This window comes from Streptomyces sp. NPDC001204, assembly GCF_053598035.1.
In genome coordinates, this window is the sequence record NZ_JBSFJL010000004.1 from 1 (window position 1) to 57671 (window position 57671).

30 protein-coding genes (1 of these 30 running past the window's edge) are annotated in these 57671 nt (G+C 73.0%); 14 read left to right on the forward strand and 16 right to left on the reverse strand.

Features of this window, described 5'->3' with window-relative positions; translation table 11 throughout:
* From ACWC91_RS07365 to ACWC91_RS07440, 16 genes are all read right to left on the reverse strand, one after another.
* Window positions 1-4829, reverse strand: a 4829-nt coding sequence (locus ACWC91_RS07365) for an amino acid adenylation domain-containing protein (protein ID WP_450725833.1), incomplete at its 3' end; no start/stop codon positions are given.
* A complete protein-coding gene (locus tag ACWC91_RS07370) occupies window positions 4823-18997 on the reverse strand; it encodes an amino acid adenylation domain-containing protein (protein ID WP_450641843.1) in 14175 nt (4724 codons plus the stop codon). The genes ACWC91_RS07370 and ACWC91_RS07365, both read right to left, overlap by 7 nt.
* Window positions 18994-33249 (reverse strand): amino acid adenylation domain-containing protein, encoded by a 14256-nt coding sequence (locus ACWC91_RS07375; protein ID WP_450641842.1) that lies wholly within the window; start codon window positions 33247-33249, stop codon window positions 18994-18996. Before ACWC91_RS07375 ends, ACWC91_RS07370 begins: the two co-directional genes overlap by 4 nt.
* Window positions 33250-33472: 223 nt before the next feature.
* Window positions 33473-35149 (reverse strand): phytoene desaturase family protein, encoded by a 1677-nt coding sequence (locus tag ACWC91_RS07380; RefSeq protein ID WP_450641840.1) that lies wholly within the window; start codon window positions 35147-35149, stop codon window positions 33473-33475.
* Window positions 35150-35183: 34 nt separating this feature from the next.
* Window positions 35184-35894 (reverse strand): 2-hydroxychromene-2-carboxylate isomerase, encoded by a 711-nt coding sequence (locus ACWC91_RS07385; protein ID WP_376504523.1) that lies wholly within the window; start codon window positions 35892-35894, stop codon window positions 35184-35186.
* A gap of 35 nt (window positions 35895-35929) precedes the next feature.
* Complete coding sequence (fabG, locus tag ACWC91_RS07390) at window positions 35930-36676, reverse strand: 3-oxoacyl-[acyl-carrier-protein] reductase (protein ID WP_225079826.1); 747 nt, start codon at window positions 36674-36676, stop codon at window positions 35930-35932.
* Window positions 36677-36708: 32 nt separating this feature from the next.
* Window positions 36709-37194, reverse strand: a complete 486-nt coding sequence (locus ACWC91_RS07395) for a 3-hydroxyacyl-ACP dehydratase FabZ family protein (protein WP_225079827.1) — start codon at window positions 37192-37194, stop codon at window positions 36709-36711.
* Window positions 37191-37661 (reverse strand): 3-hydroxyacyl-ACP dehydratase FabZ family protein, encoded by a 471-nt coding sequence (locus ACWC91_RS07400; protein ID WP_225079828.1) that lies wholly within the window; start codon window positions 37659-37661, stop codon window positions 37191-37193. Before ACWC91_RS07400 ends, ACWC91_RS07395 begins: the two co-directional genes overlap by 4 nt.
* Window positions 37658-37921 (reverse strand): acyl carrier protein, encoded by a 264-nt coding sequence (locus tag ACWC91_RS07405; protein WP_225079829.1) that lies wholly within the window; start codon window positions 37919-37921, stop codon window positions 37658-37660. Before ACWC91_RS07405 ends, ACWC91_RS07400 begins: the two co-directional genes overlap by 4 nt.
* 69 nt (window positions 37922-37990) lie before the next feature.
* Window positions 37991-39094, reverse strand: a complete 1104-nt coding sequence (locus tag ACWC91_RS07410; protein WP_376504526.1) for a beta-ketoacyl synthase N-terminal-like domain-containing protein — start codon at window positions 39092-39094, stop codon at window positions 37991-37993.
* 27 nt (window positions 39095-39121) lie between these two features.
* Window positions 39122-40162 (reverse strand): thioesterase family protein, encoded by a 1041-nt coding sequence (locus ACWC91_RS07415; RefSeq protein ID WP_376504527.1) that lies wholly within the window; start codon window positions 40160-40162, stop codon window positions 39122-39124.
* Between the two features lie 21 nt (window positions 40163-40183).
* The gene (locus ACWC91_RS07420; protein ID WP_450641838.1) at window positions 40184-41032 is read right to left on the reverse strand and encodes an alpha/beta fold hydrolase; all 849 of its coding nucleotides are present in this window, start codon (window positions 41030-41032) and stop codon (window positions 40184-40186) included.
* Window positions 41029-41991, reverse strand: coding sequence for a beta-ketoacyl synthase N-terminal-like domain-containing protein (locus tag ACWC91_RS07425; RefSeq protein WP_281155981.1), 963 nt, complete (start codon window positions 41989-41991; stop codon window positions 41029-41031). The genes ACWC91_RS07420 and ACWC91_RS07425 overlap by 4 nt, the downstream gene beginning before the upstream one ends.
* A complete protein-coding gene (locus ACWC91_RS07430) occupies window positions 41988-43121 on the reverse strand; it encodes a beta-ketoacyl-[acyl-carrier-protein] synthase family protein (protein WP_225079834.1) in 1134 nt (377 codons plus the stop codon). Before ACWC91_RS07430 ends, ACWC91_RS07425 begins: the two co-directional genes overlap by 4 nt.
* Window positions 43118-44374, reverse strand: coding sequence for a beta-ketoacyl-[acyl-carrier-protein] synthase family protein (locus ACWC91_RS07435; RefSeq protein ID WP_141356205.1), 1257 nt, complete (start codon window positions 44372-44374; stop codon window positions 43118-43120). The genes ACWC91_RS07430 and ACWC91_RS07435 overlap by 4 nt, the downstream gene beginning before the upstream one ends.
* A gap of 55 nt (window positions 44375-44429) precedes the next feature.
* Entirely contained in the window at window positions 44430-44681 is a 252-nt protein-coding gene (locus tag ACWC91_RS07440; protein ID WP_100570041.1) for an acyl carrier protein, read from the reverse strand.
* A 429-nt stretch (window positions 44682-45110) separates the two neighbouring features.
* On the opposite strand from ACWC91_RS07440, the gene ACWC91_RS07445 reads away from it, so the two are divergent.
* The 14 genes from ACWC91_RS07445 to ACWC91_RS07510 form a co-directional block, all read left to right on the forward strand.
* Window positions 45111-46328, forward strand: a complete 1218-nt coding sequence (locus ACWC91_RS07445) for a cytochrome P450 family protein (RefSeq protein ID WP_225079835.1) — start codon at window positions 45111-45113, stop codon at window positions 46326-46328.
* 136 nt (window positions 46329-46464) lie between these two features.
* Window positions 46465-46689, forward strand: a complete 225-nt coding sequence (locus ACWC91_RS07450) for an MbtH family protein (protein ID WP_141356199.1) — start codon at window positions 46465-46467, stop codon at window positions 46687-46689.
* Window positions 46690-46857: 168 nt separating this feature from the next.
* Window positions 46858-47052, forward strand: coding sequence for a ferredoxin (locus tag ACWC91_RS07455; protein WP_225079836.1), 195 nt, complete (start codon window positions 46858-46860; stop codon window positions 47050-47052).
* A gap of 415 nt (window positions 47053-47467) precedes the next feature.
* Entirely contained in the window at window positions 47468-48280 is an 813-nt protein-coding gene (locus ACWC91_RS07460) for a helix-turn-helix domain-containing protein (protein ID WP_225079837.1), read from the forward strand.
* 440 nt (window positions 48281-48720) lie between these two features.
* A complete protein-coding gene (locus ACWC91_RS07465) occupies window positions 48721-51267 on the forward strand; it encodes an ATP-binding protein (protein ID WP_450643745.1) in 2547 nt (848 codons plus the stop codon).
* A gap of 77 nt (window positions 51268-51344) precedes the next feature.
* Complete coding sequence (locus ACWC91_RS07470; protein WP_225079839.1) at window positions 51345-51779, forward strand: roadblock/LC7 domain-containing protein; 435 nt, start codon at window positions 51345-51347, stop codon at window positions 51777-51779.
* The gene (locus ACWC91_RS07475) at window positions 51776-52153 is read left to right on the forward strand and encodes a DUF742 domain-containing protein (RefSeq protein WP_225079840.1); all 378 of its coding nucleotides are present in this window, start codon (window positions 51776-51778) and stop codon (window positions 52151-52153) included. The genes ACWC91_RS07470 and ACWC91_RS07475 overlap by 4 nt, the downstream gene beginning before the upstream one ends.
* On the forward strand, window positions 52131-52751 hold the full coding sequence (locus ACWC91_RS07480) for a GTP-binding protein (RefSeq protein ID WP_225079841.1): 621 nt from the start codon (window positions 52131-52133) through the stop codon (window positions 52749-52751). The genes ACWC91_RS07475 and ACWC91_RS07480 overlap by 23 nt, the downstream gene beginning before the upstream one ends.
* Before the next feature lie 74 nt (window positions 52752-52825).
* Window positions 52826-53419 (forward strand): GAF domain-containing protein, encoded by a 594-nt coding sequence (locus ACWC91_RS07485; protein WP_225079842.1) that lies wholly within the window; start codon window positions 52826-52828, stop codon window positions 53417-53419.
* A gap of 198 nt (window positions 53420-53617) precedes the next feature.
* The gene (tdh, locus tag ACWC91_RS07490) at window positions 53618-54646 is read left to right on the forward strand and encodes an L-threonine 3-dehydrogenase (protein ID WP_281157019.1); all 1029 of its coding nucleotides are present in this window, start codon (window positions 53618-53620) and stop codon (window positions 54644-54646) included.
* A gap of 55 nt (window positions 54647-54701) precedes the next feature.
* On the forward strand, window positions 54702-55901 hold the full coding sequence (locus ACWC91_RS07495) for a glycine C-acetyltransferase (protein WP_225079844.1): 1200 nt from the start codon (window positions 54702-54704) through the stop codon (window positions 55899-55901).
* Between the two features lie 42 nt (window positions 55902-55943).
* Entirely contained in the window at window positions 55944-56846 is a 903-nt protein-coding gene (locus ACWC91_RS07500) for a LysR family transcriptional regulator (RefSeq protein WP_225079845.1), read from the forward strand.
* Window positions 56847-56918: 72 nt separating this feature from the next.
* Complete coding sequence (locus ACWC91_RS07505; RefSeq protein WP_225079846.1) at window positions 56919-57278, forward strand: MmcQ/YjbR family DNA-binding protein; 360 nt, start codon at window positions 56919-56921, stop codon at window positions 57276-57278.
* Window positions 57279-57401: 123 nt separating this feature from the next.
* Window positions 57402-57671, forward strand: partial view of an MFS transporter gene (locus ACWC91_RS07510; RefSeq protein ID WP_225079847.1) — the 5' portion only. 1170 nt of this gene lie beyond the right edge of the window; the window shows 270 of its 1440 coding nt (coding positions 1-270); it begins with the start codon at window positions 57402-57404; its stop codon lies beyond the right edge, outside the window.

Consider the following 57671-nt stretch of genomic DNA (forward strand, 5'->3'; position numbering starts at 1 on the left):
GCGATGCGTTCGACCGGGTAGTCGGGGTCGACGGGCAGGTAGGCGCCGCCTGCTTTGAGGACGGCGAGTTGGGCCACGATCATGTCGGCCGAGCGAGGCAGGAGGAGTGCCACCAGGCGCTCGGGGCCGACTCCGGCGTCGGTCAGGACGCGGGCGAGCCGGTTGGCGCGTTCGTCCGTCTCCCGGTACGACAGCGACTCCTCGCCGGACACCACCGCGACCGCGTCCGGATCGCGTTCCACGGACGCGCCGAACAGTTGCGGGAACGTCACCGGCAGCACGTCATCGCGCGCCGTGTCGTTCCACTCCACCAGCACCCGATGCCGCTCGGGCGCCGAGAGCACATCGACGGCCCGCACCGGAAGTTCCGGGTCGGCGACCACGGCTTCCAGGAAGCGCACCAGCCGCTCACCCAGCTCCTCGACGGTCGAGCGGTCGAAGAGGTCGAGGCGGAACTCCACGAGGCCGCTGATGCCCTGGAGTTCGCCCTCGCGGTCGACGCTCTCGTTGAAGCTGAGGGAGAGGTCGAACTGGGTGGATTTGACAGGAACTTGACGTACGGTGCAGTCCAGGCCGGTGAGGCCCATGCTGCTCTCCGGCGTGTTCTGCAGTGCCAGCGAGACCTGGAAGAGCGGGTGGCGGGCCAGCGAGCGCTCCGGGTTGAGCACCTCGACCAGCCGCTCGAACGGCACGTCCTGGTGGGCGTAGGCCGCGAGATCCGCCTCACGCACCCGGCCCAGCAGTTCGGTGAAGGTCGGGTCGCCGGACAGGTCGGTGCGCAGCACCAGCGTGTTGATGAAGAAGCCGACGACCCGCTCCAGCGCGTCGTCCGTACGGCCCGCGATCGGGCTGCCCAGCACCACGTCGGACGTCGAGCCGAGCACCGACAGCAGTGAGGCGAGGCCGGCCTGGAGCACCATGAACAGCGTGGTGCCGGTCTGCCGGGCCAGTGCGGCCAGATCGCGGTGCAGCTCGGCCGGGAGGTGCACCAGCAGCGAGTCGGCCCGGTAGTCGGCCTCGGCCGGCCGCGGCCGGTCGGTGGGCAGGCGCAGCTCGTCCGGCAGCCCGGCCAACGTCTCCTTCCAGAAGGCGAGTTGCTGGTGGATCAGGCTGTCCTGGTCGTCCTCGGAGCCCAGGATCCCGTAGTTCCACATGGTGTAGTCGGCGTACTGCACCGGCAGCTGCTGCCAGTCGGGCGTCTCGCCGGCGGCCCGTGAGGTGTAGGCGCGTGCCAGGTCGGCGGAGAACGGGTCGAGCGACCAGCCGTCGCCGGCGATGTGGTGCAGCACGGTCAGCAGGACGTGCGACTCCGGGCCGGTCTCGAACAGGGTGACCCGCAGCGGGGTCTCGACGGCCAGGTCGAAGCTCTGCGCGGACGCCGCCGTGATGGCGGTGTCCAGGTCTGCCGCGGTGGTGCGGACGAGAGCCAGCTCGCAGCCCCGGTCCGGGGAGAGGATCTCCTGGCGCGGCTCGCCGTCCCGGTCCGGGAAGACGGTGCGCAGGCTCTCGTGACGGGCGACCACGTCCCGTACGGCGTCGCGCAGCGCGTCGACGTCCAGCCGCCCGCTGATCTGCACCGCGAGGACGATGTTGTGGGCGGTGCTGGTCCGCTCGAAGCGGTTCATGAACCACAGCCGGCGCTGCGCGTACGACAGGGGGATCTCCGCCGGCCGTTCCCACGGCCGCAGGGTGGCCCGGGCGTCGGCCGCGCCGCCGATGCGGCCGACCAGTTCCGCGACGGTGGGCGCCTCCCACAGCTCCCGCAGCGGCAGTTCGACCTCGAAGACGGATCTGATCCGGCTGACCACACGGGTCGCGTGCAGCGAGTGGCCGCCCAGTTCGAAGAAGTTGTCGTGGACGCCGACCGACGTCAGGTTGAGCATCTCCGCGAACAGCCCGCACAGGATCTCCTCCTGAGGGGTGCGCGGGCCCTGGCGGGTGACCAGCGCGGCGAAGTCGGGGGCGGGCAGCGCCTTGCGGTCCACCTTGCCGTTGGGGGTCAGCGGGAGTGCGTCCAGCGGGACGAAGACGGCAGGCAGCATGTAGTCGGGAAGCCGGGTCGCCGCGTGGGCGCGCAGCGCGTCCACGGCCGGAACCGTCCGGCCGGAGACCGGCACCAGGTAGGCGACGAGGCGGTTCTCGCCCGACTCGTCGGTCCGGGCGACCACGGTGGCCTGGGAGACGTCCTCGTGCTCGGTCAGCACCGCCTCGATCTCGCCGGGTTCGACCCGGAAGCCGCGGATCTTCACCTGGTCGTCCACCCGGCCGACGAACTCCAGCTGGCCGTCGTCCGCCCAGCGCGCCACGTCGCCGGAGCGGTACATGCGGGAGCCCGGCGCGCCGAACGGGTCGGCCGTGAACCGCTCGGCGGTCAGGCCGGCCCGGCCCGCGTAGCCGCGGGCCACGCCGTCGCCCGCCAGGTACAGGTCGCCCGCGACTCCGACCGGGGTGGGGGAGAGCGCGGAATCCAGCACGTAGACCCGGGTGTTGGCGATGGGCCGGCCGATCGCCGGAAGACCCGGCCGGCCGCCCAGCCGGGCCGAGGTGGACCAGACCGTGGTCTCGGTCGGGCCGTAGACGTTGGTGACCTCGGCGGCCAGCTCGCACAGGCGGGTGGCGAGGGTCGCCGGTACCGGTTCGCCGCCGACCAGGACCCGCAGTCCGGCCAGGGCCTTCGGCCGCTCCGAGACCAGGGCCTGCCACAGCGTGGGGGTCGCCTGCATGACCGTGGCGCCGGTGCCGGTGATCAGCCGGCCGAGTGCCGGCGGGTCCAGCACCTGGTCGCGGGAGGCCATGACCACGGTGGCGCCCGCGCTCAGCGGCACGAACAGCTCCAGCGCGGCGATGTCGAACGCGACGGTGGTCACCGCGACCAGCCGGTCGGCGGCCTTGATCTCCGTGCGGCCGCGCATGTCGGCGACCAGGTTGGCGATATTGGCGCGGGAGACCACGACGCCCTTGGGACGGCCGGTGGAGCCGGAGGTGTAGATCGCGTAGGCCGGGTTGGCCGGATGGACCGGCCTGGTCAGGTCGGCGTCGGTCAGCCCGGTGCCGGGAAGCTGCGCGAGGGCGTCGGTGACGGCGGTTCCGTCCAGCACGACGCGCCGCACCCCGGGGGCCTCGGGCAGGCCGGTCACCGAGGAGTCGGTCAGCAGCGCGCAGGGGCGTGCGTCGTCGAGGATGTAGCCGATCCGGTCGGCCGGGTACTCCGGGTCCAATGGGAGGTAGGCGCCGCCCGCCTTGAGGACCGCGAGCAGTGCCGTCAGGAGCGCCCTCCCGCGCGGCAGGGCCACGGCGACCCACGACTCCGGTCCGACGCCCGAGCCCGCGAGATGGCGGGCGAGGCGGTTGGCGCGCTCGTCGAGCTCCCGGTAGGACACCGCGCCGTCCGCGTCGATCACGGCGACGGCGTCCGGGGTGAGTGCCGCGTTCCGCTGGAAGGCGTCGACCAGGGACTCGGCGGCCACGGGCAGCGCGGTGTCGTTCCACTCCGTCAGCAGCCGGTGGCGCTGGGCCGGGGGCAGGGCCCGGACCCGGCCGACGGGTGCCTCGGGATCGGCGTGGATCAGGGTGAGGATGCCGACCAGCGCGTCCAGGATGCCCTGCGCGCGCTCCCGGTCGAACAGGTCCGGTCGGTAGCCGAGCCGGATCCGCATGCGCCGGCCGGGCGCCGGGAACAGGCTCAGCGGGTAGTGGGTCGCGTCCTGGCCGACCGCGCCGGTGATCCGCAGGCCCGCGGCGAGTTCACCGAGCCCGTCGGCCTCCACCGGATAGTTCTCGAACACGACCAAGGTGTCGAACAGTTCGCCGGTCACCCCGGACTGCGCCTGGGCGTCGGCGAGCGTGAGGTGGTGGTGGTCGAGCAGGTCGACCTGTCGGCGCTGCTGCCGTTCCAGCAGCCGCGCCCAGGACTCGGCCGGCCGTGCGGAGACTCGCACCGGCAGGGTGTTGATGAACGAGCCGACCATGTTCTCCACACCGGGGACCGCCGAGGGCCGGCCCGAGACGGTTCCGCCGAACACGACGTCGTCGCGTCCGGTCAGCCGGCCCAGCAGAACGCCCCAGGCCGCCTGCACCACGGTGTTCAGCGTGACGCCGCAGCGCCTGGCCGTCTCGGCCAGCCCGCTGCTCAGCTTCTCCGGCAGCGTGACCAGCAGGTCCTGCGGCACCACCGCGCCGCGGTCGGCGTCCGGCGCGACCAGGGTCGGTTCGCGGACGTCGCCCAGCGCGTCGCGCCAGGCGGCGAGGGCGGCCCGCCGGTCCTGCCGCCCCAGCCAGGACAGGTAGTCGCGGTAGGGCGTCACCGGCGGCAGCTCGCCGCCGGAGTAGAGCGCGAACAGCTCGCGCATCAGCAGCGGTCCTGACCAGCCGTCGAGCAGGATGTGGTGATTGGTCATCAGGAACCGGCAGCGACCCTCGCCCAGCCGGATAAGGGTGAAGCGCAGCAGCGGCGCACGTCTCAGGTCGAATCTGCGCACCCGGTCGGCGGCCATCAGCTCGGCGAGCCGGTCCTCCCGCCGGTCCGCCGGACCATCGGTGAGGTCGACCTCGGACCAGGGCAGCTCGACGCCGCGGTACACCACCTGCACCGGATCACCGTTCTTGCGGCGGCGGAAGCCGGCCCGGAGGTTGGCGTGCCGGCGCAGCAGCCAGGCGGCCGCGTCACGGAGCCGGTCGGTGTCCGGTGTCCCGTCCAGGTCCACCGCGATCTGCACCGTGTAGACGTCGAGTGCCGTCTCGTCGTCCTGCGCGTACTGGGAGTGGAACAGCAGCCCTTCCTGCAAGGGCGACAAGGGCAGGAGATCCTCGATGCGCGACTGGTTCACCATGACAACCCCTCGTCGTCCAGTTCGTTCTCGAACTCGTCCAGTTCCTGCTGGTCCACCGGGACCAAGGTGGGCGTGCCCGACCGGGCGGGTGCCGCCGTGAGGGCGTGGGCGCGGTCGGCCATGGACGTCAGCGCCCGGAACCAGGACTCGGCCAGGTCCCGCACGTCCGCCTCGTCGAACATCCCGTCGGGCCACGCCCACGCGGCGACCAGCCGCGGGCCGTCCGGACGGTCCTCGGTCTGCGCGTTGACGTCCAGGCTGTGCGCCATGGGCATGGCGGCGTCGCCGCCGCCGGTCAGCCCGGCCATACCGGGTGGCGGGCTCCAGTCCTGGGCCGGGGCGTCACCACCGCCGGCGGCGAACCGGCCCAGATAGTTGAACCCGAGCTGCGGCGTGCGCAGGGCGGCCAGTTGCGGCCCCGTGCGCTCGTTGAGGTAGCGCAGCAGGCCGTAGCCGATGCCGCCGTCCGGCAGTTCGCCGAGCTGGGCGCGCACCTTGGCGAGCACGGCGTCCACCGCCTCGCCGCCGCCCCAGAAGTCGTTCCAGTCCACCTGCCCGGGATTGAGGCGCACCGGGAAGGAACTGGTGAACCAGCCGACGGTCCGGCCCAGATCGGCGCCTGTGACCACCGGCTCGCGGCCGTGGCCCTCCATCTCGACCAGCACCGCGTTCCCCCGGGTCGGCCGGCGCCGGGCCCGCCAGGAGGCCACGGCCACCGTGTAGGCGGCCAGGAGCACGTCCTTGATCCCGGCGTCGAAGGCGGCCGGCACGCTCGTCAGCAGCGGCTCGGTCACGTCCGCGGGGAGCGTGAGGCGCAGGCTCCGCGCCGTGCCGAACACGTCCCGCTCCCGGTCCAGCGGCCGGGCACCCAGTCGCGGGTCGGGGCCGCTCAACGCGGCTCGCCACAGCGGAAGTTCCTCGATCCGGAGCGCACTCTCGGCCTCCTCGGCCAGGCGTCCGGCCCAGGTGCGCAGCGAGGTGGGCACCACCTCGAGGCGCGGTTCCTCACCGGCCGCCACCTGGGACCAGGCGGTGGCCAGGTCCGGCAGCAGGATCCGCCAGGACACGCCGTCCACCACCAGGTGGTGCACGGCCAGCAGCAGCAGGCCGGGCCGGTCTGCACCGGAGTCGAACCAGACCGCCCGCACCAGCGAGCCGGACTCCGGCGTCAGCCGCCGCGCGGCCGCCCGGCCGTGCTCCACCAGCAGGGCGCGCTGCGCCTCGGCGTCCCCGGATGCGGCGACGTCCGCGAAGTCCACCCGGTGCACCAGCTGTTCGGCGCGGACCTCGCCGCGGGGGCGTACCTCGATCCGCCAGTCCTCCTCGCCGGACCTGCTCAGCCGCAGCCGCAGCGCGTCGTGCCGGTCGAGCACGGCCTGTACGGCGGCGGTCAGTCCGGCGAGGTCGAGCGCGGCGGGCGTCCGGACCGTCATCGCCTGGTGGAAGCCGTCGACCGGGCCTCCGTGCTCCCGCCACCAGTGCATGATCGGGGTCAGCGGCAGCTCTCCGATGCCCGCGTCCGCGTCCTCGGTGAAGGACTCGGTCGCGGCCTCGGCGATCCCGGCGAGCGCCGCGGGGGTGCGGTGCTCGAACACGTCCGCCACCGTGAGTTCGATCCCCGCCGCCCGGGCCCGGCTGACCAGTTGGATGGAGACGATGCTGTCGCCGCCGAGGTCGAAGAAGCCGTCGTCGGCCCCGACCGTCTCCCGGCCGAGCAGTTCGGCGAAGATCCGGCACAGGGCGGCCTCCCGCTCGGTGGCCGGACCGCGGCCGGGTTCGTCGGTGCCGAACTCGGGAGCCGGCAGCGCGGCGCGGTCCAGCTTGCCGTTCACGGTGAGCGGCAGCGCGTCCAGCACGACGAAGGCGGCGGGGACCATGTAGTCCGGCAGCGCGGCCGCGACGTCCTTGCGCAGCACGGCCTGCTCCGGCGGTTCGGCACCCTCTTCCGGGACGACGTAGGCCACGAGCTGTCTGAGGCCGGGCCGGTCCTCGCGTACGACCACCGCGGCCTGGGCGAGTCCGGGCCGGGCGAGCAGTGCGGTCTCGATCTCGCCGGGTTCGACCCGGAAGCCGCGGATCTTGACCTGCTGGTCGGAGCGTCCGACGAACTCCAGCTCACCGTCGCGGTTCCAGCGCACGAGGTCGCCGGTCCGGTACATCCGGGTGCCGGGCGGCCCGAACGGGTCGGCCACGAATCTCTCCGCGGTCAGTGCCGAGCGGCCCAGGTAGCCCAGCGCCACTCCGGCACCGGAGACGCAGAGCTCGCCCGCGACGCCCACCGGCACCGGGCGCAGCCGCTCGTCGAGCACCGCGACACGGGTGCCCGCGACCGGGCGGCCGATCGGCGGCGTCGTGTCGCCGGACAGCGGGCCGCTGAGCGTGGCGGCGATGGTGGTCTCGGTCGGCCCGTAGGCGTTGACGACGGTGCGTCCGGCCGACCAGCGGGCCAGCAGGCCCGGTGAGAGCGCCTCGCCGCCGGAGACGACGCAGCGCAGGCTGGGCAGGTCCCGCTCCGGGAGGGTGCCCAGGAGCGGGGCGGGCAGCATCACATGGGTGGCCTCGGAGGCTTCGAGGACGTCGGCCAGGCCCTCGCCGATCAGGTCGCGGCCTGGGCCCGGCAGGGCGAGCGTGGCCCCGGACAGCAAGGCCATCGCCAGATCGCCCACCGACACGTCGAAGTTGGTCGAGACCACCTGGAGCACCCGGCTTCCGCCGTCCAGGCCCAGCCGTTCGACGTGGCTGTGCACGAAGGACGCCAGACCGGTGTGCCCGACCAGTACGCCCTTGGGCCGGCCGGTCGACCCGGAGGTGTAGACGACGTAGGCGGGGCTGTTCACGGTCCCCGCCTTCGGCGGGTCGGTCGCCGGACGAGCGGCCACCGAGGTGGCGAATCCCGGTTCGTCCAGGACCCAGGTCGGCACGGCCGGTGCGGAGGGCAGCAGGCCGCGTGAGGCCCCGGTGGCGAGCAGGGCGGCCGGTGCGGCGTCCGCGAGCATGAAGGCCACGCGCTCGGCCGGGTACTCCGGATCGACCGGCAGGTGGACGGCGCCCGCCTTGGCCACCGCCAGGAACGCGGTGACCTGCTGGGGGGAGCGCGGGACGGCGACCGCGACGATCCGGCCCGGGGCGACCCCGCGGGCGATCAGTTCGTGGGCCAGCCGGTTGGCCCGGTGGTTCAGCTCGGCGTAGCTGGTCGCTTCGCCCTCGCACCACAGGGCCGTCGCTCGCGGGGTGCGCGCCGCCTGCGCCTCGAACAGCTCGGCCAGGGTGCCCGCCGGCGCCTCGGGCTCGGTGCCGCTCCATGCGCCGAGCAGCAGCTCCCGCTCGCCGGCGGTCAGCAGGTCGTGCTCCCCGATCGGCCGGTCCGGCTCGGCCAGCAGCCGCTCGAGCAGTGCGACCAACCGGTCCGCCAGCGACTGGACGGTGCCCTCGGTGAACAGGTCGGTGCTGTACTCGACCACACCGACGATGCCGTCCGGCCGCCCGTCCGCGTCCACCGTCTCGGCCAGGTTGAACGCCAGGTCGAACTTGGCCACCCGCAGGCCGTGGGGCTGCTGGGCGATGGTCAGGTCGTCGCCGAGGCTCAGCTCGGCCGGCGGGGTGTTCAGCAGGTTGAGCATCACCTGGAGCAGCGGGTGCCGGGACATCGAGCGGGTGGGGGCGAGCACCTCCACGAGCCGTTCGAAGGGCACGTTCTGGTTCTCGAAGGCGGCGACGTCGCTGCGCCGCACCCGCTCGACCAGTGCCCGGAAGGTCGGGTCGCCGCTGGTGTCCGTGCGCAGCACCAGGGTGTTGACGAAGAAGCCGACCAGCTCGTCCAGGGCGTCGTCGGTGCGTCCGGCGACCGTGGTCCCCAGTGGGATGTCGCTGCCCGCGCCGATCCGGTCGAACAGCGCGGCGAGCGCGGCCTGCACCACCATGAAGGGGCTGGCCCCCGCGGTCTTCGCCAGCTCGACCAGCGCACGGTGCGCCGGAGGCTCGAACCGCAGCCGGACCAGTCCGCCTCGGTGGCTGGGCCGGGCCGGGCGCGGCAGGTCGGTCGGCAGCGCCAGTTCCTCCGGCATGCCGGCCAGCTGCTCGCGCCAGTGGCCCAACTCCGCCGCCAGCCGGGAGTCCTGGTCGTCCTCGCTGCCGAGCACGTCGCGCTGCCAGAGGGCGTAGTCGGCGTACTGCACGGCGAGCGGCGTCCACTGCGGGGCCCGCCCGGCCGTCCGGGCCCGGTAGGCGTCGGACAGGTCGCGCAGCAGCGGGCCCAGCGACCAGCCGTCGCAGCAGATGTGGTGGACCAGGAACACCAGCACGTGGTCGCGCCGGCCCACGGTGAACAGGTGCACCCGCACCGGCAGTTCGGCGGCCAGGTCGAAGCCGTGGCCGACGGCCCCGGCGACCGCGGCGTCCAGTTCGTCCGGTGCGACGTCGGCGATCCGCAGCCGGGGTGTCGCCGCCTCCGGGTCCAGGATCTCCTGGCGGGGAGTGCCGCCGGTCTCGGGGAACGTGGTGCGCAGGCTCTCGTGCCGGGCCACCACGTCACCGATCGCGGCCTGCAACGCCTCCACGTCGAGGGAGCCGGTGAGCCGCATGGACAGCGGGATGTTGTACGTCGGGCTGGGTCCCTCCAGGCGGTTGAGGAACCACAGCCGGCGCTGTGCGAACGACAGCGGGACGTGCTCCGGCCGCTGCCGCGGCACCACGGTCCGCCGGGCTTCCCCGGCCCCGCCGACCAGCACGGCCAGCCCGGCCACGGTCGGGTTCTCGAAGAAGTCGCGCAGCGGCAGTTCGGCGGCGAACTCGCTGCGGATCCGGCTGACCAGCTTGGTCGCCTGCAAGGAGTGCCCGCCGAGTTCGAAGAAGTTCGCCTCGACGTCGACGTCCTCGTCGCCCAGCACCTCGGCGAAGATCTGCCGCAGCCCGGCCTCGGTCGCGTTGCGCGGGGTACGGCCACCGGAACGACCGGTGGACTCCGGCGCGGGCAGCGCCCGGCGGTCGATCTTCCCGTTGGGGGTCAGCGGCAGCGTCGGGAGCACCACGAAGGCCGACGGCACCATGTAATCGGGCAGCCGCGCGGCGACATGCTCCCGCAGCGCCGCCGCCGAGGGCGTGGAACGGCTTTCCCCGGCGACCACATAGGCGACCAGGCGCCTCTCGCCCGGCTCGTCCTCCCGGGCGAGCACGGCGGCCTGCGCCACGTCGGGGTGGGCGGCGAGCAGCGACTCGATCTCGCCCGGTTCGATGCGGAAGCCGCGGATCTTGACCTGGTCGTCGGAGCGTCCGACGAACTCCAGGTCGCCGTCCGGCAGCCGGCGGACGAGGTCGCCGGTCCGGTACATCCGGGAGCCGGCGGGCCCGTACGGGTCGGCCGTGAACCGCTCGGCGGTCAGTCCGGGCCGGCCTGCGTAGCCGCGGGCCAGACCGGCCCCGGCCAGATACGCCTCGCCGGGCGTGCCGACCGGAACCGGTTGCAGCGCCTCGTCGAGGACCAGCACCCGCACGTTCCACAGCGGGCGGCCGATCGGCGGGTTGACGCCCGCGGTGAGCGGTGCGCTGACGGTGGCGCACACGGTCGCCTCGGTCGGGCCGTAGGCGTTGAGCAGCCGACGGCCGTCCGCCCAGCGGGCGATCAGGTCGGGCGCGGACGCCTCACCCGCGACGATCACGTTCATGCCGTCCGGGAGCGCGCCCGGCGGCAGCACCGCGAGCGCGGCCGGCGGAATGTTGGCGTGCGTGACCCGTTCCCGGGCCAGCAGCGCGGCCAGCGGCTCGCCGACCGCCAGGTCCTCGGCGGGGGCCATCACCAGGACGCCGCCGACCAGCAGTGGCGCGAGCACCTCCCAGATGGCGGCGTCGAAGCTGGAGGAGGCGAACTGGAGCATCCGGCTGCTCGCGTCGAGGCCGAACTGCTCGCGGATCGCTCCGAAGCCGCCGATGCCCTCGTGCGGGACCACCACGCCCTTGGGCGTGCCGGTGGAGCCGGAGGTGTAGATCATGTAGGCGGCGTTGGCGGGGGAGGCCGTGCGGCCCGTGTCCGGCGCGGTGTCCGGCAGCGCGGCCAGTTCGGCGCGCACACCGGCGTCGTCGAGGAGCATCCGCGGGACGTCGGAGCCGGGCAGCCCGGCGGCGGCCGGTCCTTCGGTCAGCAGCACGGCCGGCCCGGCGTCGGCGAGCATGAAGGCGATCCGCTCGGCCGGATAGGCCGGGTCCACCGGCAGGTAGACGGCACCGGCCTTGAGCACTGCCAGCAGTGCGACCACCGACTGCGGCGTCCGCGGCAGCGCGACGGCCACCACGTCCTCGGGGCCGACGCCCCTGCCGACCAGCAGGTGCGCGAGGCGGTTGGCCTCGGCGTCCAGTCGCGCGTACCCCAGCTCCGTGCCGTCGAAGCTGATCGCCACCGAGTCCGGGGTGGCGGCGGCCTGACGGCCGAACAGCTCGGCGATGGTGCCCCGGGGCACGTCGTGCGCGGTCGCGTTGAAGTCGTACAGCACCTGCTGCCGCTCCGCCGGGGAGAGTACCTCCAGACGGCTGATCGGCAGGTCCGGGTCGGCGCAGGCGGCGTCCAGCAGGCGCAGCAGCCGGTCGGCCATCCGCGAGACGGTCTCCGGGTCGAACAGGTCGTTGCTGTACTCGACCAGGCCGGTCATGCCCAGCGGTCCGCCCTGCTCGTCGTAGCGTTCGCGCAGGCTGAAAGCCAGGTCGAACTTGGCGGCGCCGATGCCGACGCCCTGCGCGCCGATCTCCAGACCGGGCAGTCCGATCTCGACGTCGGCGGTGTTCTGGAGGTTCAGCCACACCTGGAAGAGCGGATGACGGCCGAGGGAGCGTTCGGGGTTGAGCACCTCCACCAGTCGCTCGAACGGCACCTCCTGATGGGCGTAGGCGGCGAGGCTGTTCTCGCGGACCCGGTCGAGGAGTGCGGCGAAGCTCGGGTCGCCGCCGGTGTCGGTGCGCAGCACCAGGGTGTTGACGAAGAAGCCGACCAGGTCGTCCAGCGCCTCGTCGTCGCGGCCGGCGACCGGGGTGCCCAGCGGGATGTCGGTGCCCGCGCCCAGCCGGGTCAGCAGCGCGGTGAGCGCGGCCTGGCCGACCATGAACAGGCTGGTCCTGGTCCGCCGGGCCAACCGCGCCATCCGGTCGTGCAGTTCGGCCGGGACCGCGAAGGGAACCGTGGAGCCCCGGTGACTGGCCACCGCGGGCCTGGGCCGGTCGGCGGGCAGCCGCAGCTCGTCCGGCAGCCCGGTCAAAGCGGCCCGCCAGAACTCCAGTTGCCGGGCGATCCCGCTGTCCGGCTCGGTCTCGCTGCCCAGCACCTCGCGCTGCCACAGCGTGTAGTCCGCGTACTGGACCGGCAGCGGCGCCCAGTCGGGCGCGCGGCCCGCCAGCCGGGCGCCGTACGCCTCGGCCAGGTCGCGCGCCATCGGCGCCATGGACAGACCGTCGCCCGCGATGTGGTGCATCACGATCAGCAGCACATGGCGGTCCGGACCGAGCCGGAACAGGTGTGCCCGCAAAGGAAGTTCACCAGCCAGGTCGAAACCGCTAAAGGCGGCCTCCTCCAGGGCGGCTTCCAGACCGGCCTCGTCGGCCTCGGAGACGACGAAGACGGGGGCGGCCTGTCCGGCTTGGGCGATCGACTGGCGGGGAGTGGCGTCGATCTCGGGGAACGTGGTGCGCAAGCTCTCGTGCCGGGCCACCACGTCACCGAGCGCGGCCCGCAGCGCCTCGACGTCGAGCGGGCCGGTCAGCCGGGCGGCCAGCGGCAGGTTGTACGTGGAGCTCGGGCCCTCAAGACGGTTGAGGAACCACAGCCGGCGCTGCGCGAACGACAGCGGGACCAGGTCCGTGCGGGGCATCGCGCGGACCGCGGCGCGGGCTCCCGCCGCGCCCGCCGCCTTGCCGGCCAGGCCCGCCACGGTCGGGGACTCGAAGACGTCCCGTACGGCCACTTCCACGCCCAGCGTGCCGCGGATCCTGCTGACCAGTCTGGTCGCCAGCAGCGAGTGGCCGCCGAGGGCGAAGAAGTCGTCGTCGACGCCGACCGAGCCGACACCGAGCACCTCGGCGAACAGGCCGCAGAGGATCTCCTCCCGCGGGCCGCGCGGGGCGCGCCCTTCGGGCGCCTCGGGCTCGGGCACCGGCAGCGCGGCCCGGTCCAGCTTGCCGCTGGGGGTCAGCGGGAACGCGTCCAGGAGCACGAACGTCCCGGGCACCATGTGGTCCGGCAGCGCGGCCGCGACATGCGCGCGCAGCGCGGTCCGCCCGATCGCGCCGGCCACCGGCACCACGTAGCCGACCAGACGGCGGCCGCCGCGCGCGTCCTCCCGGGCCACCACGGCGGCCTGCGCCACCTCGGGGTGGGTGCGCAGCACGGCCTCGATCTCGCCCGGCTCGATCCGGAAACCGCGGATCTTCACCTGGTGGTCCGCGCGGCCGGCGTACTCCAGCTCACCGCCGCGGTTCCAGCGCACCAGGTCGCCGGTGCGGTACATCCGGGCGCCGGGCGGCCCGAACGGGTCGGCCGTGAACCGCTCCGCGGTCAGGCCCGGACGGTCGTGGTAGCCGCGGGCCAACTGCGCGCCCGCGATGTACAGTTCGCCGCCGACGCCGTCCGGCACCGGTCGCAGGGCCGCGTCCAGCACGTACACCTGGGTGTTCCACACCGGACGCCCGATCGGCGCGCCGTGCCGGGGCCAGGACGAGCGGTCCGCGGGCAGGGTGTGCGCGGTGACCACGTGCGTCTCGGACGGGCCGTAGTGGTTGTGCAGCACGCGGTCCGGGTTCGCGCCGCACAGCTCGCGCACCCGGTCGCCCAGCACCAGCGCCTCACCGGCCTGCGCGACATGCCGCAGGTCCGGCAGATCGGTGCCGTGCTCCGCGACGGCCTCGCCGAGGGCGTCCAGCATCATGGTCGGCGCGTACAGCTCGGTGACGTTCCGCTCCCGCAGCCAGCGCGCGAACTCCGCCGGGTCGCGCCGGGTCTCCTCGTCCGGCACCACCAGCGTCCTGCCGTCGAGCAGGGCCGAGAGGATCTCCTGGGCCGAGACGTCGAAGCTGATCGCGGTGAACTGGGCGGTCCGGGCGCCCGGTTCGGCGGGGACGTGCGCGGCGTGCCAGGACATCAGGTTGACCAGCGCGCCGCCGGGCATGACCACGCCCTTGGGGCGGCCGGTCGAGCCGGAGGTGTAGATCAGGTAGGCGGGGTGCTGCGGCAGCAGCGGCCCGGTCCGCTCGTCGTCGCCGGGGTCGGTGTCCGCCGTCGCGGCCAGTTCGGCCCGTACATCCGGGTCGTCCAGTGCCAGCGTCGGCCCGGCGGGCAGCCGGCCGGCGACCCCGGTGGTGGACAGCACCAGTCGGGGAGCGGCGTCGGCCAGCATGAAGGCGATCCGCTCGGCGGGGTACTCCGGATCGACCGGCAGGTAGCCCGCGCCGGACTTGAGCACGGCGAGCAGACCGACGATCAGCTCCACCGAGCGGGGCAGGGCAAGACCCACGATGTGCTCGGGACCGATGCCACGGCCGATCAGCAGCCGGGCGAGCCGGTTGGCCCGCGCGTTCAGCTCGGCGTAGGTCAGCTCCTCGTCACCGCACACCAGCGCCGGGGCGCCGGGGTGCCGTGCGACCCCGGCCTGGAACAGCGCGGGCAGCGAGGCGGCGGGCACCTCGTGCTCGGTTGCGTTGCGGATGACCAGCAGCTCGTGGCGGGCGACCGGGTCCAGTACGTCGGCCTTGCTCACCGGGCGGGCCGGTTCGGCGACGACGCCCTCCAGTACCCGCACGAAGGACGCCGCGATCCGCTCGGCGGTCGGCTCGTCGAACAGGTCCCCGCTGTACTCCACGAAGCCCTCGACGCCGCCGGGACGCCCGTCGGCCGTGTAGCTCTCGCGCAGGCTGAACAGCAGGTCGAACTTGGACACCCCGGTGTCGACGCGTTGCGTGCCGACCCGCACGCCCGGCAGCCGGAACGGCGCGGTCGGGTTGTTGTGCAGGGTGAGCATCACCTGGAACAGCGGGTGCCGGGACATCGACCGGCCGGGGTTCAACACCTCGACCAGCCGCTCGAACGGCACCTCCTGGTGCGCGTAGGCGGCCAGGTCGGCCTCCCGCACCCGGCCGAGCAGCTCACGGAAGTCGGGGTCCCCGGAGAGGTCGGTGCGCAGCACCAGGGTGTTGATGAAGAAGCCGACCAGGTCGTCCAGCGACTCGTCGCCGCGCCCGGCGATCGGGGTGCCGAGCGGGATGTCCGTTCCGGCGCCCAGCCGGTGCAGCAGCACCGAGAGGCCCGCCTGCAACGTCATGAACACGCTGGCCTGGCAGCTGCGGGAGAGCGCGACCAGGCGCTGGTGGACCTCCCGGTTGATCCGGAAGCCCACCGTGCCGCCCCGGTAGGAGGGGGTCGCGGGACGCGGCCGGTCGACCGGCAGGTCCAGCTCGTCCGGCAGGCCGGCCAGCGTCTCGCGCCAGAAGGCCAGTTGCCGCGACACCGCGCTGTCCGGGTCGTCCTCGCTGCCGAGCCCCTCGCGCTGCCACAGGGCGAAATCCGCGTACTGCACGGGCAGCGGTGCGAACGACGGCTCACCGCCGTCGCGCCGCGCGCCGTAGGCGGCGGACAGATCGCGGCCGAACGGCACGGCCGACCACTCGTCCATCACGATGTGGTGCATCACCACCAGCAGCACGTGCTCCTCGTCGCCCAGCCGCAGCAGCCGCGCCCGTACCGGCGGCTCGGCGGTCAGGTCGAAGCCCTCGCCCGCGGCCCCGGCCAGCGCCGCCGCCAGACCGGCCGGGTCGACGTCGGTCACCCGCAGTTCGGGGACGGTGTCCACCACGACCTGGCAGGGCGTGCCGTCACGGTCCGGGAAGACCGTGCGCAGGCACTCGTGCCGCCGGGCCACGTCGGCCAGCGCCGCGCGCAGCGCCGCCACGTCCAGCGGGCCGGTCAGCCGGGCCGCCATCGGCACGTTGTAGGCCGGGCTCGGACCCTCGAACCTGTTGATGAACCACAGCCTGGTCTGCTGCAGCGACAGCGGCACGTCGACCGGGCGCGGCACCGGCTCGATCCGCCGGGCCACCGGCCCGTCGGAGGTGAGCAGTTGGGCGAGCGCGGCCACCGTCGGCGACTCGAACAGGCTGCGCAACGAGATCCGCACGCCGAACACCGAGCGGATCCGGGTGACCAGCCGGGTCGCCAGCAGCGAGTGGCCGCCGAGTTCGAAGAAGCTGTCGTCGATGCCCACGACGGACGCGCCGAGGATCTCCGCGAACAGCCCGCACAGGATCTCCTCCTGGGGAGTGCGCGGTGTGCGGCCCGAGGCCACCCCGGAGAAGTCGGGGGCCGGCAGCGCCCGCTTGTCCAGCTTCCCGTTGGGCGTCACCGGGAGTTCGTCGAGCATCATGAACGCCGCGGGCACCATGTGGGACGGCAGCGCGTTCGCGACGGCGGTGCGCACGTCGGCCACGCCCGGCGCGGCGGTGCCGGCCTCCGGCACCAGATAGGCGACCAGCCGGTGGTCGCCCGGCCGGTCCTCGCGGACGATCACGCTGGCCTGGGCGATGCCGTCCTGGGCCAGCAGCACCGACTCGATCTCACCGGGCTCGATGCGGAAGCCGTGCAGTTTCACCTGGCTGTCTGCGCGTCCCCGGAAGACGAGCCGGCCGTCCTGGTCCCAGGTGGCGACGTCTCCCGTGCGGTACATCCGCGCGCCGGGCCCCTCGAAGGGGTTGGCGACGAACCGTTCGGCGGTGAGCGCGGGACGGTCGAGGTAGCCGCGGGCGAGGCCCGCTCCGGAGAGGTAGAGCTCGCCGGGGACACCGGGCAGCACCGGGCGCAGCGCGGAGTCGAGGAGGTACACGCGGGCGCCGGTGATCGGGCCGCCGATGGGTGGTACGACCTCTCCGGCGAGCGGGGTGCTCATGGTGGCGCACACGGTGGTCTCGGAGGGACCGTAGGCGTTGATCATGCGGCGGCCGGCGGACCAGCGGCCGACGAGTTCGGGTGCGGTGGCCTCGCCGGCGACCACCAGGGTGATGCCTTCGGGGAGGGCGCCCCGGTCGAGGACGGCGAGGGCGGCCGGGGGGATGGTGGCGTGCGTGACGCGCTGCTCGGCGACGAGGTCGGCCAGCGGCTGCCCGGGGCGGAGCCGCTCGGCGGGGGCCAGGACGAGGGACGCGCCGGTGAGCAGGCCCATGACCAGCTCCCAGAAGGCGGCGTCGAAGCTGAGGGAGGCGAACTGCAGGACCCGGCTGCCGGGGCCGACCTCGAAGCGTTCGGTCTGGGCGGCGACGAGGGAGGCGATGCCGCGGTGGGTGACGACGACGCCCTTGGGCCTGCCGGTGGATCCGGAGGTGTAGATGAGATAGGCGGGGTGATCGGCCGTCAGATGCGAGGCGGGGGACGGGTCGGCGGGGGCGGCGGCGATGCGTGCGGCGGTGGCGGGGTCGTCCAGCGCGAGGAGGCAGCGGTCGCCGGCCGGCAGGCCGGCGGCGACGGCAGTGGTGGTGAGGACGACTCCGGGCCGCGCGTCGTCGAGCATGTGGGCGATGCGCTCGGCCGGATAGTCGGGGTCCACCGGCAGATACGCCGCCCCGGCCTTGTGCACGGCGAGTACGGCGACGGCGAGGTCCGCCGATCGCGGAAGTGCCAGGGCCACGTACTGCTCGGGCCCGACTCCGGCGGAGACGAGGTGATGGGCCAGCCGGTTGGCGCGGCGGTCCAGCTCGGCGTAGGACAGCGTGGTGTCCTCGAAGACGACGGCCGGGTCCCGCGGGGCCACGGCGACCCGCTCGGCGAACAGCTCCGGCAGGGTTCTCGGACGCTCGCCTCCCGTGTCGTTGCGCCGCAGCAGGACCTCTTCGCGCTCCTGCGGGGCGAGCACGTCCAGACGGCCCACGGGGCAGTCCGGGTCGCGCACCACCGCCTCCAGCACCCGCACCAGCCGGGCGCCGATCGCCTCCACGTCCGCCGGGCGGAAGACGTCCGGCCGGTAGCCGAAACGGATCCGCAGCGTCTCGCCGGGCAGGGCGGCCACGCTGAGCGGGTAGTGGTTGGCGTCCGCGCCGTGCGCGCCGACGATCGTCAGCCCGGCCAGCTCACGGAACCCCTTCTCGTCGAAGGGGTAGTTCTCGGTGACGGTGATGGTGTCGAACAGTTCGCCGGACGCGCCGGCCAGGGCGTGCACGTCGGGCAGGTTCAGATGCTGGTGGGACATCAGCCCGGCCTGCTGCCGCTGGAAGCGGGCCAGCATCTCACCCACCGGCTCCGACGGGTCGAGGCGCACCCGCACCGGCAGGGTGTTGATGAACAGGCCGACGATGCTCTCCACACCGGGGATGTCCGCCGGACGTCCGGAGACGGTGCCGCCGAACACCACGTCGGTGCGGCCGGTCAGCCGGCTCAGGACGAGCGCCCAGGCGCCCTGGAAGACCGTGTTGACGGTCAGGTCGCGTCCGCGGGCCGCCGCGGTCAGCTCGCGGCTCAGCCCCGCCGGAACCTCCACCAGCAGGCGCTCGGGCGCGACCGGGGTGCGCAGCCGGTCGTCGGACACCAGCCGCGTCGGCTCCTCGACGCCGCTCAGCACCGTCCGCCACGCCTCCTCCGCCGCGGGCCGGTCCTGCCCGGCCAGCCAGGCGAGGTAGTCGCGGTAGGGCGTCACCGGCGGCAGCGCCGACTCGTCGCCGCCCGCCGCGTAGAGCGTGAACAGGTCCGTCATCAACCGGCCCACCGACCAGCCGTCCAGCAGGATGTGGTGGTGCGCCATGACGAGCCGGTGGGCGCGCTCGCCGTGCTGGATCAGCGTGAAGTGCAGCAGCGGGGGCCGTGCCAGGTCGAAGGCGCGCTCCGACGCGGCAGCGGTCAGCTCCCGCAGCCGCGCCGCCTGCTGCTCCTCGGGCAGGTCCCGCAGGTCGAACTCCTCCCAGGGCAGGGGGACTTCGCGCGGGATGAGCTGCACCGGGCGGCTGAGCCGCTCGTAACGGAAGGCGGCCCGCAGGTTGGGGTGCCGGCGCAGCAGGCCCGCCACCGACTCCCTCATCGCCCCGGCGTCCAGCTCGCCTTCGAGGTCGAGGCAGAGTCTCGCCGTGTAGATGTCCAGCGAGCGCTCGTGGTAGACGGTGTGGAAGAGCAGGCCTTCCTGGAGGGGCGAGAGCGGAAGGACGTCCTGGAACCCCGGCTTCGTCATGAGGAGAAGTACCTTCCGTCAGCTTCCAGTACGTCGATGTCGCCTTGGTCGAGACCGGTCAGGGAGAGGTCGGACGGAGTGTGCCCGCCGGCGCCGGAGGCCTCGGAACGGGTGGCGATGGCTTCCAGCGCGCGGAACCAGTCGTCGACCAGTTCGCGCACGGCCGCCTCGCCGAACAGCTCGCCCGGCCAGGAGCAGGTCACGGTCAGGCAGGGGCCTTCGGGACCGTCGAGGACCGAGGTGGTCAGCTCCAGCGCGTGCCCCGCTTCCGGCGTCGGCGCCTGCTCGGTGGGTCCGGCGGAGACCGGCCACTCGGAGGGGGCGCCGTCGTCGAGCCGGCCGAGGTGGGTGAAGCGGATGCCCGGCCGGGGCAGTCCGGTCAGCACGGGGGCGGTGCGCGGGTTGAGATACCGCAGCATGCCGTAGCCGACACCGCCGTCCGGCACCGCGCGCAGCTGCTCCTTGACCGCCTTGACGGCGTTGCCCACGGCCGCGCCGCCCGCGGTCAGCTCGGACCGGTCGACGGCGCCGGCGTCCAGGCGTACCGGGTGTGCCGTGGTGAACCGGCCCAGGGTGCGGGAGAGGTCCTGGCCCTCGGCGAACGGTTCGCGCCCGTCGCGCTCCAGGTCCACCAGGACGCTCGTGCCGCCCAGGTGGTCCCGCAGGTGCCGGCGCCGCCACTGCGGGACGGTCAGCGCCAGCGCGGTGAGCAGCACGTCGTCCACATCGCAGTGGAACGCGGCGGGCACCCGGTCGAGCAGCGGTCCGGTCCGTCGAGCCGGCAGCGTGCGGTGCAGCGTGCCCGTGGCACCGGGCTCGTCCGGCCCGGGAGCCGACGGCCGGTCGGTGAGCCGGGGTTCGGCGGTGCCGAGCGTCGTCCTCCACCAGTCCAGCTCGCGCTCGCGTTCCGGGTCCTGCGCCGTGGCCACCAGTTGCTGTGCCCAGCGGCGGTAGGAGGTGCCGGCCGGTCGCGGGGCGTCCTGGCCCTCTCCGGTCAGGACCCGCCGGCAGGCGGTCAGATCGGTGCGCAGGACGCGCCAGGACACCGCGTCCACGACCAGCCGGTGCAGAACCACCAGCAGCCGGCCCTGCCGTCCGGGTCCGGCGTCGAACCAGACGAACCGGGCGACGTCTCCGGTCTCCGGGTCGAGACGGCCGGCCGCCGGCCCGGTGTGGTCGCGCACCACGGCGGCCAGCCCGTCCGCGTCCAGTCCGGCGACCGCCACGCGGGTCACCCGGCCGGCGGCGTCCACCGTGCCGGGGGGCCGCACCTGAAGGCTCCACCGGGCGCCGTCCTCGCCGCCTTCATGGCGGCCCAGCAGCAGCCGGAGCGCGTCGTGCCGGTCGGTGAGCATGCCCACCAGCTCGCGCAGCTGGTCGAAATCAAGATCGGCCGGGGCGTCAAGCAGCAGCGACTGGTGGTACGCCTGGACCGGGCCGCCCCGCTCCCGCAGCGCGTGCACGGCCGGGGGCAGCGGGACGCCGCCGGTACCGGCCCCGGGTGACTCGACGACGAGGTCGGGCACGTCGGCCGCCACGGACGCGAGTCCTTCGACGGTCCGGTGGACGAACACGTCCTCGGGTTTGATCCGCAGCCCTCTCGCCCGCGCGCGGCCGACCAGGCGGATCGAGACGATGCTGTCGCCGCCGAGGTCGAAGAAGCTGTCGCGGATGCCCACCGAGGGCAGGCCGAGCACCTCGGCGAACACCTCGCACAGCGCTTCCTCGCGCGGTGTGCGCGGCTGCTCGTCGCCGACCAGCACGGCGAAGTCCGGGGCCGGCAGCAGCTTGCGGTCCACCTTGCCGTTCGGGGTGAGCGGCAGGGCGTCGAGGGCGACGAACGCGGCCGGGATCATGTGGTCCGGCAGGACGCGTGCCGCCTGCTCCCGCAACTCGGCCGCGGCCGGCACCTCCCGTCCGGCCGCCGCGACCAGATAGGCCACCAGGCGCTTGTCCCCCTCGCCGTCCTCCCGGGCCACCACGGTGGCGTGGGCCAGTGCCGGGTGAGCGGCGAGGACGGCCTCGATCTCGCCCGGCTCGATGCGGAAACCGCGCACCTTGACCTGGTCGTCGGCCCGTCCGACGAACTCCAGCTCGCCCGCGGTGTTCCACCGGGCGATGTCGCCGGTGCGGTACATCCGGGTACCGGCCGGGCCGAACGGGTCCGCCACGAACCGTTCGCCGGTCAGCCCGGGCCGGCCCAGGTAGCCGCGAGCCACTCCGTCACCGGCGAGGTACAGGTCACCCGCGACGCCGGCCGGCACCGGCGCGAGCCGGGCGTCCAGCACGTACACCCGGGTGTTCGCGATCGGCCGGCCGATCACCGGCGCGCCGGGCCGGTCGTCCAGTGCGGCGGTGGTGGACCACACCGTGGTCTCGGTGGGGCCGTACATGTTCCGCACCCCGGCGGACAGTTCGCGCAGCCGGGCGGCCAGTCCGGTGGGCAGCGCCTCGCCGCCGACCAGGACCCGCAGTCCGGTGAGGGCGTCCGGGTGCCCGGACACCAGTGCCTGCCACAGCGTCGGCGTCGCCTGGACCACGGTGGCGCCCATGCCGGTGATCAGCTTGGCGAGCTCGTCGACGTCCCGCACCTGCTCGGTGGCGGCGAGCACGAGCCGGGCCCCGGCGACCAGGGGCACGTACAGCTCCAGACCGGCGATGTCGAAGGCGACGGTGGTGACGGCCACCAGGACATCCGCCTCGGTGACCGGCAGCCGCTCGCGCATGTCCCGCACGAAGTTGGCGATGTTCGCGCGGGTGACCACCACGCCCTTGGGGCGGCCGGTGGAACCGGAGGTGTAGATCACGTAGGCCGGGTGGTCGCCGTGCGCCGTGCCCGGCAGGTCGGTGTCCGGCAGGACGGCGATCCGTGCCCCGAGCGCCGGGTCGTCCACCGCGACCGTCTCCGCCCCCGCCGGTACGGGCAGTTCGCGGGCGAGCTCGGAGGTCGTCAGCACCAGCGCGGGCGAGCCGTCCGTGAGGATGTGCCGCACCCGCTCGGCCGGGTAGGCCGGGTCGAGCGGTATGTAGGCCGCGCCGGACTTGAGCACCGCCAGCAGCGCCACCACCAGATCCAGCCCGCGCGGCAGGCTCACCGCCACCCGGACCTCCGGCCCGGCGCCGCGGCCGGCCAGGAACCGCGCCAGCCGGTTCGCCCTGGCGTTCAGGCCGGCGTAGGTGATCTCGGCGCAGGTGCTCCCGCCGTCGGCGGCGGCGACCACCGCGACGCGGTCCGGGGTGCGGGCGGCCGCCGCCTCGATCGCCTCGACCAGTGAGTGCGGGCCGGAGTCGGCGCTCGTGGCGTTCCAGTCGCGCAGCAGCCGGGTGCGCTCGGCCGGGGTCAGGACCTCCACGTCACCGACGGGCCGGTCGGGTTCGGCGCACAGCCGTTCCATCAGGTGCGTGAACCGCTCGGCCAGCCCCACCACGGTGTCGTGGTCGAACAGGTCCGTGCTGTACTCGGCGACCGCCTCGATCCCGGCGGGCGTCCGGCCGTCGTCGAACAGCTCGCGCAGGTTGACGTTGAGGTCGAACTTGGCCGTGTTCAGGTCGAGCATGCGGCGCCGCGCGGACACCCCGGGCAGGTCGTAGTCGGCCTCCGGGTTGTTGTGCAGGCTGACCATCACCTGGAAGAGCGGGTGACGGGCCATGACCCGCTCGGGGTTCAGCACGTCGACCAGCCGCTCGAAGGGCACGTCCTGGTGTGCGTACGCGGCCAGGTCGGTCTCCCGTACCCGGTCGAGGAGTTCGGTGAAGGTGGGCTCGCCGGACAGGTCGGTGCGCAGCACCAGCGTGTTGACGAAGAACCCCACCAGGTCGTCCAGGGCCTCGTCCGTACGGCCCGCGATCGGGGTGCCCAGGGGGATGTCGGTGCCCGCGCCCAGCCGGTACAGCAGCACCGACAGTCCGGCCTGGACGACCATGAACATGCTGACCCCGCGGCGGCGGGCGAGGGCCTCCAGGTCCCGGTGCAGCCGCGGCTCCAGCCGGAAGGTGACCCAGCCGCCGCGGTACGAGGGGGTAGCCGGCCGCGGCCGGTCCACCGGCAGGGTCAGCTCGTCCGGCAGTCCGGCCAGCGCCTCGCGCCAGTACGCCGACTGCCGTGCGGCCACGCTGTCCGGGTCGTCCTCGTCGCCCAGCACGGAGTGCTGCCAGAGCATGTAGTCCGGGTACTGCACCGGCAGCGGCGTCCACCGCGGCGCCGCGTCGGCGCACCGGGCGCCGTAGGCGGTGGCGAGGTCCCGGCCGAACGGCCCGGTCGACCAGCCGTCGACGACGATGTGGTGCATCACCACCACGAACACCGACTCCCGCTCGCCGACCCGCAACAGGGCGGCTCGCAGCGGCAGTTCGACCGATAGGTCGAAGCCCTGGCCGGCGATGCGCCGCAACTCCCCGTCCAGCTCGTGCGCCGAGACGTCGAGCACGGTGAACTCCGGTGCGGCGACCGACGGATCGAGTACCACCTGGTACGGACTGCCGTCCCGCTCGGGGAAGATCGTGCGCAGCGACTCGTGGCGGGCGATCACGTCGGTGAGCGCGGAGCGCAGCGCGGAGACGTCCACCGGACCGTCGAGGTCCAGCGCGATCGGCAGGTTGTAGGTGGCGCTGTGGCCCTCCAGGCGGTTCAGGAACCACAGCCGCCGCTGTCCGTGGGACAGCGGCAGGTGCGCCGGCCGCGGGGCGGCGCGCAGCGCCCGCCGGCCCTGTGGCGCTCCGCGCAGCGATCCGGCCAGGGCGGCGACGGTCGGGCTCTCGAACAGCGCGCGGATGGGCAGTTCCGTGCCGAAGGCCGAACGGATCCTGCTGACCAGCCGGGTGGCCAGCAGGGAGTGGCCGCCCAGGTCGAAGAAGTTGTCGTCGACCCCGACCGCGGGCACGTTCAGGATCTGCGCGAACAGAACGCACAACAGCTCTTCCTGCGGTGTGCGCGGCGCGCGGCCGGTGGCGGTGGCGGGGGAGTGGTCCGGCGCCGGCAGGGCCCGCCGGTCGACCTTGCCGTTGGGGCTGAGCGGCAGCTCGTCCATGACCACGAACGCCGCGGGCACCATGTAGTCCGGCAGGTCCGCGGTCACCTCGCGGGCGACCTCGGCCTGGTCCAGCGGGCCGTCCGGCACCAGGTAGGCGACCAGGCGCTGGTCGCCCGGCAGGTCCTCCCGCAGTACGACGGCGGCCTGGGCGACGCCCGCCCGGCGCAGCAGCGCGTTCTCGATCTCGCCGATCTCCACCCGGAAGCCGCGGATCTTGACCTGGTCGTCGACGCGCCGCAGGAAGTACAGCTCGCCGTCCGGGGTCCACTTCACGACGTCGCCGGTGCGGTACATGCGGGAGCCGGGCGGTCCGAACGGGTTGGGAGCGAACCGCTCGGCGGTCAGCGTCGGCCGGTGCAGATAGCCGCGCGCGATCCCCTCGCCCGCCACGTACAGCTCACCGGCCACGCCCATGGGCACCGGCCGCAGGGACGCGTCCAGCACGTACAGCCAGGTGTTGGGCATGGGGCGGCCGATCGGCAGCGGGCCGCTGCCGACGGGTTCGCCGGCCCTGATCACGTGCTGGGTGCAGTTGACCGTGGTCTCGGTGGGTCCGTAGCCGTTGTAGATGTGCGCCTCGGGGTGGCGCGAGCGCCACTCGGTCAAGGTCTCGCCGAGCAGCAGCTCGCCGCCCAGCATCAGTTCGCGGCTTGGGGAGAACGCTTCGGGCAGTGCCTCCAGCAGCGGCAGATGGCTCGGGGTGGCCTTGAGGAACGTGCACGGCGTCCGTTCCAGGGCCGCCAGGGTCCACGGCTCGCCGTCGTCCAGGGTGGCCAGGAGCACCGTGCCGCCGACGGACAGCGTGGTGTAGAGCGCGGTCACCGTCAGGTCGAAGGAGATCGGGCTGTGCAGCACGGCGGCTCCCGTGGTGCTCGGGTAGCCCGACGTGCTCCAGCGCAGGTAGTCGCTCAGGCAGTGCTGTTCGGTGAGCACGCCCTTGGGGCGCCCGGTGGAACCGGAGGTGTAGATGACGTACGCGGAGTGGTGCGGGTGGACCGGGTACAGCCGGTCGGCGTCGCCCGGATCCGTCACCGGGCGCCCGGCCACCGCCTCGACCGTCTCCGGCTCGTCCAGCAGCAGCCGCGGCAGGTCGTCGGAGTGCGGGAGGCCCGCACCGATGGCGCCGTCGGTGAGCAGCAGCATGGCCGAGGCGTCCTCGATCATGAACTCGACGCGTTCCGGCGGGTAGTCCGGGTCGAGCGGTAGGTAGGCGGCGCCCGCCTTCAGGACGGCCACCAGGGCGACCACCAACTGCGGTGCGCGCGGCAGGGCGACCGCGACCCAGTCCTCGGCCCCCACGCCGCGCGCGATCAGGTGGTGGGCCAACCGGTTGGCACGCTCGTTGAGTTCGCGGTAGGTCACCTGCTCGTCCCGGCAGACCAGGGCGACGGCGTCCGGGGTCGCCGCGACCTGCCGCTGGAAGCGCTCGACGAACGTCGGCGGAACCTCCTCGCGGATCTCGCCCACCCCGAGGGCGAGGATGCGGTGGCGGTCGGCCTCGCCCAGCAGGTCCAACTCGCTGACCCTGTGCGCCGGGTCGGCGGCGACCGACTCCAGCAGGCGGCTCAGCCGGGCGGAGATGTCCTCGGCGGTGCCCCGGTCGTACAGGTCGCTGCTGTAGTTGAGCAGACCGGTGATCCCGGCCGGCGTGCCGTCGTCGGCGTACCGGTCGCGCACGGAGAACGACAGGTCGAACTTGGCGACCTCGGTGTTCACCGGGTGCAGGCGGGTGCGTACCCCGGGGAAGCCCAGCTCCATCTCGGGCGTGTTCTCGAAGTTCAGCAGCACCTGGAACAGGGGGTGCCGGGACAGCGAGCGCTCGGGCTTGAGCGTCTCCACCAGCAGCTCGAACGGCACCTCCTGGTGGGCGTACGCGGACAGGTCCGCCTCGCGCACCCGGCCGAGCAGCTGCCGGAAGGTCGGGTCGCCGCTCACGTCGTTGCGCAGGACCAGGGTGTTGACGAAGAAGCCGATCAGGTCGACCAGCGACTCGTCGTTGCGCCCGGCGACCGAGGTGCCGACGGGGATGTCCACGCCGCCGCCCAACCGGTTCAGCAGGGCGGCCAGCGCGGCCTGCATCACCATGAACAGGCTGGCGCCGCTGCCGCGGGCGATCTCCAGCAGCCGCGCGTGCACCTCGGGCCCGACGCTGATCGGCACGAATCCGCCGTCGTGGCTGGGGACCGCCGGGCGGGGCCGGTCGGCCGGCAGGTCCAGCTGGTCCGGCAGGCCGGCCAGCGTGTCCTTCCAGTAGCCGATCTGCCGCGCCAGCACGCTGTCGGGGTCAGCGAGGTCGCCGAGGACGTCCCGCTGCCACAGCGTGTAGTCGGCGTACTGCACGGGCAGCGGCGCCCACTGGGGGGCGTGCGCCGAGCGCCGCTCGGCGTAGGCCGTGGACAGGTCGCTCACCAGCGACGCGAACGACCAGCCGTCGGCCACGATGTGGTGCACCAGGACCAGGAACACCTGCTCGGTGGGGCTGAGCACGAACAGCTCCGCCCGGACCGGCAGTTCGTTCTCCAGGTCGAAACCACGGCGGGCGGCCGCGGTCAGCGCCGCGTCCAGCTCCGGCTCGGTCAGCTCGGTCACCGGGATCCGCGGGCGGGCCTCCCGCTCCGGCACGACGCACTGGACCGGTACCCCGTCGTGATCGCGGAAGACCGTGCGCAGGCTCTCGTGCCGGACCATGACGTCGTGCAGGGCCTCGTGGAGGGCGTCGCGGTCGATCCGGCCGGTGAAGCGCAGGGAGACACCGAGGTTGTAGGTCGGGCTCGGACCCTCCAGACGGTTGAGGAACCACAGCCGCTGCTGGGTGAACGACACCGGCAGCCGGTCCGGGCGCGGCATCGGGACCGCCCGGGGCCTGGCCGCCCCGGCCCGCTCGACCAGTTCCGCCAACTGGGCCACGGTGGGCGCCTCGAACAGGTCGCGCACCGCGAGATCGACGCCGAGCACCGACTGGATCCTGATGATCAGCCGGTTGGCGATGAGCGAATGCCCGCCGAGGTCGAAGAAGCTGTCGTCGACGCCGACCGAGGACAGCTCCAGGATCTCCGCGAACAGACCGCAGAGCACCTGCTCCCGCGGGGTACGGGGCTGCCGGCCGCCTCGGCCGCCGGCGAACCGCGGCGCGGGCAGGGCGCCGCGGTCGAGCTTGCCGTTGGCGTTGAGCGGCAGCCTGCGCAGGGTGACGAAGGCCGCCGGCACCATGTAGCCGGGCAGGGTGGTCGCCACCAGCTCGCGCAGGCGTGCGGTGTCGGCCTCGGATCCGGAGGCGGGCACGACGTAGGCGACCAGTTGCTTGTGGCGGTGCTGGTCCTCCTGCGCGACCACCACCACCTGCGCCACGGCGGGGTCCGACGCGATCACCGACTCGATCTCTCCGGTCTCGATGCGGAAACCGCGCACCTTCACCTGCTCGTCGCTGCGACCCAGGTAGGCCAGCTCACCGTCCGCGGTCCACCGCACCACGTCGCCGGTCCGGTACAGACGGGCGCCCGGCGGGCCGAACGGGCTGGCCACGAACCGCTGCGCGGTCAGGGCCGGCCGGTCCAGGTAGCCGCGGGCGAGGCCCGCGCCCGCCAGGTACAGCTCACCCGCGACCCCGGCGGGAACCGGACGGAGCCAGGGGTCCAGTACGTACACCCGGGTGTTGGCGACCGGCCGGCCGATCAGCGGCTCTCCGGGCCCGCCGTCGGAGTACCACGCGGTCGCGTACACCGTGGCCTCGGTCGGCCCGTAGATGTTGGCGATACGGGCCTGCGGCATGACGGCGCGGATGTCCGCCACCGCCCGGCCGGTGAGCGCCTCGCCGGCGAGCACCACAAGCCCGGCCGAGGCGGAGACGTTGTCCTGGCCGATCAGCTCGGCGAGCGCCGACGGCACCGCGCTGATCATGCTGCCCGACCAGCCGTCCTCCCGTTCGGCCAGCGCCAGCAGGTCGCGCACCACGTCGATGCGCCCGCCGGCGGTCAGCGGACCGAAGATCTCGAAGACCGACACGTCGAAGCTGAGCGACGTCGACGCGAGCGGCCGGGACAGGGCGGCGGCGCCGATCTCCCGCGCCGCCCAGGCGACCAGGTTGACCACGTTGCGGTGCTCCACCACGACGCCCTTGGGCGTCCCGGTCGAGCCGGAGGTGTGGATGACGTAGGCGGCGTTGTCCGCCCGCAGCGGCGCCCCACGGTCCTCGTCGACCGGGTTCGTCCCGGGGCGGGCCGCGACCGCCTCCACCGTCCCGGGGGCGTCCAGCGCCAGCGTCGGCACCTCGGCCAGCGCCTTCTGCGGCCAACCGGCCAGTACGCCCTCGGTGGTGAGCAGCAGCGCCGGAGCGGCGTCGGACAGCAGCAGCGCGACACGTTCGACGGGATGGCCGGGGTCGACCGGCAGGTACGCCGCACCGGACTTGAGCACCGCGAGCAGCGCGACGATCAGCTCCGCCGAACGCGGCAGGCCCAGCGCCACCACGCGCTCGGGACCCGCGCCCCGGGCGATCAGCTCCCGCGCCAGCCGGTTGGCGGCCTCGTGCAGGGCGCGGTACGTCATCGACCGAGTCCCGTCGCACACCGCGAGCGCGTCCGGATGCTCCGCCGCCGTGCGTTCCAGCAGGTCGACCAGTGTCCCCGCCGGGACGTCGCATGCCGTGTCGTTCCATTCGTGCAGCAGTCGCCGGCGTTCGGGCAGCGACAACATGTCCAGCGCGCGCACCGGAGCGTCCGGTTCGGCGACGAGCGCCCCAAGGAAACGCGCCAGACGGTCGCAGAGCATTTCCACACTGGAACGGTCGAAGAGATCCGTCCGGAATTCGACGACCCCGTCGATACCGTCCGGTGTTCCCGCCTCGCCGAGGCGTTCACCGAATTCGAAGGACAGGTCGAACTTGGCCATCGTGCGCGCGCCCGGTTCGGCGACCGCCGTCAGACCGGGGAATTCCAAGGCGGTGCCGAGTTTCTTCTGGAGGGAGAACAGCACCTGGCACAGCGGGTGCCGGGACAGTGAACGCTCCGGGTTCAGCACCTCGACGAGACGCTCGAACGGGACGTCCTGATGGGCGTAGGCCGCCAGGTCCGACTCCCTGACCCGGCCCAGCAGTTCGCGGAACGTCGGGTCGCCGGAGACGTCGGTGCGCAGCACCAGCGTGTTCACGAAGAAGCCGACCAGGTCGTCCAGGGCCTCGTCGGTGCGGCCCGCCACCGGGCTGCCCAGCACCACGTCGGGGCCGGCGCCCAGCACCGACAGCAGCGAGGCCAGCCCCGCCTGGAGCGTCATGAACAGCGTGCTGCCGGTCTGCCGGGCGAGGTCGGCGAGGCCCCGGTGCAGCTCGGCCGGCAACCGCAGTTCGACCACGTCGGACCGGTAGTCGGCCTCGGCCGGCCGCGGCCGGTCGGCGGGCAGCGTGATCTCGTCCGGCAGACCGGCCAACTCCGAGCGCCAGAAGGCGATCTGCCGTGCCATGGTGCTGTAGGGGTCCCGGTCGTCGCCGAGTGCGTCACGCTGCCACAGCGTGTAGTCGGCGTACTGCACCGGCAGCGGCCGCCAGTTCGGTCGCGCTCCGCCCAGCCGCGCTGCGTACGCCGTGGACAGGTCGCGGGCCAGCACCCCGAGCGACCATCCGTCCGCCGCGATGTGGTGCACCACGACGGACAGTACGTGCTCCTCCTCGCCGAGCGAGAACAGGTCGACGTGCAAGGGAAGTTCGGTGGCCAGGTCGAACGCCCCGGCCGCACAGCTCGCGAGCGCCGCGGGCAGGTCCTCGGCGCTGATCGCCGAGACGGGCAGCTCGATCACGGCCGTCTCCGGGTCGAGCACGACCTGGCTCGGAACGCCCTTCACATCGGGGAAGACGGTGCGCAGGCTCTCGTGCCGGGCCAGGAGGTCCCCGAACGCGGCGAGCAGCGCGCCCCGTTCCAGCGGCCCGGACAGGCGCAGCACCAGCGGGATGTTGTAGGCCGAGTTGGGGCCCTCGAGGCGGTCGACGAACCACAGCCGGTTCTGCGCGTAGGACAGCGGGATCTCCGCCGGGCGCGGCATCGGGGAGATGCCGGAGCGGGCGTTGTCGGCGCAGGTGACGCGGTCCGCCACGGCGGCGACGGTCGGCGCCTCGAACAGCGTCCGGATCTGGAGCTCCACTCCGAACACCGAACGGATCCTGCTGACCAGCCGGGTGGCCAGCAGGGAGTGGCCGCCCACGTCGAAGAAGTTGTCGTCGATGGTGACGCCCGGCACGCCGAGGACCTCGGCGAACAGTCCGCACAGCACCTCCTCGACCGGGGTGCGCGGGGCGCGCCCGGCCGAGCCGGCCACGGACTCCGGTTCCGGCAGTGCCTCGCGGTCCAGCTTGCCGTTGGCGGTGATCGGCAGCCGCGGCAGCACCACGAAAGCCGACGGCACCATGTGGTCCGGCAGCGCGGCGACCACCGTCTCGCGCAGCACGCCGGGGTCGAGGCCGCCGCGCTCGCCCGCCGGCGTGACATAGGCGACCAGCCGCCTGTCGCCTGGCTGGTCCTCCCGGACGATCACCGCGGCCCGCGCGACCCCGGCCGCGCTCTCCACCACGGCTTCGATCTCGCCCGGCTCGATCCGGAAACCACGGATCTTCACCTGCTGGTCGGCCCGGCCGACGAACTCCAGTTCGCCGTCCGCTGTCCAGCGCGCCACGTCCCCGGTGCGGTACATCCGGGTGCCGGGCGGGCCGAACGGGTCGGCGACGAACCGGTGCGAGGTCAGGCCGGGGCGCCCGTGGTAGCCGCGGGCGAGCCCGTCGCCGGAGACGTACATCTGCGCCGCGACGCCGGGCGGCACCGGCCGCAGGGCGTCGTCCAGCAGGTGGATCCCGAGGTCGGGTATGGGGGAGCCGATCACGCTGCCCCGCCGCGCGCCCACGGTACGGCGGTCCAGCGCCGCATGGCTGACGTGCACCGTGGTCTCGGTGATGCCGTACATGTTCACCAGGACCGGCGCGTCGTCCGGGTGCCGGGCGTACCAGCGCTCCAGCCGCCGCAGGTCCAGCGCCTCGCCGCCGAAGATCACGAACCGCAGCGCGGGACCGCCGCCGGCCCCGGGGTCCTCCTGGTCGGCCTGCATGAGCTGGTAGAAGGCGGACGGGGTCTGGTTGAGGACCGTGACCCGCTCGTCGGCCAGCAGCCGCAGGAACTCCACCGGCGAACGGCTCACCTCGTGCGGGACGACGACCAGTCTGCCGCCGTGCAGCAGCGGACCCCAGATCTCCCACACGGAGAAGTCGAAGGCGTAGGAGTGGAACAGCGTCCACGCGTCCTCGGGCCCGAAGCCGAACCACTGCTCGGTGGCGGTGAACAGCCGCAGCACGTTGTGGTGGGGGACGACGACGCCCTTGGGCCGGCCGGTGGATCCGGAGGTGTAGATCATGTACGCCGGGTGCCGCGGGTCGAGCGGTGCGGACCGCTCCGCGTCGGTGACGTCATCGGCGGCCCGGGCGGCCGCCTCCGCGCCGACGCGGGCGTCGTCCAGAGTCAGCAGCGCGACGCCTTCGGTGTCCGGCAGGCGCCGCGCGTGCGCGGAGTCGGTCAGTACCAGGTCCGGTGCGGCGTCCGCCAGCATGAACGCGATCCGCTCGGCCGGATAGGCCGGGTCCAGCGGCAGGTAGGCGGCGCCGGCCTTGAGGACGGCCAGCAGCGCGACCACCATCTCCACCGAACGCGGCAGTGCGAGCGCGACGAACCGTTCCGGGCCGGCGCCCCGGTCGATCAGCGTCCGGGCCAGCTGGTTGGCCCGCGCGTTGATCTCCCGGTAGCTGTGGCCCACCCCGTCGCTCACCACGGCCGTGCGCTCGGGGTGCTCGGCGGCGACCCGCTCGAACAGCTCCGGCAGCGTCGCGGCGGCGGGGGAGGCGACGGGGGCTGGTCGGGTGAGCACCCGCGCGCGTTCCTCGGCGGTGGCGCTGTCCAGCCGCCCGACCGGCGTCTCGGGGTCGCAGGCGCACAGCCGGGAGAGCAGGTCGAGGAAGCGGCGCTGGTGCGCGGCGAGTGATTCCTCGTCGTACAGCGCGGAGTTGGCGTCGAAGTCGAAGCGCAGCGCGCCGTCGGTGGAGCGGGTGTCCAGCACGATCGCGAGGTCCGTGATCGGGCCGCCCGGCAGGTTGTGCACGCTCGCGCCGTGCCCGGCGAAGTCCAGGTCGTAGTCGAACAGGACCAGGTTGACGTGCGGCCCGATCAGGTGCTGCTCGGGGCCGAGCCGCAGGTCGCGCCGCATGTCCTCGTGCCGGTACCGCTGGTGGCGCACGGCCTGCCGCATCTCGGCGGAGACGGCGGTGAGCAGGTCGCCCACCGAGGTGTCCGGTGCGGCGCGCAGCCGCAGCGGGACCAGGTTGGACACGCTTCCGGGGACGCCGCGCAGGCCCGGGCCCTGCCGCGCGGCGACCGGCAGGCCGACGACCACCTCGTCGGTGCCGGTGAGGCGCTGCACGTAGAGGGCGAGCGCGGCGACCACCACGGTCGGCCAGCCGGTGCCGGCCTCGCGTGCGAGTCCGCGGATCGCCTCGGTCCGCGCGGCGCCGAGCGTCTCACTGCGGCGGATCACCCCGCTGGGCAGGTGCTGCCGGCCGCCGGAGAGGCTGACCGGGGGCTGCGCGCCGGTCAGCCGCCCGGTCCAGTGGGCGGCGTCACGGGCGTGGTCCGCGGAATCGGTGTAGGCCAGGGCGGCGTCCACCAGGTCGCGCAGCGGCGGGAAGGGACTGGCCGGTACGGGGGCGCCGGCCATCAGCGCGGAGTAGACCTCGGCCACCCTCGGCGCGAACATGGCCACGCCGGCACCGTCCAGCACGATGTGGTGGACGCGGTGGTACCACCACCAGCGGTCCGCGGCGATCCTGAACAGGGCGAAGGTGAACAGCGAGTCGCCGAACAGGTCGATCGGCCGGGCACGGTCCTCGTCCATCCACGTCCGCGCGGCCGCCTCCGGGTCGGCCTCTGCGGACAGGTCCAGGACGGGGAACGGGAAATCGACCGCGGGAAGGATCAGTTGCTCGGGGATGTCACCGTGCTCGGCGAACCGCACGCGCAGCGCGTCGGTCTCGCCGACCACCCGGCGGAGCGCGGTCTCGAAGCAGCCCGGATCGACCGGCCCGTGAATGTCCAGATACTCGGCGATGTTGTAGACCGTGTTGCCGGAATCGATCCGTTGCGCGAGCCAAATACCCGATTGAGCGGGCGTCAGAGGGAGTCGGATCTCACCGGATTGTGGCACGACTACTCACTCCCCTTGAATCGGAAAACTGGTGGAGACAGCCCCCGCGGGCCACACCGATCGGGCGCATCCGGGCCGGGCGGGCGAGCAGATCTCGCCCCGCGCTTGGGACGTTACCGCGCGCCCGGCGCACGGGAACGGCCTTATAAGAAGCCTCGATAAACCATCGCCGCAGGTCGCCCGAGCATTTACTGGAAATGGCGCCGGGCCGGGGACGCCGGGGTCAGCCGGGGTGGGTGCCGCGGCGGGCCCGGCCGCCGCACAGGCGCAGCGGGTCCCAGTCCGCACCGCGCGCGGGAAGCCGCCGCGGGTCTCCCAGCACCCTGCCCGCGTGCACCTCCGGCAGCAGCGGGCGGCCGAGGATCTGCCCGGCGCAGGAGATGCCGCTGACGGCGGCACCGGTGATCCCGCTGCCGTACCGGGTGCTCTGCCCGACCACGTACAGGCCGGTCACACTGGTCCGGGTGTCCGGCCTGGCGCCCGTGCCGCCCCAGCGGGCCAGCCCGAACGGCGATCCGCCGGTCGACCGGGTGTAGCGGCGCTGCGTGGCCGGCGTGGCCAGCTCCAGGTGGGTCACGTACCGGCGGAAGGGGCCGAGAGCGCGTTCCGCGGTGGCCAGCATGGCCTCGGTGAACCGCTCCTTCTCCGCCCGGTAGACCGGGTCGCGGCGGTACGGCCCGCCGCTCTCGGACGCCGCCGCCGCGCCCCACGCCTCCAGGGAGCGCGGGCACAGGGCCATCACCTGGAAGTTGGCGTGGCCGGGCGGCCGGATGGCCGCGGTGTGCGGGTCCTTGCGGGAGGCGAACGAGATGAACACCGACGGCGGCGCGTCGAACCGCCCCTCGGCCAGCCCCCGGAACGCCTCCTCGACGTCGGCGTTCCCGTGCCACCACAGGTTCGCCCCGGTCCTGCCCGGCAGTTCCCGGTCGAGCCCCACGTAGAGCACCACCAGGGGGAAGCCCGTCACCGCGGTCCGGGCCCGCTTCCCGATCGACGCCGGGAAGTGCTCCTCGCCGACGAGTTCCCGGACGGTGCGCACATAGTCGGCGTTGGACACCACGACCGGCGCGCGCAGCTCCCGCCCGCAGTCGAGCACGACACCGCACGCCCGGCCCTGTTCGACCAGCACCCGGTCCACCCGGTGCCCGGTCCTGACCGTGCCGCCGTGACCGGTGATCGCCTCGGTCAGCGACGCCGCCGGCATCTGACCGCCGCCGACCGGATAGGCGGCGCCCCGCAGATAGTGGTCGGTCACGCTCGCGTGCATGCCGACCGTGGCCTCCTCCGGGCCGATCCCGTAGTTGAGCGCCTGGGCGGCCAGCACCGTGCGCGCGGCGGCGGACAGGCCGCAGTGCTCGAACAGTTCGTGCAGCGTGCGGCGGCCCCAGGCCACCGCGGTGGGGGTACGGCGCAGCACCTCGGCCGGGCCGGCGCCGACCGCGGACAGCAGGGTCCAGCGCATCTCCGCGCCGACCGCCGAGCACACCGTCACGAACTCCCGCAGGCCGTCCTTGTCCGCGGGCAGTACCTCGACGAGGCGGTCGAGGTAGCGGTCCCAGCCGACGGGTACGGACATCCGCAGCCCGGGCAGGACGATCTCGTCGAATCCGTCCGGGTCCATCTCCCGGAAGGCGACGCGGTCGCCGAGCCCCAGCCCCCGCAGGATCGACGGCAGTACGCCGTCGGGCCCGCAGTCGCCGATGTAGTGCACCCCGGCGTCGAACTCGTAGGCCGAACGGCGCCGGAAGACATGGCTGTTGCCGCCCAGCACTCCGGCCTGTTCGAGCACCAGCACACGATGACCGGCCACCGCCAGGTAGGCGGCGCAGGTCAGACCGCCCATGCCGCTGCCGACCACGATCGCGTCCCAGTCGCCCGCGAGCCGGTGCCCGTCGCTCATCGCGCCCCCTCGGGATCGTCTCGGTGGAGGCGGCTCAACCGCAGCCGCCGGCGTGACCGGCGTCCGCGCCCGCCGCCGCCATCTCCGGCAGCGCGGCCGCCTCCGCGTCCGGCACGGCCACGGAGGCCCGCGGGACACCGCGCAGCGCGGCGACGAAGCCGGCCACCCGGTCGACGCCCCAGAACCTTTCGTGGCCGTGGACGAAGAACGGCACGCCGAACAGGCCGTCCTTCACCGAGGCGGCCAGGACCTCCACGCCCCGGGCGCGCAGGTCCGGGTCGTCGGCCGCGCCGGCGGCCCGGTCCGCGTCCAGGCCGAGTTCGGCGGCGATCGAGCCGATCACGGCGGGGTCGGAGATGTTCTTCGCCTCCTGCCAGCGGGCGCGGTAGACCAGGTCGACGAACTCCTTGCCCTTCCCGGCGTCCTCGGCCACCAGATAGGCCAGGTGCGCGACCTCCCAGACCGGTTCCCGGTCGATCGGCCAGGTGACGTCGAGCCCGCGGTCATCGGCCAGCCGCCGGGCGTCCTGGAGGATGTAGAAGTTCTTCTCCCGCGCCATCGGCACAAGTGGCAGCTCGACCCCGGCCTGCGCGAGGAGTTCCTCGCTCCGCGCGTCGGGCTCCCAGAACGGTATCCACTGGACGCTGTCCAGGACGTCGGGGTGGTGCTTCTTCAGGTCGTGGTGGGCGAACCAGGAGTAGGGGCTGCGCAGGGAGAAGTACCAGCGGGGCGGCTTCTTGGCCATGGCGGCGTCCTTCGGTGGGGGAGTCGGGGAGGGGCTCAGATGGTGATGCCGCCGTCGACCTGGAAGACGGAACCGGTGATGTAGCCGGCGCGCTCGGAGGCCAGGAAGGACACCAGGTCCGCGACCTCGTCGGCACCGCCGAAGCGGTTCAGCGGGATCGAGGCCAGCATCTGCTCGCGGACCTTGTCGCTCAGCACCGCGGTCATGTCGGTCTCGATGAATCCGGGGGCGACCACGTTGGACCGGATGCCGTAGCGGCCGACCTCCTTGGCCAGCGACTTGGCGAAGCCGATGATCCCGGCCTTGGTCGCCGCGTAGTTGGACTGGGTGGCGTGGCCGTGGACCCCGGCCACCGAGGAGATCAGCACCAGTGAGCCGGAGCGGCGCTTCATCATCTCGAACACCACCGAGCGGCAGACGTTGTACGTGCCGTCGAGGTTGACCGCGAGCACGTCCTTCCACTGCTGGTCGGTCATCATCAGCAGCGGGTTGTCACGGGTGATGCCCGCGGCGGTGACCGCGACGTCCACCGTGCCCAGGGTCTCCTGGGTCTCGGCCACCCACTCGCGTACCGACTCCGGCGAGGCCACGTCGACCTTCCGGGCCAGCACCCGGACGTCCAGTCCGCCTAGTTCCTTCTCCAGGGCGGTCGCGGCCTCGTCGTTGGACTGGTAGCAGAAGCTGACGTCGTGGCCGTCGGCCGCGAGCCGCTTCACCACGGCCCGGCCGATGCCGCGCGAGCCGCCGCTGACCAGTGCTACCGGTTTGGTGTCCGGTGTCATCAGGCGTTCCTCCATGTCGGCTAAACGTCGGCTCAACCGGCGGACGGCAGCAGCCGGCCGGCGGGGCGGAAGGCCATCACCATCCGCTCGACCGACATCACCACCTCGCCGTCGCACGAGGTCTCGCCCTCGAAAATCGCGGTGTCGGACAGGGCGCGGGAGAGCCGGGCCCGATGCCGGAGCACGTCCCCCGGCAGCACCGGCCGGTGGAACACGACCCCGGTGAGTCCGCCGAGCAGCATCACCCGGTCGGTCTCGTGCGCGTCGCTCCGCTCGCCGGGGGAGCGCCAGGTCGCCAGGATGCCGGCGGCCTGGCCCCACGACTCGATCAGGAGCGTCTGCGGGTATTCGAGGCGGGCGCCGGCCGTGTGCGCGCCGATTCTCCGGTAGCACGGCTCGTTACGGGTGATCGCCTTGGTCGCGGTGACGCTCTCACCCGGAACCAGGTCGAGGACCCGGTCGACGAGGAGCATGGGGAACCGGTGCGGAAGGAGGCGTTCGACCTGGACGGTGTTCATACGCCGACCTCACCGGACAGCCGCAGCCGCACCGACGCGGCATCGCCCCGCTCGGTACTCGCCCTGGCCTGGCAGCGCACACCGCCCTCGTGGTCGCGCATTTCCAGGCGCACGGTGAGCAGGTCGCCGGGGTAGACGGCACCTAGGAAACGGGTGGATTCCACCGCGAGCAGCCGGGGTTCGGGCATCCCCGACCGCTCGGCCACCGCGAGCGCGCCGCGCTGGACGCATTCGACGATGCACACGCCGGGGAAGATCGGGAAGTCGGGGTAGTGGCCGGCGAAGACGGGCTCCGTCCTGTCGATCGCGACGGTGGCCACCGCGCTGAGCACGCGGCCGTCCCCTCCGGCCGCCCCGGACCGGGCCACCGACGTCACCTCGATCCCGGCGTCCACCGGGGAGGGCCTCGGCGCGAAGGACGTCCGGGCGACCGGCCCGGCGGGCGCCTCCGGCGCGGTGGCGGTCACGCCGACACCGCCAGCTTGCGCTCCAGCAGCGCGCGCGCCTGACTGAAGGTGCGGGCCGTCCGCATCTCCTGCTCGGTGAACTTGACCTGGTACTTCTTCTCCAGCACCACGACCAGTTCCAGCAGGAGCAGCGAGTCGACCTGCAACTCCTCCACGAAGTCGGTGGCCTCCTCGATCTCGGTGGCGTCGACGTCGATCACATCGGCCAGGGTCCGCCGCAGTTCTTCCTTGTCCAGCTTCTCGAAGGGCTGTGCCGTCATGACTACCGCTCTCCTCCGCTCGATTGTTTTCCGGGTACGGCCCGGTCGTCTTCGGGTACGGCCGGGTGCTCAGCGCAGCCGCAGCAGGGCGCAGCCGGTCCCGCCGTCGCGTTCCACCGCGGTGACCACCGCCACCCGCCCGGCGACGTCGGGCGTCCGCTCGGCGACCGCGAGCACGGAGGCGATCTGCAGGCTCACCGACGCCGCCGAGGCGTCCCCGAACAGCTCGGTGTTCCGCACCCGTTCGAGCGCCGGGGTGCCGAACACCTCGGCCAGCACACCCCGTTCCCGCTCGCCGGGCACGTCGCCGGCGCCGCACGGGACGGCCGCCCACACCTGCGACGGGTCGACCCCGGCGCGGTCCATGGCGCGGCGCAGACAGGAGCCGAGCACCATCGGCAGCCGGCCCTCGGCGAACACGCCGCTCTCCACGGCCAGCACCTCGGCCAGCACGTGTTCGGCGGCGACGGACTCCTCGGGTTCCAGCAGCAGCATGCCGGCGCCCTCGCCGAGCAGCGCCGGCTTCTCCTCGTCGCCCCTGGTGTGCCACTCCAGCCAGGCCCGCTCGTTGGAGTACTCCTCCGCGGAGCCGCACAGCACCGCCTCGGCCCGGCCCGCGCCGAGCAGTCTGCGCGCGTAGTTCAGCGCGAGCAGCCCGGACAGCCGGCCTCCGGCGATGGTGGCGTTCGGGCCCTTGATCCGGTGCCGGATCGCACACTGGCCGGCCGCGCAGTTCATCACGGTGTTGGGCATCTGCGCCGGGTCGACGAAGTACGGCTGCTCACCGGTCAGCGAGTCCCGCGTGAAGTCCATCATGCTCTGCGCGCTGCCGGTGGTGGTGCCGAGCACGACGGCCCCGCGGTCGCCGGTGGCGACCTCGCGGTTGCGCTCGGCGTCGTCGAGCAGCGCGCCGACGGCGCTGACCGCGAGTCCCGTTACCCGGTCCATCGACCGGGTGCCCTTGCGGCCCAGTGCCGCGCGCGGACTGAACCCGGGCACCAGCCTGGCCCGCTCGTCGGGCACCTGCCACTGCTCGCGGTCGATCCGGACGGCGGTCTCACCGCCCTCGTGCATCCCCTCGACGAACGCCGCACGCCCCATCCCGAACGGGGACACGGCCGACCAGGCGGTGATCACCGGTCTGCGGCCGGCGCCCATGGTGTCGCTGCTCATGGCAACAGCTCCTTCTGACAGGTCCGGTCAGCCGGCGGCGGGGGTCTTGCCGCCGAGCGCGGCCAGCACCTCGTCGTCGAAGGTGACCAGGGACCAGTCGCGCTCCGGCGACTCCTTGGTGACATAGCCGTGCGTGATGTGTCCGGTGGCGACCCGCACCAGCGCGCCGTCACGCACCACGTAGCAGTCCATCCGGGCGGTGAACAGGACGGCCTTGAAGACGTCCTCGACGGTGAAGACGGTGTACAGCTCGTCCTCGATCCGCACCTCGTCGGTGAGTTCGATGTCGCACTTGGTCACCACCGGGATCCAGCTGCGCTCGTCCAGCAGGCGCTGGATGGCGATGCCCCGGTCGGCGACGAACAGGTGCAGCACCTCCTCCATCTGCCGCAGGAAGCCGGACATCTGCATGTGACTGGTGAAGTGGCAGTAGAAGTAGGGCACTCGCCACTTCCAGCCGAAGGCGTTGTCGTCGCCGATGATCTCGGCCAGCACCGGGTCGCCGGAGCGCGTGGTGACGCCGCGCTGCGCGGACAGGTCGATGTTGTCCACCGGGACGGCGGTGAGTTCCCTCGGCGTCGCCCGGCCCAGCCGCGGCACCACGAAGCGGGTCAGGCGCTCAGGCAGCGGCCTGGGGTCCGGCACATGCTCGATGGCCCGAAGGGCGACCTCGAACTTGCTGGTCACCGCCTTGCGCGGCGCCCCGTCCCGCTCCACGGTCCCGGTGACCGCGAAACGCAGCCGGGTGTCGGAGTCCTTGGTGACCGGCTTGACCTCGACGTCGACCGTGTCGTCCAGGGTGAGCACCGTGTGCAGCCGGGTGTCCACGGAGACGACGTCGAAGCCGGCACCGTACTCGACGTAGAGGGTCGTGGCGCCCAGACCGGCGGCGCGGAAGTGCTCGAGCACGGCGGCCTCGAGCAGGTAGTGCACGTGCTTGAAGCCGATGGTCGTGCTGATGTTGCCGCCCTCGTAGGACGGCCGCAGCGAGAAGTGGCCGGCGGTGTCGAAGAAGTCGTTCAACGCCTGCTCGGTCGGCTCGGGAACGCTGCTGATGGGGGACGTCATGCTGCTCAGGCTCCTTTTCTGTCAAGCGGGTTGGTCGACGACCGCGGGCACGGGGCGGCCGATCGAGTCGACGAACTCACCGAGGGCGGCGGAGAAGGCGTCCACCTGTTCCACCATCGGGAAGTGGCCGGCCCCGGGGATGAACCGGCAGCGTGCGTCGGGGAGATCGGCGGCCAGCGCCGTGCTCTCGGCGGGGACGGCGGTGAAGTCCTCCTCCCCGCCGATCACCAGCGAGGGCACCGTGACCAGGTCGGTGCGCAGCCAGGGCGTGCGCAGATAGCTGCGGAAGAAGCTCAGGTAGCCGTAGGGGCCGACCCGTTCGCAGACCCGCTGCGCCATGTCGCGGCGCAGCGCGGGGTCGAGCCGGGGCCCGGCCATCACCCGGATGCCCTCTTCCATGGTGCGGCGGAAGTTCTCCAGCATGTCGCCGACGACGCCGTACTCGAAGCTCTCCGGATCGCGGCGGTAGAACGGCGACACGAGCACCAGGCCCTCGATGCCGTGGCGTGCGAACGGGTCGCCGCCCCGGGCGAGCTCCTCGCCGAGCAGGTCCAGCAGCAGCACGGTGGAGAAGGAGTGGGCCACCACGACGCCGGCGCCGCCGGGGACCTGCCCGAGCGCGTCAGCGACCGCCCGGGAGGCGTCCTGACCGTAGGCCCAGGCCGGTGACTGCCCGCCGCCCCAGGGCAGTTCGGCGGCCCACAGATCCAGGCCGCCGGCCTCGCTCCCGGCCAACTCGTCCCAGACGGAGGAGCTGTTGGCCAGTCCGTGCAGCAGGAGGGCACGGGTACCGCCCGTGGGCCGCTTGCGGTGCACCGTGCACGCCGCGCCACCGGGCCGGCCCGGCGCCCGCGGCCGGTCACGGCTCACCGGGCGTCTCCGGGGGCGAGCAGGAGGACTCCGGCCACACCGTCGTTCCCGCGGCCGGCCAGCGCGTAGAGGGGGCCGGGCTCGCCCGCGTCGAACCGGCCGGTGGCGGCGGCGCACTGCACCAGGCCCAGCGCACCGGAGAGCGCGCCCCAGCCGTCGGGCATCCGGTACCGGGGAACCCCGGCGAGCAGCGCCGCTGGCGGTTCGTCGTCGGCGGCGGTCTCCGGCGGGTACCAGCCGGCCGGGGTGCCCGAGCCGACCGCGGCGAGCCGTCCGACGCACTCCTCGACCCCGCCGGTGCGCACGAAGCCGCCCAGGCGGGCCCTCGGTCGTACGCCGCGCGCCCGTGCGGTCTCGGCACGCTCCAGGACCACCGCGACGGCCCCGTCCACGATCCGGTCCGCGCCGACCAGCTTGCGCACCACCTCGTTGTCCGGTTCGACCCCGACGACCAGCACGTGCTCGGCCCGTCCGGAGCGCAGCAGGCCCGCGGCCCAGCGCAGGGCGTCGAGCCCCGAGGCGTCGCCGTTGCAGACGGTCAGGTTCGGACCGCCCAGCTTGAACCGGATCGCGATCTCGGAGGCGACGATGTTGCTGGAGGCGTTGGGGCTGTCCATCGGGCTCGTGCCCCGGGTCGTCTCGGCCGCGATGGTCGTGACCACCCGGCAGACGGTGTCCGCGTTCCCGTAGTTGGACGCCACCACGACACCGACACCGCCGCCCTCGACCAGCGGGCCGTCCGCGTCCCGCAGTCCGGCGTCGCACAGTCCGGCGAAGGCCGCGCACAGACCGAGCCGGGTGGCGCGGTCCTTGTACTTCAGACCCTTCTTGCCGAGCCGGGCGGCCGGGTCCACCGGCTCCGCGGGAAAGCCCGGTCCGGTCACCAGGTCCTCGGTACCGGCCACTCCGGGCAGGGCAGGACCCACACCGCTGACCACGATCCGCGGGAACTCGTTCATCGGGCCGCCTCCACGATGGCCACCGCGTTCAGTCCGCCGAAGCCGAAGCCGTTGACCTGGGCCACGTCGACGCGACCGGTGGCCTCGGCGGTGTGCACCAGCCGCAACGCGCTCACGTCCTCGGTGGGTTCGTCGAGTTCGGTCACCGGCGGGATCCGCCCGGTCGACATGGCCCGCAGGGCCGTGATCAGGCTCAGCACCCCGGCCGAGCCGGCGGTGTGCCCGGTCATCGACTTGACGGCGGTCACCAGCGGTACGCGCTCGTGCTCGCCGAAGACCTCGCGCAGGGCCCGTACCTCCACCTCGTCGTTGAGCGGGGTACCGGTGCCGTGCAGCATGACCAGGTCCACGTTCTCCGGTTTCACCCCGGCCCGTTGGTGCGCCTGCCTGATCGCGGCTGCGACCCCGGCCTGGAGGGGCGCGGTGGTGTGGTGGGCGTCGCAGTTCACGCCGACCGACCGCACCCTGCCGTGGATCCGGCGGTGGTCCGGCTCGCGGGCCAGCACGATCGCGCCGGCGCCCTCGCCGAGGATGGTGCCCTTGCGGTCGACGTCGAAGGGTCTGAGCCGGCCGGGCGGCTCCAGCTGGAAGGCGTCGGTCAGCCCGAACATGCTCTCCGTGATCGAGTCGGCGCCGGCCACGATCACGTGCTCCACCGCGCCGGTCTCCAACTGGTCGACGGCGAGTGCCAGCGCGTACAGCGAGGCGGAGCAGGCGTTGGAGAAGGTGTGTGTGTCGACCGCGCCGAAGCGTTCCCGAAGGGCGGTGCCGAAGTGCATCCGCTCCGCCGCGAACCCGGCGCCGTCGCGCCACCACAGCTCCAGCGACCGCAGTTCCCGCAGTCCGGTGCCGATCAGGATCGGCACCTCGCGGAGGTCCTCACCGAGGCCGGCGTCACGGGCCGCCTGGCCCACCGCGTCGAGCAGGAACCCGGTCGCCCGGCCCGGCACGTCCACGCCCGGCGCGGGCCGGTCGTCGATCTCGAAGAGATGGCCCGCCTTGAACTTCGACCGGTCGAAGCCGCGCAGCGGAGCCAGCCCGCTCCGTCCGGCGCACAGGCTCTCGAACAGCTCGGACGGGTCGCGGCCGATGCTCGCGACCGCGCCGATTCCGACGACGGGCCGGCTCATGAGGCCTGCTCCTCGTACTTGGCGAGGATCACCACGGCGTTGTTGCCGCCGAAGGCCATCCCGTTGTTCTGCACGATCCTCAGCTCGGCGTCGACGGCATGGTTGGGCACGCAGTCGACCTCGCATTCGGGGTCGGTCTCCCGGTGGTTGATGGTGGGCGGGATGAACCCGCCCTCGACGGCCAGGGCGCAGGCGATCGCGGCGAGCGCGCTGGCGGCGCCCATGGTGTGGCCGAGCATCGACTTCAGCGACACGGTGCGCGGTGGCGCCTCGCCGTAGACGTCGCGGACCGCGCGGGTCTCGGTGACGTCGTTCGCCTTGGTGCCGGTTCCGTGCGCGGAGATCAGATCGACCTCGGACGGCTTCACCCCGGCGTTGTTCAGGGCCAGTTCCATGCACCGGGCGATGCTGCCCTGGTTGGGCGCGACCGGGTGGTCGGCATCGCAGTTCAGCCCGTACCCCAGGACCTCGGCGTGGATGGTGGCACCGCGGCGCAGTGCCGACTCCAGGGACTCCAGGACCAGTACGCCGGCGCCTTCACCGGTCAGGATGCCCTTGCGGTCCTTGTCGAACGGCCGGCAGCAGTCCGGCGCGATCGTGCCCAGCCGGTAGAAGCCGGCGAAGGTCTTGCGGCACATCGCGTCCGCGCCGCCGCACAGCGCGAACTCGACCTCGCCGGTGCGCACCGCGTCGAAACCGTAGCCGATGGCGTAGTTGCCCGCGGCGCAGGCGGTCGGAATGGTGACCGCCTCGACGTCCTCCAGGCCCAGTTCGTGCGCGACGGCCGTGGCCAGCCGGCTCGCCGGGACCCGCCGGACCACCTTCGGGTCCATCTTCTCGGGTCCGTGCTCGATCTCGGTCTCGACCAGGCGGTCGAGGTCGTGCGACTCCCCATCGGTGGACCCGATGGAGATCAGGCCGCGCTGTCCACGCAGGACGTCCTCGCTCAGTCCGGCGTGGGCCACGGCCATCCGGGCCGCGGCCACCGAGAAGCGGGTGGCGGGGCCGAGTTCGTCGACGTCCAGGGTGCGGATCCACTGACGCGGCTCGAAGCCGACCAGTTCGCAGCCGTTGGCGTGGGCGAAACCCTCGGTCGCGAACCTGGTGATCGGCTTGGCGCCGCTGAGCCCGGCCCGCAGCCCCTCGGCGAACTCGACCGCGCCCACACCGATGCTCGAGAAGACTCCGAAGCCGGTCAGGACCACGCGATGCGCTGGTGGTGCCGACCCGTTGCTGGTTGCAGTTGCACGCATGGTCACTCCGTCCGGTTTCGATCGGCGGTGCCGCGGTGGTACCGCTCGCTCGGTGCTACTTGCCGGCGGCTTCCGCGACGACCTCTTCCACGCCCTTGAGGTTGACCATGCGGCCCAGTTCGGCCTGGTCGATGACGACGTGGAAGTGCTTCTCCAGGGCGGCGAGGATCTCGATCGCGCGCAGCGAGTCGGCGCCGTGGTCCTCCTTGAACAGGCTGCTCTCGGTGACCTCGTCCTCCTCGAGCTCGAGAATGTCGCAGACGATTTCCTTGATTTTCTCGGACGTGCTCTCCGCAGAGGTCGTCATATCGCTCCTGCTCCCTCGTGATGGTGACGCCGGCCCGAACGGGCCGCGCACGGATTGGAAGAGTTCGATCACCAAGGCCGGCACCGATGTTCCTCGCTCATGCCGGCAATTCCTCTTGGAATTCGGCGCATCATTCACACGCCTCGGCGAACGTAGCCGGGGTGAACCGGCGTTCACCAGGTCGGTACGAAGAATTCGAATCAGCACGGACCGCCGTGCCCGGCCGGGGCAGCCTTCGCCGGCCGTGGGACCGGATCACCCGGCCCTTGGAGGTGAGGTGCCCTTTCCGGCACTCGCGACCCGGCCCGGAGCGGTACATCGAAGATTCCACATCAGCGCTGACGACGGCATCCGGCCGGGCCAGGCTGGTGGGCCGGACGTGCCCCGCGAACAGTGCGGAGGCACCGGACGACCGCAGGGAGAGCATCGATGGCAGCCGGCGGAGCGCTTTCGAAGCACTGGATGTTCAGTGACGACTACACCCAGAACCCGTATCCGACCTTCGCCGTGCTGCGCGCCGAGCAGCCGGTGACCATGGTGCGGACGCCCGACGGAGCGCGGGCCTGGGTGGTCACCCGGCACGAGGACGTCCGCAACGCACTGGCCGACCCCCGGATGAGCCGGGACATCGGGAGCCTGTACAGGGCGCTCGGGCGGCAGATCGGCAAGGAGCTGACGCCTGCCGACGAGATCACGCACCACCTGGCCAACTCCGACCCGCCGCGGCACACCCGGCTGCGCAAGGCGCTGGTGTTCGCCTTCACCCCCAAACGGGTCGCGAACATGCGCCCCAGCCTGGAGAAGGTCGTCGACGAACTGCTCGACGAGCTGGCCGGGCAGCCGCGGCCGGACCTGCTGGCCGGTCTCACCGAGCCGCTGCCGATCATCGCGATCGCCCAGCTGCTGGGCGTTCCGGCGTCCGACTGGCGGCAGTTCAAGGTCTGGTCGAACACGATGCGGTCCACCGACGCGGCCGATCCGACCGGCGTCCTCGCCGAGCACACCAGGCAACTGTCCGCGTACATGGCCGAACTGATCGCGGAGAAGGAGCGCCACCCGAGCGACGACCTCGTCTCCGCGATGGTGCACGCCGAGGGCGACAAGCTGCTGACCCCGAAGGAGATCCTCTCCACCGCGTTCGCGCTGATGACCGGCGGCAACGAGACGACCACCGCGCTGGTGACCGGCTGCTTCGTCGGGCTGCTGACCCACCCCGGGCAGGCCGCGCGGCTCAAGGCCGACCTCGACCGGATCCCCCAGGTGGTCGACGAGCTGATCCGTTTCGCCGGACCCATGATGTACACGCTTCAGCGGCTGACCCTGGAGGACGTCGAGATCGCGGGCACCACGATTCCGGCGGGCGAGATCGTGATGCTCTCCCCGGCCAGCGCGAACCACGATCCGGAGGCCTTCCCCGACCGGCCGGACGAACTGGACATCGACCGGCCGAAGCCGGCGCACCTCACCTTCGGCCACGGCATCCACTACTGCATCGGAACGCATCTGGCCCGGGCCCAGGCGGAGATATCGATCCGGCGCGTCTACGAGCGATTCCCGGACGTCCGTCTCGCCGTGCACCCGTCGGAACTGCGTTATCAGCCCGCCCTGCTCGTCAGGGCACCGGCCGCCCTGCCCGTCAGGCTCTGACATTCCCCGGCCGCTTACCCCGCTCGAAATCCAACCGTCCGGGAGGATCGAAAACACCGATACGAAAGATTTCCCGCAATCTCTTGTGGACACAACCCGGTTCAGGCGGACCGCATCGCAGGATGGAGAAGGGCATATGAGCACCAATCCTTTCGAGGACAACGACGCCGACTACTACGTGCTGGTCAATGACGAGGGACAGCACTCGCTGTGGCCGGCCTTCGCGGAGGTGCCGGCGGGCTGGACCGTCGCGCACGGCCGGGACAGCCGGGAGGCGTGCCTGGAGTACGTCAACGAGAACTGGACCGACATGCGGCCGCTGAGCCTGGTGCGCGAGATGGAGGCGGCGGCCGGCAAGTAGCCGGTGGCGGCGGGCTGGTCTGTGCGCGGGGTGGTGAGGGCCGCGGGGCGGTGACGCCACGCCCGCACGGATCAGCTCTTCTCGCGTCCTGGGTGTTCCGGGTGTTCCGGGCGGTCGGGCCCGGCCTTCGGCCCGTTCAGGTCGCGCCACTTCTCCGAGGAGGAAGTCATGAAGGTGCTCATCGACCAGGACACGTGCGTCGCCTCCGGCCAGTGTGTGCTGACCGCAGCCGACGTCTTCGACCAGCGGGACGAGGACGGCATCGCCGTACTGCTCGACGACAACCCGCCCGCCGACCGCGCCGACGACGTCCGGCACGCAGCCGCGGTCTGCCCGGCCCGGGCCATCCGGCTGGAGGATTGACGGCGGACGGCGCGCACGGGGAAGCCGAGAGGGGTTCCGACCGGTCTCCGGAGGTTTACTTCCCGGCAGAACTTTCTTTGTTCCAGGGGCCGTTGACGTGGAACATGTTGCCGAACTAGCGTCCCATCCAGTTCACAGACATCATACGTGTCCCAGGTGGGCCCCCACGTCCCATGAGGGCGGGGGGCTCGCGCCCAAACCGCCGGCGCCTGCCAGTCCGAATCGCGCGGCCCGGCGGCCGGCAGTGCGCGATCGGGGCGCGGGCGCGGCCTTCACCGGGCATGCCCATCGCCATACGGTCGAGCACTCAGGTGCAGCCAGATCCGGCCAGACGGGGTGAGGAATGCGGAACCAGTTCGGGGGAAGGTCGCACGAACACGGGGGAGCCGACGGGGAGGGGGTGGTCCGGCACGACATGGACAAGGCCCTCCTGGACGTGCATTCGGTGATCCTCTCAACGGTGGCCAAGCACCGGGACGGGATGTCCCGCGCACCGCTCGCCACCGGGCTGAACCCGGTCGACCCCGAGATCCTGGCCGCCGCCGTGGAACTGGCGGAAGGGGCCGGACACACCGTCGACGCCGTGGTCGCCTTACCCTCCCACGCGGAGGCCGTCCACGCGATGCTGCGCGAACTGCTCCTGAGACGCGGGGACTTGCGGATCCGAATCCTGTGCACCCGCGCCACGCTCAACCACGACCTGGTGCGGGAGTTCGCCCGCAGGGGGCGCAAGGCCGTCCGTATCGCCCGCATTCCGCTGATGACGGCCCTGATCGCCGACGGCCGGACGGCGCTGGTGTGCACCGAGATGACCGGCGAGCGCCAGGCGTCCGTCCTGCGGGCGTCCTCCGTGACCCAGTGCGGCCAGACTCTCTTCGACACCGTCTGGAGTCACGCGGTCGACGCCACCGCCTGGCTGGGCTTCGGCGCCCATGCCCGTGTCGAACTCGTCCAGCAGATACTCCACTACCTCCACACCGGGGCCACGGACGAGGCCGCCTCCCGTGAGCTGTCCATCTCCGTGCGCACCTATCGTCGGCACATCGCCACCATCATGGAACTCCTCGACGCCAGGTCCCGTTTCCAGGCAGGAGTGCGCGCCGCGGAACTCGGGCTGCTCACCCGTGTCCGCCCGGGGGCGGAACCGCCTCGCGGGTGTCCGCCGGCGGGATGGGCGGCGGGCGGCGGCACACCACCACCTCGCGGCGGCTACTCCCCGGTGGCCTGAGCAGGGACCGACGGAGCGGGTGACGGCGCCGAGGGCGCTGGTCGGGGCAGGGGAGGAGCCGAGATCGGTCCGGCCGGACGAGGCCGGATGAGACCGGACCGAGGCCGCGTGGACGGCGGGGCCGGAGAGGAGATGCCTCTCCGGCCCCGCCGTCCGTTCATGACCGGTTCCGACCAGGTGGGATCGATGTATTTCGGCTCGCCGGCGCGTGGCGGCGCGGGTGCTCGCTCTGTCGTGCGAACGCTCATACCAGAGCGGGACGCTTTCTGGGGGATTTCGTCAACCTTCCATCTCGCTTGGTGCGTTGGTGACTACTGTGAGTGTCCGTGGGGCGACGCGGCGCCGTACACGCGCCGCTGTCGACCGGCACATCGATGGAGCATGCCCGCTCGCCCCCCGGGCGCGAGTACACAGGCCCGACGGACCCGTACGAGGAAAAGATGTCTCACCTCCGTGCACCGGCCGCCCGCGCAGACCGCCGTGAGGGCGGGCGGCACGGGCGCCCGGTCACCCGCACCGTCCCCTCGCTGCCCGAGACCCGTCTACGGCCTCAGCTGCTGCGCCTGGCGGTGCTGCCGCCGACCTCGGTCGCCCTCGGCGCCGGAGCGGCCGTGCTCTTCACCGTGCGTTCCACCGGCGCACGCCCCGGTCCCGTCCTGTGGGCCGTGCTCGCCGGAGCGTTCGCGGTCACGCTCGCGGGCATCGCGATCGCCGCCGTCGCCGCCGGCCGGGCCGCCCGTTCGGTGCACGACCGGATCGGCGTCCTGCGCCGCGGCACCGCGCGCCGCGAGGCCGAACTGCGCGCCCTCGTCGACGCCCTGCGCCAGGGCGAGGCCCCGCCGCCGCAAAAGCCGCACGGCGGCCCGCCGGAGGGCGCCGACGAGGTCGACCTGCTCGCGGCCGACCTGGCGCGCGCCCACGACGAGGCCGTCGCCGCCGTCGTGCAGGCAGCCCAGCTGTCCAGCCAGACGGGCAGCGAACAGAAACTGGAGGTCTTCGTCAATCTCGCCCGGCGTCTCCAGTCCCTCGTGCACCGGGAGATCTCCACCCTCGACGAGCTGGAGAACGACATCGAGGACCCCGACCTGCTCAAGGGCATCTTCCATGTCGACCACCTCGCCACCCGGGTCCGCCGGCACGCCGAGAACCTCGCCGTCCTCGGCGGCGCCGTCTCCCGCCGGCAGTGGAGCAACCCGGTCTGCATGACGGAGGTGCTGCGCTCGTCCATCGCCGAGGTCGAGCAGTACTCGCGGGTCAAACTCGCCCCGCCGATCGAGGGGCGGCTGCGCGGCCACGCCGTCGCGGACGTGATCCACCTGCTGGCCGAACTCGTCGAGAACGCCACGCTGTTCTCCGCCCCGCAGACCCAGGTCCTGCTGCGCGCCAACCTCGTCACCTCCGGACTCGCGGTGGAGGTCGAGGACCGTGGCCTGGGCATGCCGGTCGGCGAGCAGGTCCGGATGAACACCCTGCTGGCCGACCCCGACCAGGTCAATGTCGCGAGCCTGCTCGCCGACGGCCGCATCGGGCTGTACGTGGTGTCCCAGCTCGCCAGGCGGCACGGCATCACCGTCCGCCTGCAGACCAACATCTACGGCGGTGTGCAGGCGGTCGTCCTCGTACCGCAAACCCTGCTGGGAACGTCAACGGGAGCCTCCGGCACGTCATTCGGGGCGCTGGACACCGGCATGCGGCCCCCGGCCCCGGCGCCGTACCCGTCGGGCGCCGCCCCGTCGCTCCCGGACGGCGGACACGGGCACGCTGTCGCGCCGGCCCTGAACGGCGGCGGCACCCACCGCGCGCCGGCCGTGTCCGGCGGTCGCGGGGAGTCCGTGCGAGGTGTGCACGGCACCGGCGTAGGACGCGCGCCGAGCCCCGTCACCGGCCTGCTCGGCGGCCCCGCCCGCCCCGGCGACACGCGCCGACGCGACGGCGGGATGCATCCCGTGGCGGGCGCCGACGCCCGCGACGCGCGCCGCGTCCCCGGCACAGCCGGAGGCGTCCTGCCGCCGCGCGCCGTACCCCGTATGAACGGCGCCCCCGGACCCGTCACACCTGCGTCCGGGGGCGACACACTCATGTCTGTGCCTGGGCCGATGTCTGGTGGCGACATGCCTGTGTCGGTACCCGCGCCGATGTCCGGGGGCGACATGCCTGTGTCGGTACCCGCGCCGATGTCCGGGGGCGACACGCCCATGTCTGTGCCTGGGCCGATGTCTGGTGGCGACATGCCTGTGTCGGTACCCGCGCCGATGTCCGGGGGCGACACGCCCATGTCCGTGCCTGGGCCTGTGTCTGGTGGCGACATGCCTGTGTCCGTTCCTGCGCCCATGTCCGGCGACGGCACGCCCATGTCCGCACCCGTGCCCGCTCCACGGGGCGACACGCCGATGCCCATGCCGATGTCCGGTGGCGACACGCCCATCCCCGGACCCGGCGGCGAGCTGCTGCCCGCCCACGCCCCCACCTCGCCCGGTGACGACGTGCGGGCTGTCGAGCCCGCCGACGGCGACCACCTCGATCCCCTGCCGCGGCGGACGGCGCGCGAAGGGCAGGACACTCCCGCGGAGGCCGTGCCGGGCATCCGGCCCGCCGAGCGGGCCGCCATGGAGGCCGGCGCCGGTGCGCCGCCCGTTCCGCGCGCCGGAGTGGTGCGCGGAACCATGGAGAGGCCCCGACTGCCCCGGCGGCGCGCCCAGGAGCACCTCGTGCCGCAACTGCGCGGTGGCCCGCTGCCGCGCCAGGAGTCCGAGCACGTCGCCGGCCACGACCCCGGGCTGATGGCGGCCTTCCGGCGCGGCACGGGACTCGCCGAGTCGGAGCAGCGCCAAGAGCCGGCCGCCGCGGAGCCGGCCCGCCCGCACGACCCGCACCCCCCGGGTGGCGCCCACCCCCAGGACGTGTCCGGGGCCACGGAGGCGCGGCCCGTGCTCCTGCCAGGGCAGCACCTCACCCTCCGGCACGACGGGAGTGAGCCGGCCGGATGACCAGCCCGCCCAGCCCCGCCGCCACTCCCGACCCCAGCGCTTGCGCAGACCTTCGGACCCCAAGGAGTCGATCCACCATGGCGAACGATGCGTCGACCGGCCGTGTCTCCGACCTCGACTGGCTGATGAGCGGCCTCGTGCAGCGCGTACCGCACACCACCAGCGCGGTGCTGCTGTCCTGCGACGGGCTGGTGAAGTCCGTGCACGGCCTCGACCACGACAGCGCCGACCACATGGCCGCCCTGGCCTCCGGCCTGTACTCCCTCGGCCGCAGCGCCGGCGTCCGCTTCGGCGACGGCGGCGAGGTGCGGCAGGTCGTCGTCGAACTGGACTCGACGCTGCTGTTCGTCACCACAGCCGGCACCGGCACCTGCCTCGCCGTGCTCGCCGGCCGGGAGGCCGACGCGGCCGTGCTGGGCTACGAGATGGCGATGCTGGTCAAGAGCGTCCGCCCCTACCTCGAGACCGCGCCACGGCAGCATTCCGTCGAATCCCGGGCGCTGCGGCCTTGAGCGCGGCGGCGGCCGGCGACAGGCCCTGGCTCGACGACGCGGCCGGACGGCTGGTGCGCCCCTTCACCGTCAGCGGCGGCCGCACCCGGCCCAGCATCGCGCTCGACCTCATGTCGCAGGTGATGGCCACCGGGGCGACACCGCTGGCCTACCTCGGCCCGGAGCACGGCCAGGCACTCGACCTGTGCCGTGCCCCCCTCCCGGTGGCCGAGGTCGCCGCCCATCTGAAGCTGCCGGCCGTGGTGACCAAGGTGCTGCTGTCCGACCTCGTCGACTGCGGGGCGCTGACCACCAGGCCCCCCGCGTACCGACACCACCCCACCGACCGGGCTCTTCTGGAGGCAGTGCTCGATGGACTACGACGACAGCTCTGACCACGACGGCGGCCTCGATCCCTTCCCCACCGCCCTGAAGATCCTGGTGGCGGGAGGGTTCGGGGTGGGCAAGACCACCTTCGTCGGCGCGGTCAGCGAGATCGCGCCGCTGAGCACGGAGGAGTTGCTCACCACGGTCAGCGCGGCCACGGACAACCTCGACGGCGTGGAGAACAAGGTCGAGACGACCGTCGCGATGGACTTCGGCCGCATCACCCTGGACCCGCGGCACGTGCTCTACCTGTTCGGCACGCCCGGCCAGGAACGGTTCTGGTTCATGTGGGACGAGCTGTGCGAGGGCGCCCTGGGCGCGGTGATCCTCGCCGACACCCGCAGGCTGGAGGAGTGCTTCGCCGCCGTCGACTTCTTCGAACGGCGCGGCCTCGCCTTCGTCGTCGGCGTCAACGAGTTCGACGGCGCCCACCGCTACGACCCCGAGGAGGTGCGGGCGGCCCTCGACCTCGACCCGCGGATCCCCGTGGTCCCCTGCGACGCCCGTATCTCCAGCTCGGGCATCCAGACCCTGCTGACCCTCGTCCGGCATCTCATCGCCCACGCACCCGCCGTCCCCGCACAGAGCCAGGGCGCGCACAGGTGACCCCGGCACACTGACCCCCGCACACCGCCACGGAGCCCGTACATGACATACGCCGACAGCGACGGAGCCCGGCCATGAGCTACGACCCGCCCCGCCCGGCCGGTCGCCTCCTGCTGACCCCCGAGGACAAGGACGCCCCCGCCCGCACCGAGCGACTGCGGCGGCTGGGGCTGGGGGAGCGGCCCGAGCCGGCCCTGGACGCCTTCGCCGACCGCCTCGCCGCGTTCACCCGGGCGCCGTACGCGATGGTCAACTTCCTCGACGAGGAAGGGCAGTTCTTCGCCGGACTGCACCGGCCCGAGCGCGACGTCCTGACCGTCGACAGCGTCGACACCGGCGGCGACGGAAGCCGGCGCGAGGTGGGCCGCCGCCTGGCCCGCGATCACGGTTTCTGCCCGCATGTCGTGGTGCGGCGCAAGGCGCTGGTGCTGGAGGACGTCAGCGACTACCCGCGGTTCGCGGGCAACCCGATCGTGGACGAGTTCGGCATCCGCTCCTATCTGGGCGCCCCGCTCATCGACAGTACGCAGATGGTGCTGGGCACGGTGTGCGTCGTCGACGTCGAGCCGCGGCCGTGGGGCAGGGAGGGGCTTCGGACCATCAAGGCGGCCGCGGCGGAGCTCGCCCCGCGGCTGGAGCGCCGGGAGACCGAGGGCTTCCTGTTCTGACGGCCGGGCGAAGGCCTCGCACCGCGCGTGAGCGCGCTCGCGGACGGCGTGAAGCGGAGCTGTGGCCGCGCTTAAGAAATCCTCGATGGACCAGCGTGCCGCCGTGCGGCAGATTGCTACCGGAATCCACCCCTCTCCCCGGACGCGGGCTGCCCCGGCATGCCCGGCCCCGGGGCCGGAACCACAGGAGCGGTAGCGTTGAAGGCGCTGGTCAAGCAGAAGGCGGAGCCCGGGTTGTGGCTCGCGGACGTCCCCGAGCCCGCCATCGGACCCGGCGATGTACTGATCAAGGTCCTGCGGACCGGCATCTGCGGCACCGACCTGCACATCCGGGCCTGGGACGGCTGGGCCCAGCAGGCGATCCGCACCCCGCTCGTGGTCGGGCACGAGTTCGTCGGCGAGGTCGTCGAGACCGGCTCCGACGTCACCGACATCAAGCCCGGCGACCGGGTCAGCGGCGAGGGCCACCTGGTGTGCGGCAAGTGCCGCAACTGCCTGGCCGGACGCCGCCACCTGTGCCGGGCCACCGTCGGCCTCGGCGTGGGACGCGACGGCGCGTTCGCCGAGTACGTCGCCCTGCCCGCCGCCAACGTCTGGGTGCACCGCGTCCCCGTCGACCTCGACATCGCCGCGATCTTCGACCCGTTCGGCAACGCCGTGCACACCGCGCTGTCCTTCCCGCTGGTCGGCGAGGACGTGCTGATCACCGGCGCCGGCCCGATCGGCCTGATGGCGGCGGCCGTCGCCCGGCACGCCGGCGCGCGCAACGTCGTCATCACCGACGTGAGCGAGGAGCGGCTGGAGCTGGCCCGCAAGATCGGCGTGAGCCTCGCCCTCGACGTCTCCCGGGACACGATCGCCGGGGGGCAGCGCACGCTGGGCCTGCGCGAGGGCTTCGACGTCGGCCTGGAGATGTCCGGCCGCCCCGAGGCGATGCGCGACATGATCGCGAACATGACGAACGGCGGCAAGATCGCCATGCTCGGCCTGCCCGCCCAGGAGTTCCCCGTCGACTGGGCCCGCGTCGTCACCTCGATGATCACCATCAAGGGCATCTACGGCCGGGAGATGTTCGAGACCTGGTACGCCATGTCGGTGCTGCTGGAGGGCGGCCTCGACCTCGCCCCCGTCGTCACCGGCCGGTACGGCTACGAGGACTTCGAGGCGGCCTTCGCCGACGCCGCGAGCGGCAAGGGCGGAAAGATCATCCTCGACTGGACCGTGTGACCGCGTACCCCCTTCTTCCGCCGCTCTTCTGCCGGCACCTTCAAGGAGCACCCTGATGTTCGACTCCGTGCGCGACGACCTGCGCGTCACCCTCGACGAGATCCGCGCCGCCGGGCTGCACAAGCCCGAACGTGTCATCGGCACCCCGCAGTCCGCGACCGTCGAGGTCACCGCGGGCGGCCGTCCCGGCGAGGTCCTCAACTTCTGCGCCAACAACTACCTCGGCCTCGCCGACCACCCCGAGGTCGTCGCCGCCGCCCACGAGGCCCTGGACCGCTGGGGCTACGGCATGGCCTCCGTGCGCTTCATCTGCGGCACCCAGGAGGTGCACAAGGAGCTGGAGGCCCGGCTGTCGGCGTTCCTCGGCCAGGAGGACACGATCCTGTACTCCTCCTGCTTCGACGCCAACGGCGGCGTGTTCGAGACGCTGCTCGGCCCCGAGGACGCGGTCATCTCCGACGCCCTCAACCACGCCTCGATCATCGACGGCATCCGGCTGTCGAAGGCCCGCCGCTTCCGCTACGCCAACCGCGATCTCGCGGACCTGGAGCGGCAGTTGAAGGAGGCCACCGAGGGCGGGGCGCGCCGCAAGCTGGTCGTCACCGACGGCGTGTTCTCGATGGACGGCTATGTGGCGCCGCTGCGCGAGATCTGCGACCTGGCCGACCGCTACGACGCCATGGTCATGGTCGACGACTCCCACGCCGTCGGCTTCGTCGGCCCCGGCGGCCGCGGCACCCCCGAACTGCACGGTGTCATGGACCGCGTGGACATCATCACCGGCACCCTCGGCAAGGCGCTCGGCGGCGCCTCCGGCGGCTACGTCGCCGCCCGCGCCGAGATCGTCGCCCTGCTGCGCCAGCGCTCCCGGCCGTACCTGTTCTCCAACACGCTCGCCCCGGTGATCGCGGCGGCCTCCCTGAAGGTGCTTGACCTGCTGGAGTCCGCGGACGATCTGCGGGTCCGGCTCGCCGAGAACACGGCGCTGTTCCGCCGCCGGATGACCGAGGAGGGCTTCGACATCCTCCCCGGCGACCACGCCATCGCCCCGGTGATGATCGGCGACGCGGCCAAGGCGGGCAGCATGGCGGAGCTGCTCCTCGAGCGCGGCGTGTACGTGATCGGCTTCTCCTACCCGGTCGTGCCGCAGGGCCAGGCCCGCATCCGCGTGCAGCTGTCCGCGGCGCACTCCACCGAGGACGTGAACCGAGCGGTGGACGCGTTCGTCGCGGCGCGTGCCGAGCTGGAGGGCTGAGCCGGAGGCCGACCGGTCGCAGGTCTTGCGATAATCGTTCGCATGATCGAAGCGCGGCGGTTGCACATCCTCCGTGCGGTGGCCGACCACCGCACGGTGACAGCCGCTGCCGCCGCGCTCTACCTCACGCCGTCGGCCGTCTCGCAGCAGCTCACGGCCCTGGAGCAGGAGACCGGCCACCGGCTGGTCGAGCGCGGCGCCAAGGGCGTACGGCTGACCCCGGCCGGGGAGATCCTGCTCAGCCACACCAACGCGGTCCTCGCCCAGCTGGAGCGGGCGGAGGCCGAACTCGCCGCCTACGGCTCCGGTGAGGCCGGCACGGTGACGGTCGCCGCCTTCGCCACCGGCATCGCGCAGGTGGTGGCGCCCGCGGTGGCCCGACTGGCGGGGAAGGCGCCCGGCATCCGCATCCGCGTGCAGGACGCGGAGGGTGACGCCAGCCTGCCGATGGTGCTGGACCGGCAGGTCGACGTGGCGGTCGCCGTCGAGTACCGGGGCGCGCCGTCCGCCGACGACCCCCGGCTGACCCACGTACCGCTGTACGCCGAGCCGTTCGACGCGGTCGTCCCGGTGGCCCACCGGCTGGCCGGCGCCGCCGAGGTGCCGCTCGCCGAGCTGGCCAAGGACACCTGGATCGGCCCGTATCCCGGCAATCCCTGCCACGACGTGGTCGTCCTGGCCTGCGAGAGCGCCGGCTTCCAGCCCCGCCTGGAACACTCCTCCGACGACTTCCGCGCCGTCGTGGCCCTCGCCTCGGCCGACGCGGGGGTGGCCCTCGTGCCGCGCTCCGCGCTGCGCGGGATGGACCTCACGGGCGTGGTCGTCCGCCCCGTGGACGGAGTGGCGCCCACCCGCCGGGTCTTCGCGGCGGTGCGCCGGGGAGCCGAGGGGCACCCGCTGATCCGCCCGGTGCTCCAGGCCCTGGACGAGGCGGCGCAGGCGTAGCGGTCCGCCGCACCAGCCTGCACCAGGCTTCCTTGGGGGTGGCTGTCAGTGCGAGGGGTTAGCGTGCGGGGCATGCCGGATGCCCATGACGTACGCCGTATCGCCCTGTCCCTGCCGGACACCACGGAGAAGATCGCCTGGAGCATGCCCACGTTCCGGGTCGCGGGGAAGATGTTCGCCACACTGCCGGAGGAGGAGACCTCCATCGCCGTGCGCTGTCCCAAGGAAGAGCGCGACGAACTGGTCGTGGCCGAGCCGGAGAAGTTCTGGATCGCCGGCCACGAGGCGCAGTTCGCCTGGGTACGGGTCCGGCTCGCGGCGCTGGAGGACGAGGACGAGCTGCGTGACATCCTCGCCGACTCCTGGCGCCAGGCGGCTCCGCCGCGGCTGCTGGAGGCCCATCCCGGGCTGGGACTTCCCACCACCCGCTGAAAATCCCTCGGGCGTTGTCGGTGGGCCGTGGCATGATCCGGAGGCAGTGGGGCCGGCCGGTGCGGTAGGGGCCGCGGTCGGCCGGGGAGCGGGGGATCGGGCGGGGAGGGGAGCGTCGAAAGGATGACCGGGACGTCGTCGCAGTCGTCGCCGGGGGAGGCGGCGGGGCGGGATGACCTCGTTGCCGGAGCCGGAGCCGGAGCCGGAGCCGGAGCCGGGATTCGAGGTGAAGCCGGGGCCGCGGCCGGAGTGGACGACGGCGGTCGCGCGCGGCCGGTGTGGTCGCGGGACTTCGCGCTGTTCTTCGTCGCGCGGGCCGTCGCCCGGCTCGGCGACACCATGCTGCCGGTCGCCCTCGCCGCCGGCCTGCTCCAGCACGGGTACGGCGCGGGC

Excerpts from the sequence above, each read along its gene's own strand:
- ACWC91_RS07465 (WP_450643745.1), top strand. The coding sequence starts at position 48,721 with ATGTCTCACCTCCGTGCACCGGCCGCCCGCGCAGACCGCCGTGAGGGC.
- ACWC91_RS07450 (WP_141356199.1), top strand. The coding sequence starts at position 46,465 with ATGAGCACCAATCCTTTCGAGGACAACGACGCCGACTACTACGTGCTG.
- ACWC91_RS07435 (WP_141356205.1), bottom strand. The coding sequence starts at position 44,374 with ATGCGTGCAACTGCAACCAGCAACGGGTCGGCACCACCAGCGCATCGC.
- ACWC91_RS07380 (WP_450641840.1), bottom strand. The coding sequence starts at position 35,149 with ATGAGCGACGGGCACCGGCTCGCGGGCGACTGGGACGCGATCGTGGTC.
- ACWC91_RS07430 (WP_225079834.1), bottom strand. The coding sequence starts at position 43,121 with ATGAGCCGGCCCGTCGTCGGAATCGGCGCGGTCGCGAGCATCGGCCGC.
- ACWC91_RS07455 (WP_225079836.1), top strand. The coding sequence starts at position 46,858 with ATGAAGGTGCTCATCGACCAGGACACGTGCGTCGCCTCCGGCCAGTGT.
- ACWC91_RS07505 (WP_225079846.1), top strand. The coding sequence starts at position 56,919 with ATGCCGGATGCCCATGACGTACGCCGTATCGCCCTGTCCCTGCCGGAC.
- ACWC91_RS07495 (WP_225079844.1), top strand. The coding sequence starts at position 54,702 with ATGTTCGACTCCGTGCGCGACGACCTGCGCGTCACCCTCGACGAGATC.
- ACWC91_RS07460 (WP_225079837.1), top strand. The coding sequence starts at position 47,468 with ATGGACAAGGCCCTCCTGGACGTGCATTCGGTGATCCTCTCAACGGTG.
- ACWC91_RS07500 (WP_225079845.1), top strand. The coding sequence starts at position 55,944 with ATGATCGAAGCGCGGCGGTTGCACATCCTCCGTGCGGTGGCCGACCAC.
- ACWC91_RS07395 (WP_225079827.1), bottom strand. The coding sequence starts at position 37,194 with ATGAACACCGTCCAGGTCGAACGCCTCCTTCCGCACCGGTTCCCCATG.
- ACWC91_RS07470 (WP_225079839.1), top strand. The coding sequence starts at position 51,345 with ATGGCGAACGATGCGTCGACCGGCCGTGTCTCCGACCTCGACTGGCTG.
- ACWC91_RS07410 (WP_376504526.1), bottom strand. The coding sequence starts at position 39,094 with ATGAGCAGCGACACCATGGGCGCCGGCCGCAGACCGGTGATCACCGCC.
- ACWC91_RS07440 (WP_100570041.1), bottom strand. The coding sequence starts at position 44,681 with ATGACGACCTCTGCGGAGAGCACGTCCGAGAAAATCAAGGAAATCGTC.
- ACWC91_RS07415 (WP_376504527.1), bottom strand. The coding sequence starts at position 40,162 with ATGACGTCCCCCATCAGCAGCGTTCCCGAGCCGACCGAGCAGGCGTTG.
- ACWC91_RS07480 (WP_225079841.1), top strand. The coding sequence starts at position 52,131 with ATGGACTACGACGACAGCTCTGACCACGACGGCGGCCTCGATCCCTTC.
- ACWC91_RS07485 (WP_225079842.1), top strand. The coding sequence starts at position 52,826 with ATGAGCTACGACCCGCCCCGCCCGGCCGGTCGCCTCCTGCTGACCCCC.
- ACWC91_RS07425 (WP_281155981.1), bottom strand. The coding sequence starts at position 41,991 with ATGAACGAGTTCCCGCGGATCGTGGTCAGCGGTGTGGGTCCTGCCCTG.
- ACWC91_RS07405 (WP_225079829.1), bottom strand. The coding sequence starts at position 37,921 with ATGACGGCACAGCCCTTCGAGAAGCTGGACAAGGAAGAACTGCGGCGG.
- ACWC91_RS07370 (WP_450641843.1), bottom strand. The coding sequence starts at position 18,997 with ATGACGAAGCCGGGGTTCCAGGACGTCCTTCCGCTCTCGCCCCTCCAG.
- ACWC91_RS07445 (WP_225079835.1), top strand. The coding sequence starts at position 45,111 with ATGGCAGCCGGCGGAGCGCTTTCGAAGCACTGGATGTTCAGTGACGAC.
- fabG (WP_225079826.1), bottom strand. The coding sequence starts at position 36,676 with ATGACACCGGACACCAAACCGGTAGCACTGGTCAGCGGCGGCTCGCGC.
- ACWC91_RS07385 (WP_376504523.1), bottom strand. The coding sequence starts at position 35,894 with ATGGCCAAGAAGCCGCCCCGCTGGTACTTCTCCCTGCGCAGCCCCTAC.